We start from the raw sequence: 56333 nt of genomic DNA, 5'->3' as shown, positions 1-56333 counted from the left end.
GCCGCGCCCGGCTCGCCAGCGCCGCTGCCGCGCGGTCAGGGCTCGCCGCGCGCCGCCGCCGGGGCGGCCGCGCCGGCGCCGCGCTCGTACCAACCCTTGCTGCGGTTCACGATCCACACCACCGACAGCATCACCGGCACCTCGATCAGCACGCCCACCACGGTGGCGAGCGCCGCGCCGGAGTGGAAGCCGAACAGGCTGATGGCGGCGGCCACCGCCAGCTCGAAGAAGTTGGACGCGCCGATGAGGGCCGAGGGGCCGGCCACGCAATGCGCCTCGCCGGCCAGCCGGTTCAGCAGGTAGGCCAGGGCCGAGTTGAAATAGACCTGGATCAGGATCGGCACGGCCAGCAGGGCGATGACCAGCGGCTGGGCGATGATCTGCCCGCCCTGGAAGCCGAACAGCAGCACCAGCGTCGCCAGCAGCGCCACCAGTGACACCGGGCCGAGCACGCCCAGCAGCCTCTCCAGCCCGTAGGTGCCCCTGGCCCGCAGGATGCGCGCGCGCAGCACCTGCGCCACCAGAACGGGCAGCACGATGTAGAGGCCGACGGAGAGCACCAGCGTGCCCCATGGCACGGTGATGGCCGAGAGCCCGAGCAGCAGGCCGACGATGGGCGCGAAGGCGACCACCATGATGGCGTCGTTGAGCGCCACCTGCGACAAAGTGAAGTGCGGCTCGCCCTTGGTCAGGTTCGACCAGACGAACACCATGGCGGTGCAGGGCGCGGCGGCCAGGATGATGAGGCCGGCGATGTAGCTGTTGATCTGGTCCGCCGGCAGCAGCGGCCGGAACAGCCAGCCGATGAACAGCCAGCCGAGGGCGGCCATGGAGAAGGGCTTCACCGCCCAGTTGACGAACAGGGTCACGCCGATGCCCCGCCAGTGGCGGCGGACCTCAGCCAGGGCGGAGAAATCGATCTTCAGCAGCATGGGAATGACCATGAGCCAGATCAGCACCGCCACCGGCAGGTTGACCTGGGCGATCTCCAGCGCGCCGATGGCCTGGAACGCGCCCGGCATGACATGGCCCAGCGCCACCCCCGCGACGATGCACAGGGCGACCCACAGCGTGAGATAGCGCTCGAACAGCGACATGGCGGCCTCAGAGCGCGATGCGGCGGGAGAGCAGGGCGGCGGAGGCGGGACACAGCGCCCGCGCCTGCGCCGATCCGGTGATCGCCGGAGGCGCGTCGGCCCGGTCGGCGGGCTTGAAGCCGAGCTTTTCGAAATAGGCGGCGGCGGTGTCGGTGAGCAGCCACAGCCGGCGGGCGCCGGCCTCGAAGGCGCGCCGTTGCAGCAGGAGCACCATGTTGCGCCCCGCGCCCCTGCCGCGCCGGTCCGGCTTGACCAGCAGCGAGCGCAGCAGCGCCTCGCCGCCGGCGGGCTCGAACCCGCCATAGCCGACCAGCGTCCCGCCCAGCGTGCGGAAGCTGAAGAAGCGCCCCGCCGTGGTGGAGAGGTCCTCAGTGGGCAGGCCCGCCTCGCGCAGCGCCTTGGCGAGGCGTGGGTCGTCGGCGGCGACCTGCTCGTCGCGCAGGAAGGGCGTGCCGTCGTCCTTGTCGAGGTCGGCGCGCGGCGCCACCGGCAGCAGGTCGAGGGCGATCTCGGAGGGGCGGCAGAGCTTCACGCCGAGCGGGGAGACCACCAGCGGCCGGTTGAGCAGGATGGGGTGCGCCGCCACCGCGTCCAGCAGGGCGTCGTCGCTGAGCGCCGGGTCGGCGAGGCCGAGGTCCTTGAACGGCGTGCCCTTCTCCCGCAGCAGGTCGCGCAGCGGCCAGCCGGCCCGCGCGGCGAGCTGTTGCAGCAGCGCGCGGGCGGGCGGCGTCTTCAGATATTCGATCACGTGCGGCTCGATGCCGGCATGGCGGATCAGCGCCAGGGTGTTGCGCGAGGTGCCGCAGTCGGGGTTGTGATAGACGACGATGTCCATGGCTCAGGCCACGCTCGGGCGGGGCGTGGTGCTGCCCTCGGCGCGGCCGATCTCGCGCAGCTTGGTGCCGAGCGACAGGCGGTCGAGCCTGGCGATCGGCAGGGCGGTGAACACCGAGATCCGGTTCCTGAGATATTTGAGCGCGGCGACGAAGGCGGCTTCCTTCGCGATGTCCGGGCCTGCGACGTTGAGCACCTGATCAGGCATCGAGCTTGCTCTCCTTGGACGTGCAGCAGGCGGCGAGGGCGGCCGCCGCCGGGGCGCATACCTCAGGGTGGCCCTGGCAGCAGTCCTGCATCAGGAATGCGACGAGGCCCGACAAAGCGGTCAGGCACGCGCTGTAGATGATGGAGCGCGACGCCCGGCGTGAGCGCACCAGCCCGGCGTGCTCCAGCTCTTTCAGATGGAACGACAGGTTGGAGGACGAGATGCCCCCCGCGGCGGCCAGCGCCCCGGCCGCCAGCCCGTCCGGCCCGGCCTCGACCAGGGCGCGGACGATCCGCAGGCGGTGCGCCTGCGCCAGGGCGCTGAAGGCGGAAATGGCTTGCTGCTCGTCCATCAATGATCCAATATCTCAAAAGTTATTGAAATATTGCATGACGGAGGTCCGATGCACAAGTCCGCGCCGCTCTTTTCCGACGGCCTGCCGAACGTGGACCCGGCCCGGTTCGACCGCCCCGATGCGGATCGCCTCGTCCCGCCGGTGCGCTTCGCCCATGCGCCGCGCTTCCTGCTGCTGTACGGCTCGCTGCGACCGCGCTCCTACAGCCGCTTCCTAGCGCAGGAAGCGGCGCGGCTGCTGGAGGCCATGGGCGGCGAGGTGCGCTTCTACGATCCCGCCGGACTGCCGCTGCCCGACGACGCGCCGGCCGGGCACCCCAAGGTGCAGGAACTGCGCGCGCTGTCCTTGTGGTCGGAAGGGCAGGTGTGGGTGAGCCCGGAGCGCCACGGCAATCTCTCCGGGGTGATGAAGAGCCAGATCGACTGGCTGCCGCTGACCGAGGGGGCGATCCGCCCGACCCAGGGCCGCACCCTGGCCGTGCTCCAGGTGTCCGGCGGCTCGCAGTCGTTCAACGCGGTCAATTCCATGCGCATGCTCGGCCGCTGGATGCGCATGCTCACCATTCCCAACCAGTCGTCCGTGCCCATGGCCTACAAGGAATTCGACGAGGCCGGCCGGATGAAGCCCGGCCCGCTCTACGACCGCGTCGTCGACGTGTGCGAGGAATTGTACAAATTCACGCTGATGACGCGCGAGGTGGCCGGCTATCTGGTGGACCGCTACAGCGAGCGCGCCGCCTCCGCATAGCCCGGCGCGGGTCTTTCTGTCGTCCGGGATACGTGATTTAGTTGTGCGGGCGGGAACAGAATAGTCAAAGTAGCAGGCGGGTCGAGAACGACTGAGGGAGACGCAAGGAGAAGGCGGCCGATGAAATGCCCCCCACCCATCGCCAACGAGCCCGAACGGCTGCGCGCCCTCGCCGACTACGGCCTCGACGGCAGCCAGCCCCTGGACAGCCTCGACCCGATCGTGAAAATCGCCGCGCGCATGTGCAACATGCCCGCCGCCGCCGTGAACATGATCGGCGACGACCGCGTCTTCTTCGCCGCCAGCGAGGGCATCGGCGAGGTGGACATGCGCCGGGACGTCTCGTTCTGCGCCCATGCCATCACGCAGGGCGAGACCATGGTGGTGCCCGACGCCACCATGGACGAGCGCTTCCACGACAACCCCCTGGTGACCGGGGACGCCCACCTGCGCTTCTATGCCGGCGCGACGCTGCGCTCGCCCGCCGGCCTTGCCCTCGGCGCGCTGTGCGTCATCGACACCGTGCCCCACGCCGGCTTCTCCGAGGAACAGAGGCGCAGCCTGGAGGAACTGGCCCAGATCGTCTCCGAGAAACTGGAGCTGCGCCGCCTTGAGGTGGCGCGCCAGAGCGGCCAGCCGCAGTTCGAGGCCATCGCCGCCCATTCGCCCACCCCCATCGTCTGTTTCGATGACCGGCAGCGGATCACGGCGTGGAACGACGCCGCCTGCCTGCTGTTCGGCTATTCGGCGGCCGAGGCGGTCGGCCGGCCGCTGGACCTGCTGTTTCCCGAAGGCCACAGCGAACGCTATCGCGCCACGGTCGCGCGCATGGTCGCGGCGGAGGCTCCGGTGTCCGGCGCGGAGCAACTCGTCTGCCGCCGCAAGAATGCCACGCAGTTTCCGGCCGAGCTGGCCGCGTCCCGTTGGCGGGATAAGGGGCGCGTGCTGTTCGGCGTGATCTTCCAGGACCTCACCGAGCGCCGGCGCCAGGAGCGCGAGCTTGACCGGCTCGCCAGCTTCGACATCCTCACCGGCCTCGCCAATCGCGGCCGGTTCCACCATGCGGTGGAGGAGGCCCTGGCGGCGGGCCGCGCCGCCGCCGTGCTGATGATCGACCTCGACGGCTTCAAGGACATCAACGACACGCTGGGCCATGTGGTCGGCGACGGCATCCTGCGCGAGGTGGGCCGCCGCCTAGCCGCCGCCGCCGGTCCCGGCGCCTCCGTGGCGCGGATCGGCGGCGACGAGTTCGCCATCCTCCAGCGCGATCCGTCCGAGCCGGAGGCCGTCCGCCGCGCCGCCGACCGGATGCTCGCCGCGATCGCCCGGCCCATGGACATCGACGGCCAGGAGGTGCGCGTCGGCGCCAGCTGCGGCATCGCCGTGGGCCGGGCCCAGCCGCCCGCGGTCCAGAACCTGGTGGCCGACGCCGACCTCGCCTTGTTCCAGGCCAAGCAGCGGGGCTGCGGATGCGTGGTCGTCTTTGTGCCGGGCCTGCGCACGGAAGCGGCCGCGCGGCGGCTCTACGGCGCGGAACTGCACCGCGCGGTGGAGCGGCTCGAACTGCGCCTCCACTACCAGCCGCAGATCCGGCTGGGCGACGGGACGCTGGCGGGCGCCGAGGCGCTCATCCGCTGGCAGCATCCCGAGCGCGGGCTGCTGCCGCCGGCCGCCTTCCTGCCGGCGCTGGAGGGCGGACCCCTCGCCGCCACGGTGGGGCGCTGGGTGCTCGACGAGGCCTGCCGGCAGGCGGCCATCTGGCGCCGGTCCTGCGGCCCCGGCTTCCGCATGGGCGTCAATCTCTGCGAGGCGCAGTTCCGCGCCGGCGACCTCGCCGCCGTCGTGGCGGAGACGCTGGAGCGCCACGGGCTGCCGCCCGAGGCCCTGGAACTGGAGATCACCGAGAACATCGTCCTCGACCACGACGATGCGGTGCTGGAGCCGCTGCTGCGCCTGCGGGCGCTGGGCGTCGGCATCGCCTTCGACGATTTCGGCACCGGCTATGCGTCGCTGAGCCTGCTGAAGCGCTATCCGCTGAGCCGCATCAAGATCGACCGCTCCTTCGTCACCGGCACGAGCGATTCGCCCAAGGACGCATCGGTGGTCCGCGCTATCCTCGACCTGGCTCGTTCGTTCGGGCTGGGGGCCATCGCCGAGGGGATCGAGACGGAGGCCCAGTACCGGGCGCTGCGGCAGATGGGCTGCGAGGAGGGCCAGGGCTACCTGTTCAGCAAGCCGCTGCCACCGGCGCTGTTCGACGTCCAGGGCTCCCCTTCGGCGCTGCCGCTCCACCACTGAGGGCCGCTGGCTCCCGCCCGACGCGCCGCTGCCGGCGTGTCTGCCTCCGGAAACAAAGCGGCCGGGCACGCAGGGCGGCCCGGCCAGTTGGGGAGGTGGGGGAGGGCGCGCCGCTCAGGCGGCGCGCACCGTGTCGAGGAAGCGCTGCATCTCCACCTCCAGGCGCTTGGCCTGATCGGTGAGGGCGGAGGAGGCGCCGAGCACCTGGCCGGCGGCGGCGCCGGTCTCCTGCGCCGTGCGCGCCACGTCGGTGATGTGGCTGGTCACCGAATTGGTGCCGGTGGCCGCCTGGTCCACGTTGCGCACGATCTCGCGGGTGGCGATGCCCTGCTCCTCCACGGCGGCGGAGATGCCGGTGGCGACATCGCTCATCTGGCGGATCTGCTGGCTGACGCCTTCGATCACCCGCACCGCGTCCTGGGTGGTGGACTGGATGGCGCTGATCTGCGAGGCGATCTCCTCGGTGGCCTTGCCGGTCTGCGTGGCCAACTCCTTCACTTCGGAGGCGACCACGGCGAAGCCCTTGCCGGCGTCCCCGGCGCGCGCCGCCTCGATGGTGGCGTTGAGCGCCAGCAGGTTGGTCTGCGAGGCGATGGTATTGATCAGGTTCACCACGTCGCCGATGCGGGAGGCGGCCTGGGCCAGTTCGCGCATCACCTCGCCGGTCTTGGAGGCTTCCGCCACGGCGGTGGCCGACATCTGCGAGGATTGCGACACCTGGCGGGAGATTTCCTCCACCGAGGCGCCCAGCTCCTCGGCCGAGGAGGCGACCATCACCACGTTGGTGGAGGCCTGCTCGGCGGCGGCGGCCACGGCGGTGGACTGGGCCGAGGTCTTCTCGGCGGCGGCGGACATCTGCTGCGCGGTCTGGTGCAGGGCGCCGGAGGCGGTGGAGACGCCGCCGATGATGCTGCCGACCGCCGCCTCGAACTGGTCGGCGAGGTCGCGCATGGCCTCGCGGCGCTGCGCCTCGCCGGCACGGCGGGCCTCTTCCGCCTCCTGCTCCATCTGCGCGGTGCGGGCGAGGTTGTCCTTGAACACCAGCAGCGTCTTGGCCATGGAGCCGATCTCGTCCTGGCGATCGGTGCCGGGCACCTCCACGGTGAGATCGCCGCCGGCCACGTCCTGCATCACGGCGGTCAGCCGGGACATGGGCTGCGTCACCCGGCGGACCACCACCAGGAGGCCGAAGCCGGCAAGGCCGAGCGAGACCACCAGCACGATGCCATAGACGATGGCTCGCTGGCGGGCGGCGGCCTCGGACTGTTCCGCCACCGTGTCGAGGCTTTCGAGCGCCACGCCGACGACGGCGGCCAGCTCGTTGAGCGCGATCTCCACCGGCTCGCGCCATTCGGCCATGGTGCGGCCGCTGGGCTGTCCCGAGGTGACCTTGGCGGCGATGCCCTCGCGCAGCAGCTTGAACGGCCCGCCGAAATAGGCGTCTTCCGCCTTGCGCACGGCCTGCTGGAGGGCCTGGGGCGCGTTCGCCGCCGTGCCGATCTCGCGCACGGTGTTCCAGGCGAATTCGGCCTTGCCGTCATTGACGGCGAGGGCCTTCGCCTCGTCCGGCGTGAGCGGCCGGTTGTCGGCCACGGCGGCGTTGAACAGCAGCGCGCTGGCGCCGGCATAGTTGCGCGCCGCCCAGCCCATGGCGCGGGCCTGGATCAGCTGCGACAGCGAGGGGTCGAGGGCGCGGATGTCGGCCTCCACCAGGGTGGAGAGCTTCTCCAGCGAGGCGAGCACCTTGCCGCCTTCGGCCAGCATCGCCTGGGGCACCGCCTTGTCGCGCTTGTCGAGCGCGACCTGAAGCTGGGTGTCCACCTGGCGGCGGATGTCCTTCACCGTGTTGAACTGCGATTCCAGTTCGCGCGTGGCGGCGACCAGCTTCGGGTTGGTGTTGGTGCGCAGCGCGGCGATGGCGCTCTCGACCGCCGGGGTGACCTTGGCGCGGCGGGTGCCCACATTGGCCACGCTGCGCTGGTTCAGGTCGTTGGTCATGGACAGCGCCGTGGCGCTCTCGCCCCGCTCGAAGCGGAAATGCGCGAGGCCCTCGAACAGGTAGCGGTCGATCTTGCCGAGTGCCGTGACCTCCTGGGCAGTCACGTAAAGCTGGTAGGCGCCGTTCAGCGCCACAGCGCACAGCGCCGCGACAATCAGGCTGATGACGCAGAACAACGAAACCAGTGTTGTCTTGATCGAGATGCGCATGGACACGGCCTCTTTAAGAGAGGCGTTATCAAAATACCGCAATCTTGCTTGGCGCTTGCTACCTTGACGTTCAGGCAGCGCGAATACTAACCCCGTTTTTGCCCGGACAGCGTGTTGGCCTGCCGCAGGGCCGGGAACAGCCGCATCCAGGCGAGCGCCACCAGGACCGTGCCGATGCCGCCGACGATGCCGGCGGTGACCGCGCCCATCAGGCCCGCCGTCATGCCGCTCTCGAACTCGCCGAGCTGGTTGGAGGTGCCGATGAACAGCGAGTTCACCGCCGCCACCCGCCCGCGCATCTCGTCGGGCGTGTTCAACTGCACCAGCGACTGGCGGATCACCACGCTGACATTGTCCGCCGCCCCCATCACCACCAGAGCGGCGAGCGAGACGAACAGATCGGTGGAGGCGGAGAAGATCACCGTGGCGATGCCGAAGGTGATGACGGCGGCGAACATCTTCAGCCCCACCCGGCTTTGCAGCGGCAGGCGCGCCAGCGCCACCGCCATCAGGATGGCGCCCACCGCCGGGGCCGAGCGCAGCAGGCCGAGCCCCCACGGGCCGGTGTGCAGCACGTCGGCGGCGAAGATCGGCAGCAGCGCGGTGGCGCCGCCCAGCAGCACCGCGAACAGGTCCAGCGAGATGGCGCCGAGGATCAGCGGCCGCGTCCACACGAAGCCGACGCCGGAGAACACCGAGGCCAGCGTCACCGGCTCGCGCCGGGGGGCGGGGCGCTCCAGCCGCACCAAGGCCATGGCGCAGGCGGCGGCGAGGAAGAAGACGGCGGACAGCGCCAGCGGCACCCGCGCGCCCATCACATAGAGCAGCCCGCCCAGCGAGGGGCCGAGGATGGTCGCCGTCTGCATGGCGGAGGAGGAGAGGGCGATCGCCTTGTGCAGCAGGTGCTCGGGCACCAGGCCCGGCAGCAGCGCCGTGAGGGTCGGGTGCTCGAACGCCCGTGCGCCGCCGAGCACGGCGACGGCGGCGAAGATGCCGGCCACGCTCAGGCTGTCGGTGGCCGCGCCGATGGCCAAAGCGGCGAGCGCCAGCCCCTCCACGCTCTGGCAGACGATGACGATGCGCCGCCGGTCCACCCGGTCGGCCACCGTGCCGACGACGAAGGTGAGCAGCACCATGGGCAGGAACTGGAACAGCCCGACGAGGCCGAGGTCATAGGCGTCGCCGGTCTTCTCATAGACCATCCAGCCCACCGCCACCGAGGCCACCTGGAACCCCAGCGAGGTGAGGACGCGCGAGATCCAGAAGCCGACGAAGGCCGGGTGGCGCGACAGGCGGTCGATCTCGGCGAGGGCGGTCACGGGGCCTCTCTCGAACACGGCGGCGCGATGGGGCGCGCGAAGCCGGGCTCTGATGTGCGGGTCGGGGGGAACGGCGGGGGCGGCCGCGCGGTGCGATCGCCCGGTGCCTTGTGCTCTAGCGGCTAAAGGCCGGCCGGAAAAGCCGCTCCGCAAGGGAAAGCGGCATCACGGGGCGGCGATGGCGCCCGCGCCCTCAGCCCAGGGGGTACTCCGCTTCCACCACATAGGGCCCGCCGCCGACGGAATCGCGCGAGGAATAGAGCACGAAGCGCGGCACGTGGAACGGCATGGAGCGGTAGAGGCCGCGCATGGCCAGGTAGTCTGCCACCTGCCGGGTGGAGGCGTCGCGCAGCCGGGCCAGCGTCACATGCGGGCGGAAGCTGCGCTCGGGGGCAAGGCCGAGGCGCTGCATGATGCGCTCCTGCTCGGCCTGGAGCTCCAGCAGCGCCGGATTGGCCTTCACCGTGGCGAACACCGCGCGCGGCTTGTGGCCGCCGAACTGGTCGAGCCCGTCCAGCACCATGTCGAACGCCCGCCGCCGCACCTGGCCGAGCATCAAGGCGATGTCGCGGGCCAGCGCGTCGTCCACGTCGCCGACGAAGCGCAGCGTCACATGGTAGAATTCGGGGTCGATCCAGCGGGCGCCAGAAATGCCGCCGCGCAGCAGGGAGAGGGTGGACCCCACGTCCTCGGGAATCTCAATGGCCGTGAACAGCCGAGGCATCGGAACCCCCGCACCGCAACACCCGTGCCGGCCCGCGCGGGCCGGCGCACCGGAGCCGGGCCCGCCCCGGCAGCACCGCCCAGCGATGCCGCGACGCGGCGCCCATCTCCCTCACGCACGCGGAACGGCCGGCCCCGGCAGGGATGGCAACAAGGTGATGCCGTCCGCCGGGCGGAAGCCCGCGCGCCTCAGTGAATGAGATTCGCGTGCCGCTGGGAAGCGCGTCGTCACCGCACCGGCACGAGAATGTCCACCAGCAGCTGGTCCGGCGGCGTGGTGCGCGGATCGGTGCGGTACTGCTCGATATAGAGATTGTCGAGCGCGGTGATGTTGCGGGCGTCGAGGAAGTTGGCGATCTGCTCATAGGTGTCGTCCATGTCGGCGAACGAGCCCTTGTGCTGGAAGCGCAGGGCCTTGCCGTTGAACGAGGCGCCGAGCTTGACGTTGTTCTGCGGCCGGGCGGTGGTGGCGCCGGAGAACGGGATCTGGGCCTCGAACTCGAAGCCGGCGTCGTCGCTCTGGGTATAGACCACCATCACCTCGCCGGCCTGGGTGAGGCCGAGCCGGGTCATCTCGGCGGCGATCACCTTCAGCGCGGCGACGATGGAATCATAGCCCTCGTCCCAGCTGGAGGTCCCGGCCCGCGTCAGCACCGGCACCGGCGACAGCACGGCGCCCTCGCCGCCGAACACCGTCTGGCCGTGGCCGTCCGGCGCCGGGGTGGCGGTCGGCGGCAGCGGCGCGACCGGGGCCGTGGCGGCGCCGGGCATGCCGGGCATGGGCGCCGCGCCGCCGGTGCCGTTGGTTTGCGGCTTGGGCGGAGGGGGGATTTCCGCCGGCGCGGGCGTGGTCGCCGCCGGCGGCGGGGGCGGCAGGTCGGGCGCCGGCTGAGCCTGTGCGCCTGACGGGGTCTGTGCGCCGCCCGGAGGGGGCGGGGTCTGGGCGCCCGCGGGCGCCAGCAAAGCGAGCAGGCACGCGGCCGTGCCGGCCATGCGCACCAGCCCCGCGTTCCGCGTGTGAGACCGCATCGCCTTGCCTGCGCCCATCATGCCTCTCCTTGTCCGCCGACCGGCCGTTTCGTCTGCTCTACCACGTCCCGCGCGCCGCCCAAGAGGGAGTTTGCGTGGGAGTTTGCGTCAGCGTTTGCGGGCACCCTGACGCTTCCCGAACGGCAATCGTGCATCGCCGGGGGTGGCGCGGCCGGCCCCTCCCGCCATATAAGGGCCGACTGCTCCCGCTTTGCCAGATCTGACCATGCTCGCCCATCGCCCCTTCGTGAAGATGAACGGTCTCGGCAACGAGATCCTCGTTCTCGACCTGCGTGCCGACCCCGAGGAGGTGCCGGCCGCCGCCGCGCGCGCCCTGGCGCGCCCCGGCGTGCTGCCGTTCGACCAGGCGATGGTGCTCTATCCGCCGCGCCGCGACGGCAGCGCCGGCTTCGTGCGCATCCTCAATTCCGACGGCACCGAATCGGGCGCCTGCGGCAACGGCACGCGCTGCATCGCCGCGCTTGAGGCCGAGCGCACCGGCCGCAGCCACATGCTGTTCGAGAGCGCCGCCGGCCTGCTGGACTGCGTGGTCGAGCCGGACGGCACCGTGACCGTGGACATGGGCGCGCCGCGCCTGGGCTGGGGGGACATCCCGCTGGCCCGGCCGGTCGCCGACACCCGCTCCGTGCCGATCGAGGGCTTCGCCGCGCTCGGCCCCGCCAGCATGGTGAGCATGGGCAATCCCCACGCCATCTTCTTCGTGCCCGACGCCGGCGCGGTGGACGTGGAGCAGCTCGGCGCCACGCTGGAGCACCATCCGCTGTTTCCCGAGCGGGCCAACATCTCCTTCGCCCAGATTCTGCCCTCTGAGGCCGGGGGCATGGACCATATCCTGCTGCATGTATGGGAGCGCGGCGCCGGCCGCACCCGCGCCTGCGGGACCGCCGCCTGCGCCACCGCGGTGGCCGCCGCCCGCACCGGCCGCACGGGGCGCACCGTGCGCGTGACGCTGCCGGGCGGCGACCTCACCATCGCCTGGCGCGAGAGCGACGACCACGTGCTCATGACCGGGCCGGTGGCGCACGAATTCTCCGGCACCCTCACCGCCGAGATGCTGGCCGGGGCCGCCTGAGCCATGGCCGATGCGGGGGCGAGGGGGCGAGGGGACGCGGCGGGGGTGGAGGTCCTGACCTTCGGCTGCCGGCTCAACACGCTGGAAACCGAGCAGATCCGCCGCGCGGCGGCGCAGGCCGGGCTCGTCCGCACGGTGATCGTCAATTCCTGCGCCGTCACCGCCGAGGCGGTGCGGCAGGCGCGCCAGAGCATCCGCCGGCTGAAGCGCGCCGACCCCGGCCTCAACGTGGTGGTCACCGGCTGCGCCGCGCAGACCGAGCCGGGCACCTTCGCCGCCATGCCGGAAGTGGACCGGGTGGTGGGCAACGGCGCCAAGGGCGCGCCGGAGACCTGGGTGCAAGCCCGCGCAGCGCTGGAGGCCCGCGCAGCGCTTGAGTCCCGCCCGTTCGATTTCGGCCTCGCCGCCGAGGCCAAGGTGGTGGTGGACGACATCTTCGCCGTGCGCGAGACGGCGCTGCATCTGGTGGACGGGCTGGACGGGCGCACCCGCGCCTTCGTGCAGGTCCAGAACGGCTGCGATCATCGCTGCACCTTCTGCATCATCCCCTATGGACGCGGCGCCTCGCGTTCGGTTCCCATGGGCGCCGTGGTGGACCACATCCGCGCCCTGGTTGAGGCCGGCCAGACCGAGGTGGTGCTCACCGGCGTGGACCTGACCTCCTACGGCGCCGACCTGCCCGGCACGCCGACGCTGGGGCGCCTGGTGCGCGCCATCCTGAAGCAGGTGCCCGAGCTGAAGCGGCTGCGCCTGTCCTCCATCGACAGCGTCGAGGTGGACGCGGACCTGCTGCGGGCGCTGGCGGAGGAGGAGCGGCTGATGCCGCACCTGCATCTCTCGCTGCAATCGGGCGATGACATGGTGCTGAAGCGCATGAAGCGCCGCCACACGCGGGCGCAGGCGATCGCGCTGGTGGACGAGATGCGGCGCCTGCGGCCCGATCTGGTGCTGGGCGCGGACCTGATCGCCGGCTTTCCCACCGAGACCGAGGCCATGTTCCGCAATTCGCTCTCCATCGTGGACGCCTGCGGCCTGTCCTTCCTGCACGTCTTCCCCTTCTCCCCGCGCCCCGGCACGCCCGCCGCGCGCATGCCGTCGGTGGCCGGCGCGCTGGTATCGGCGCGCGCCCAGAAGCTGCGGGAGGCGGGCGCGGCGGCGCTGCGCCGGCATCTGTCCTCGCAGGTGGGCGTGTGGCGCCCGGTGCTGGTCGAGCGCGGCGGCATCGGCCGCACCCCCCATTTCACGCCGGTGCGCCTGCGCCGGCCGGCGCAGCCGGGCGCCGTCATCGATCTGCGCATCGCCGGGCATGACGGCGCGCGTCTGGTGGCCGCATGAGCGAGACGAATCCTCCCGAAAAAACCGGCTTCTGGCGCCGCCTGACTTCAGGCCTGGCGCGCACCGCCACCTCGCTCACCCAGGGCATCACCGACCTCGTCACCAAGCGCAAGCTGGACGCGGCGACCCTGGAGGAGCTGGAGGACGTGCTGATCCGCGCCGACCTCGGCACGGCGACGTCCGCCCGCATCGTCGAGGCGGTGGGGCGTGGCCGGCACGACAAGATGATCGAGCCCGACGAGGTGAAGGGCCTGATCGCCGCCGAGGTGGAGCAGATCCTCACCCCCGTGGCCAGGCCCCTGGTCATCGACACCGCCCACAAGCCTTACGTGGTGCTGATGGTGGGGGTGAACGGCTCGGGCAAGACCACCACCATCGGCAAGCTCGCCGCGCAATGGAAGGCGGAAGGGCTGAAGCTGACCTTGGCCGCCGGCGACACCTTCCGCGCCGCCGCCATCGAGCAGCTCAAGGTGTGGGGCGCGCGCACCGGCGCCCATGTGGTGGCGCGCGAGCAGGGGGCGGACGCCGCCGGCGTCGCCCATGACGCCATCACGGAAGCCCGCGTCAACGGCTCCGACGTGCTGATGATCGACACCGCCGGCCGGCTGCAGAACCGCGCCGAGCTGATGGCCGAGCTGGAAAAGGTGGTGCGCGTCATCAAGAAACTGGAGCCCACCGCCCCGCACGCGGTGCTGCTCGTGCTGGACGCCACCGTGGGCCAGAACGCGCTGACCCAGGTGGAGGTGTTCACCCGCATGGCCGGCGTCACCGGCCTCGTCATGACCAAGCTGGACGGCACGGCGCGCGGCGGCATCCTGGTGGCCATCGCCGAGAAGCACGGGCTGCCGGTGCATCTGATCGGCGTGGGCGAGGCGGCGGAGGACCTCCAGCCCTTCTCGGCGCGCGATTTCGCCCGCGCCATCGCCGGCCTCGCCTGAGCCCGGCGGGCGCGGGGGCGGCGCGCCAGCGCGAGCCCGGGAGCCTTGCCCGGGCGCGGCCATTTCAGGCCCAGGAGCCGCCACGCGGGCGCGGCAGCTTCAAGCCAAGGGCCGCGCGTGGGCGCGACAACTTCAAGCCAAGGGCCGCCGCGCGGGCGCGGTGGAATGCAGCTGTGAATGGCGCCGATTGCGGCCGGTCCCTCGCTTGACAGGGGGGCGGGGCACCCCGTAAATGGCGCCTCCCATGGATCGGGGCCGTAGCTCAGATGGGAGAGCGCTGCAATCGCACTGCAGAGGTCAGGGGTTCGATTCCCCTCGGCTCCACCACCCCGATCTAAGCTCAAGAACTCATTTTAAATCTCAGATGGTTCGGATCGGATCATCGGTGGCTGTGTAGCCCAATTAGGTCAAGGTGATCCTACGGCGGGTGGCGTATGGGCATTGCGGTGCCCGGAGCAGGGCGTAAGGGCCTGCGGCGGTCGCTAAGCGGATGGTGGGATTATGAGACGCGTATTTGTGTGCATCGGTGCTGTGGCGTTTGTGCTTGTGCAGCCCGCATTGGGGGTCGCGAAATCAACGCGGTCGTCCAGCTCGTCCCATGTGAAGGGATTCGCCACTAGCACTTGCAAAACCTCAAGCTGCCGCACAAAGCACCCAGGGGGTACCTACGTCCATCCCATTACGGCTAAGAAGCACTGAGAGGAGCCACGGGCTACTGCTGCATCCATGTTGCGGGGGGTACTCCAGGGGGGGGGCATCTTCCGTGCTATCCGGGGCCTGCTGGGTCGGCGGCTAGGCGGGCGTGTGTAGGGAGTTAACCTGCTGCAAAGATGCTAAGCATGACTCGCGGCATCGAAACGAAAGCCCCCGACATTTCATCGAGGGCTTTCTTTCACTTGAAAAGATCAGGGATCGGGTCGTCGATAGGTGTGAGCTTGCCATTCAAGGCCTCGCTGATCCGCCCCTGGTTCACTCCAATCAAAGCCGCAGCTTCATGCTGGGTGTACCCTTGCCCCAATAAGCTTTTGGCAATTTCAACATCTTCTATAGTTAGCTTTTTGGAGCGCCGACGAAGGCGACGGAAGATGATGGGCGTGTCGGACACAATGAGAATCCTTCTGGATGCCTCGCGCTTGTGTCCGAGTCAGATCCGAGTATGCTCCGCAGTGCATGGGCGTGGAGAACTCTTCACCGCTCAGTGTGGCCGCGCGAGGTGAACCCGTTTGGCACACCGGCTCGGGGAGCAAGTTGGTAGCTTGCAACCCGAGTCGTCACACCGACACGTTGAAGAGGTTCTGGTACAATTTCCAGATATTTTTCCACAGAAACCGCACCTATGCACACTTATAGCAGTACTTCATATGAAACGCGCGGTGTTTGGGCACCTTTTTGAGAGGTTATCCACAGCCTTCCCGGCTCGGGAATGTGCCTCTGGCTGGCAATTTACCCTTTTCCGGCTGTCCAAGGTTGTTTCGGGGCAGGTAAATAGAGAAGCCGTGCCCGTCTTGCGAAGCCTCACGTCCGGCCCCTCGCCATTCTCTGCGATGAAGATCGCGCGAGCCGCCGCGACACCTATGAGGCCGCGCGCGGCATCGTGGTGGACCACGGCGGCGGCTACGGCACCGGCCTCGCCTATGCCCGCGACATGATCAAGCCGGCCTGACCGGCCGGGCCCGGCGCTACTGCGTGGCGTGGCCGCCGGCGCCCGCCAAGCGGGCATGCAGCGGATAGGTGTCCTCTGCCGGCAGCGCCGCCCCGGCCAGCACCTCGCGGCTGAGCGCCAGCCAGGCTCTGGCGGCGTGGGACTGGTAGCCGCCGCGCCGCCACACCAAGGCCATGTGCCAGTCGGTGTCCGGCTCGTCCAGCAAGGCGCGGGCGACGCCGGGGTGAGGGCGCTGTTCGGCGATCATGCGCGGCAGGAAGCCCACCCCCATGCCCGCCGCCACCAACTCCACCAGGAAGTCCACCTGGGCGCTGCGCGCCGCCACGTGGGGCGTGATGCCCCGCCGCTCGCAGGCCTCGCTCAGCACCGTGTCGATGGCGAAACCCTCCTGGAACAGCAGGAAAGGGTCGGCGGCCAGGTCTCCGAGTTCCACCCGCCCGGCGCCGGCCAGCGGATGGGCGGCGGGCAGCAGCGCCACCAAAGGCTCCCGGTGCACCGACTGCCATTCGAAATCGCCCGGCACCGGCAGCAGCGAGCCGGCCAGATCCACCTCGCCGGTCAGCACCATCTCCTCCAGCTTGCGGCTGCCGTGCTGGTGCAGGCGGATGTCGACGCCGGGAAAGCGCTGGCGGTAGAGCGCGAACAGCGGCGCGAACAGGATGTTGCTGCCGAGCGGCGGCAGGCCGAGGCGCAAGGTGCCGCGGCTGAGGCCGCGCAGCTCGCCCAGCTCGCTCACCAGATCCTCGCGCTCGGCCAGGATGACCACGGCGCGGCGATAGACGATCTCACCCGCCGCGGTGAGCCGGCTGGCGTGGCCGATGCGGTCGAGCAGCGGCAGGCCGAGCTCGTCCTCCAGCTGCTTCACTGCCTTGCTCACCGTGCTCTGGGTGGCCAGGATCGCCTTGGCCGCCTGGGAGAAGCCGCCCTGGCGCACCACTTCGACGAAGGCCCGCAACGTGCGTAATTCCATGATGGCTCCGTTCCGGGCCTGCCCCGCCTGCCGCGCGCCTTTCGGCGTCAGGCCTGCGGGGCGGTCTCGATGCCGTATTTCTTGATCTTGTCGAACAGGGTGGTCTTGGCGATGTGCAGCGCTTCGGCGGCGCGCGAGATGTTGCCGTTCTGGCGGCGCAGTTCCTCGGCGATGAGGCCGCGCTCGAACACCTCCACCGTGAGGCTCAGCGGCACCGGCGTGTCGGCGGCGTTCTGGCCGATGGCAGACTTGAGGCCCAGCACGTAGCGCTCGGCCTCGTTGCGCAATTCGCGCACGTTGCCGCGCCAATTGTGCGCCATCAGCTCGCGCACCAGGCTGTCCTTGATCTCGGGGGGCTGGCGGTTGAGCCGCAGTCCCGCCTGGCCGACGAAATATTCGAACAGCAGCGGGATGTCCTCGCGCCGGGCGCGCAGCGGCGGCAGGTCCAGCGTCACCACATTGAGCCGGAAGTGCAGGTCGGCGCGGAACTTGCCTTCCTCCGACAGGGCGCCGAGGTCGGCCTTGGTGGCGGCGATGATGCGGAAATCCACCGGGATGAGGCGGTTGGAGCCGAGCCGCTCCACCACCCGCTCCTGCAGCACGCGCAGGAACTTCACCTGCATGGCCATGGGCATGCTCTCGATCTCGTCGAGGAACAGCGTGCCGTGCTGGGCGAACTCGATCTTGCCGATGCGCTGCTTGGCGGCGCCCGAGAAGGCGCCGGCCTCGTGGCCGAAGATCTCGCTCTCGAACAGGGTTTCCGGCAGGCCGCCGCAGTTCAGCGCCACGAACGGCCCGGTGCGGCCGGACAGGTCGTGCAGGCAGCGGGCGATCAGTTCCTTGCCGGTGCCGGTCTCGCCCAGGATCATCACGTCCGCCGGCGCGGCGGCGACATCCTGGACCAGGTTGCGCAGCTCCACCACCGCCGGGGAGCGGCCGATGATGCGGCTCTCCAGCCCGCCGAAGGCGGCCAGCTGCCGCTTGAGGGCGCGCACCTCCATGGTCAGCCGGCGCTTCTCCAGCGCCCGCTGCACCACCCCCACCAGTTGCTCCGGCGAGAACGGCTTCTGAATGAAGTCATAGGCGCCGTCGCGCATGGCCTTGACGGCGGTGGCGACGTCGCCATGGCCGGTGATCAGGATCACCGGCAGGTCGGCGTCGGCGGCGATGAGCTGGCGCAGATAGGCCATGCCGTCCATGCCGGGCATGCGGATGTCGGTCACCACCACGCCGGCGAAATCCTGCGGCACCAGGCGCTGCACCTTCTCCACGCACTCGGCGCCGAGGGCGGAGATGCCTTCCAGCTCCAGCGCCTGGAGGCAGCCCAGGCGAACGTCCTCGTCATCCTCGACGATCAGCACCTGATGGTCAGCCACAGGCGGTCTCCTTCTGCGTGGCGGTGGGCAGCGTGATGACGAAGCGCGCCCCGCCGTCCGGATTGTTGTCCGCGCTCAGCGTGCCGCCGAAGCCGCGGATGATGTCGGCGGAAATGGCGAGGCCGAGGCCCAGCCCGCTGGTCTTCTTGGTGGTGAAGAAGGGTTCGAACAGGTGCGCCTTCACCGTGTCGGCGAGGCCGACGCCATTGTCGATCACCGCGATGGTCGCCACCTCGCCCTCGGCCTGCCAGCGGATCTGGATGTGCGGCACCTTCTGGTCGGCGCTGGCATCGACCGCATTGCTGATGAGGTTCACCAGCACCTGCTCCAGCCGCACCGCATCGCACGGCACCAGCAGGGGCGCGGGCGGCGGCAGCAGTTCCACCACCACGCCGTCCTTGGTCAGGCGGTGGCTGAGCAGGGCCACCGCGCTGTCGATGCGCGGCCCGATCGGCAGCACCCCGATCTCGCCGGTGGAGCGGCGGGCGAAGGAGCGCAGCTGGCCGGTCAGGGTGCCCATGCGCGCCACCAGCTCGGAGATACGGCCGAGGTTGAAGCGCACCGTGTCGAGGTCGTCGCGCTCCAGGAAGCGCACCGCATTGGCCGACAGCGTGCTGAGCGCCGCCAGCGGCTGGTTGATCTCATGGGCGATGCCGGCGGAGAGCTGGCCGATGACCGCCAGATTCTCGGTGCGGATCAACTCCTCCTGGAAGGACTGGAGCTGCTTGACCGCCTGGATGCGCTCGCCGACCTCGCGGCGCAGCCCGGCGTTGACCGTGCGCAGTTCGGCGCTGCGCTCCTCCACCAGGATCTCCAGCCGGTCGTGCGAGGCTTGCAGCGCCTCGCGCATGGCGAGGCGCTCGCGCACGCTGATGCGGCGCAGGTTGAGCGCATGCAGCAGCGCGCAGGCGAGGGCGGTCATGGCGGCGGCGACGCCCCAGCCCCAGGCCACCAGATAGACCTGGCGCGGCTCGGTCAGCACGATGATGCGCATGTGCATGTTGGGCACGTCGTGGGTGACCGCCAGATAGGTCTGGCTGTCCGCCCCGGTCCCGGCCCGCACGAAGGCGCTCCCGTCGGGCAGCGTCTTCTGCACCACCCAGTCGAGCGGGCGCAGGGCGCGCTGATTGTATTGCTGGGACTGCACCAGGCGGCTGGCCGCCTCCGGCGGCAGCGGGCCGAGGACGCCGAACTTCCAGCCCGGCACCGAGGAGAGCACCACCACGCCGTTGTCGTCGACCATCAGGGCCGGCTCGGACAGGCCGAGCCAGAGGCGCTCCAACTGGTCGAGGCCGAGCTTGATGGCCACGACGCCGACCCGGCGCCCGTCGGATTCGACCGCGGTGGCGAGGTAGTAGCCCGGCGCGTCGCCGGTGGTGCCGACCGCGTAATAGCCGGTGGTCCGCCCCGGCTGGGCATTCTGGACATAGGGCCGGTAGGAGATGTCGCGGCCGACGAAGCTGTCCGGCTCCCGCCAGTTGCTGGAGGCGACGATGCGGCCCTCGGGATTGATGAGGAAGGTCTGCAACGTGCCGGCGCTGCCGTTCAGCGTCTTCAGCTGCCGGCTCATCTCCTCCACGCTCTGGGGCGTCGTGGGGTGGGTGAGGAAATCGATCACGTCCCGGCTCACCGAGGCGGTGTTGGGCAACAGTCCGTATTTCTCGATCTGCCGCTCCAGCGTGGCATGGGCGATGGCGAGGCGGCGCTCGGCCACCGCGTGCAGGTCCTCCAGGCCGACCGTGCGCATGACGAGATAACCGAGCCACCCCGCGGCGAGGGACAAGATCAGCGCCAGCGACAGAAAGATGGAAAGGTCGCGTCTCCGAAAGGCCATCACACAGTCAAGGTTCGTTGCTGAAGTCGGGTCGACGGATGCGATCGCCGCATGTCCGCACATCGCGCCGCAGCGGTGGCGATACCGGCATGGGATATGCCGCCGCCACTGTAGGGCCTGCGATTGACTTTCGCTCCGAAGTAACACGGTCCTGGCCTTTGCGGTTTGTCTTAGCTCAAATGATCACGGCGATGAGAAGCGCCTCGGTGAACACCGCCAGCACCGTGCCGATGACCACGGAATCGGAGGCCGGCATGGCATAGGTCTGGTTGCGCACGGCGAACATGGAGGCGGCGATGGCGGTGGGCACCGCGCCGACGATCAGCGCCTGGCGGGCGAAGTCCGCATCCACGCCGAACATCAGGATGCCGAGGAACATCAGGGCCGGCTGGAGGAAATTCTTCATGCCGACATTGGTGACCACGTCGAGGTTCACGCTCGGCCGCTCGCCGAAGAACATGAGGCCGAGCGCCAGCAGCGACACGCCGCCGGCGGTGCTCGCCACCAGCTCCACCGAGTGCTTCATGGCGCCGGGCACCTGGAAGCCGGAGAAGGACAGCACCACGCCGAGGATCGGCAGCCAGACCATCTGGTTGGTCACCGTGCGCCACAGGCTGCTCTTGAGGATGGCGGACACGCTGGTGTCGCCGGTCCCGCTCGCCATCTCGCCCCAGCGGCTGAGCACGATGGTCAGCGGCAGGATGATGAAGCTGGTGATGAGGTTGCCGATCAGCACCGCCAGGAAGCCCGACGGCCCGCACACCACCAGCAGGATCGGCGCGCCGAAATAGGCCATGTCGGGGAAGGTGCAGACCAGGGCCTGGATGGCGGAGGTCTTCAGGTCGTGACGGAAGGCCAAGAGGCTGACCGCCAGGGCGATGGCATAGGTGCCGACGAAGCCGAACAGCATGCACAGGATGAAGGGCAGGTTCTGGAGCTTTTCCGGCGGCGTGTTGAGCGCGCCCAGGAACAGCGAGAAGGGCAGGGCGAAGCGCATCACCAGCGCGGCGAAGACATTGACGTCCTCGCGCTTGAAATAGCCCTTCCAGCCGCCGAGCCAGCCGAGGAACATCAGGAAAACCACGGGGACGAGCGCCCCGGACATGACTGTGAACATGACCCAACTCCTGAACCTTGCCGGCGGCTCGACCGGCGACACGGCTCTCCTTCAGCAACGTCCGTGCCAGCGGGGTATGCGAGTTATCATTTTGAAATTAAACGATAAAATTCTCTTCAATCGAAGCCGTCGCCGGTTTGCCGAATAATGGCCGCCGGCGGCGTCCGGAAATCCGAACGCGGTCGCGGCCCGGCCGCGTTCGGCCCGCCGGACGGCCGGCCCGGCCAGGGACGGAAATCCGTCGATGCGCGCCGGGGCGGGGGCTGGGGAAACGTTGTGGCGCGGCCTTTTGCACGTCGGCGGCGGGCTGGCACGCGGCTTGCTGATCCTGATCCGTCGTTTGCGGCTGGAGCGCCCCTTCCCGGGCCGCCGGCTCCGGTCCCGCGGCCGATCCGTCGCCTGATGCCTCGGAGCCGCCGCGCGTTTTCGCGAAGGAAGACCAGAGTGAGCGAGACAGTCCATCTGACCATCGATGGCCGCGAGATCGCGGCCGACCCGACGGTCTCCATCCTCCAGGCCTATGCCCAAAGCGGCGCCGAACTGACGGCGAACGTGGGCTGCATGGGCCAGGGCGTGTGCGGCTCCTGCCGCTGCATGGTGCGCAAGGACGGCGAACGGCAGGTCTCGACCCTGCTCGCCTGCGAGACCCGCGTGGAACCCGGCATGCAGGTCAGCTTCATCGACTATTTCCTGCCGGCGCACGTGCACCATTATGATCTCAAGGACCTTCATGACAGCTGGGGGATGCTCGACCAGATCCGCGCCGTCTTCCCCGAGGCCGAGCATTGCCGCCATTGCAGCGGCTGCGATCGGGCCTGCCCTAAGGGGCTTCCGGTGCAGAGCGGCGTGGCCTTCTCGGTCGCCGGCGACATCGCCGCCGCCGCCGCCGTCTTCGACCAGTGCGTCATGTGCAATCTGTGCACGCTGGCCTGCCCCGAGAATATCCGCCCCAATCACCTCGGCCTGTTCGTGCGGCGCTCCGTGGCGGCCCTCACGCTCCGCCCGATCGACCTCATGCGCCGCCTGCGCGAGGTCGCCAGCGGCGAGATGAGCGTCAACGTCACCCTGCCCAGGGTGGAGACCGCGACCGCCGCCCCCCGCCTCGCCGCGCCGGCCCAGGACAGGTGACACCATGACCTCGATGATTTCCCATGCGCAGGCGCTCCAGGCGCTGCGTCCCGGCGCGGACGCGCCGATGCGGGCCGACGGGCTCGCGGTCAACGACCTGCTGGAGCGCTTCCACCCGGACTACGGCGCCAAGGCCCGCGTGTCGCTGCGGATCGGCGCCAATGCCGGCGCGCCCTGCCATCCGGCGCTGGCCGGGCTGCTGGAAAGCAACGCGCTGATCGACGATCTCGATCTCGCCGGCGCCGAGCCGCTCGCCACCGACGTGCTGGTGATCGGCGGCGGCGGCGCGGGCGCGGCGGCGGCGGTCACGGCGGCGATGCGCGGCGCGCGCGTCATCATCGCCACCAAGCTGCGCATCGGCGACAGCAACACGGTGATGGCCGAGGGCGGCATCCAGGCCGCCGTCGGCGCCGACGACAGCCTGCAACGGCATTATGAGGACACTCTGCGCGGCGGCCACAACGAGGGCGACCGCGCCCTCATCGCCCAGATGGTGTCCGACGCGCCGGAGGTGATCCGCTGGCTGATCGACCTCGGCATGGCCTTCGACCTCGCCGAGGACAAGGCGCTCGGCTCCACCCTGCTGCGCAAGAAGGCGGGCGGCACCACCGCGTCGCGCATCCTGTGCCACCGCGACTTCACCGGCCTGGAGATGATGCGCGTGCTGCGCGAGGCGGTGGAATTGCAGCGCGGCATCGAGCAGCTCAACCGCTGCCCGGCGGTGGAACTGCTGTCCCATGACGACGGCAGCTGCGCCGGGGCGATCCTGTACGATCTGGAGCGGCGCAGCTTCGTGCTGGTGCGCGCCAGGGCGGTGGTCCTCGCCACCGGCGGCAGCGGCCGCCTGCACCTGCAGGGCTTTCCCACCTCCAACCATTACGGCGCCACCGCCGACGGGCTGGTGCTGGCCTATCGGCTGGGCGCGCGCATGTGCGACCTGGATTCCTTCCAGTATCACCCCACCGGCGTCGCCCATCCCCGGCACCTGGCGGGCGGGCTGATCTCCGAATCCGCCCGCTCCGCGGGTGCGCACTTGCTCAACGGTCTCGGCGAGCGCTTTGTCGACGAGCTGAAGCCGCGCGACGTGGTGGCCGCCGCCATCCTCCGCGAATGCGCGGAGGGGCGCGGCATCGCGCGCGACGGGCAGACCGGGGTGTTCCTCGACGCGCGCGCCCTGGTGGCGGCGGACCCGGACATCCTGGAGACCCGCCTCGTCTCGCTCGGCCATCTCGCCGCCAAGTGCGGCCTCGATCCGCGCCAAGAGCCGTTCCTGGTCTATCCCACGCTGCACTACCAGAACGGCGGGGTGATGATCGACGGCGACGGCGCCACCTCGGTGCCGGGCCTGCTCTGCGCCGGCGAGGTCTCCGGCGGCATCCATGGCCGCAACCGCCTGATGGGCAATGCGCTGCTGGACATCATCAGCTTCGGCCGGCGGGCCGGCACGCGGGCGGCCGAGAGCCTCGGCCAGCGCCAGGCCGGGCGCGGCGGCATCAACCATGTCCACCGCTGGCGGCGGGCGCTGGCGCAGGCCGAGCTTCCCGCTGACGTGCGCGCGCCGCTGCTCTATCCCAGCTACGGCAATTTCCACCTGCGCCGGACGGCGGCGGCATGAGCCTGCTGACCCGCGCGCTCCGCTGGCGGCCGCTGAAGGTCGACCAGCCGCACCGGGCGGGACCGCCGGTCCTGCGCCGGTTGCCCTTGCCGCATCCCACCCTCAAGGGCGCGGCGCGCCGGCCACCGGCCGGGGCGCCCATTGCCGATGAGGCCCACAGAAGGGGAGAGACATGAACACGCTCAACCAGGTTCTGCTGAACCCCGCCTTCCAGCTGGGGGCGGACCTCGACGGCTGGCGCGCGGCCGGCGGCGGGCAGGGGCTCGACGCGGCCCTCGCCGACCCCGGCGCCATCATCGCCACACTGGAGGCCGCCGACCTGCGCGGCATGGGCGGGGCGGGCTTTCCCACCCACCGCAAGTGGGCGGCCGCCGCGGCCGCGCCGGCGCCGGACGGCGACAAGTATGTGGTCTGCAACGGCAATGAGGACGAGCCGGGCACCTTCAAGGATCGCCACCTGCTGCGCTGGACGCCGCACCAGGTGATCGAGGGCGCGCTGATCGCGGCGGTGGCGATCCGCGCCAACCGCGTCGTGCTCTACATCAATCCCCACCAGGCGGAGGGCCGTGCGCAGATGCGCCGCGCCGCCCAGCAATGGGCCGGCACGGAAGCCGTGCGCCGGATCGAGCGCCTGATCGGCAAGCCGCTGGAGATCGCCGTGGTGGCGACCTCCGGGCGCTATATCGGCGGCGAGGAGACGGCGGTCATCTCCAGCCTGGAGGGCGGCTTCCCGTTTCCCCGCCGCAAGCCGCCGTTCCCGGCGGAGAGCGGCTGCCACGGCGCGCCGACGCTGATCAACAACACCGAGACCCTGGCCAACGTGCCGCATATCCTGCACCACGGCGCGGCGTGGTATCGCGGCCTCGGCGTCGGCGACGCGGCGGGCACCAAGCTCTATTCGCTCTCCGGCGACGTGCTGCTGCCCGGCCTCTACGAACTGCCCATGGGCACGTCGCTGCATGACCTGATCTTCGTCCATGGCGGCGGGATGCTGGAGGGCAAGGCGTTCAAGGGCGTGTTCACCGGCGGCCCGTCCAACACCCTGCTGACGGCGCGCGATCTGGACGTGGCGCTGGACTTCGATTCCGTGCGGCTGCGCCGCTCGCGCCTCGGCACAGGGGCGATGATCGTCATCTCCGAGGGCACCAGCATCGTGCGCAAGGTGGCGGAATATATCGAGTTCTTCGCCAACGGCTCATGCGGGCAGTGCCCCTCGTGCAAGGCCGGCACCTTCCAGATGGCCCGGCTGCTGGACCGCGTGGACAGCGGCCGCGCCGGCCCCGGCGACATCGCCGCGCTGCGCAACCTCTGTCGCATCCTGCCCGGCAGCGGCCGGTGCGGGCTGATCGACGGCGCGGTGACCGTGGTGGAGAGCTCGCTGCACACCTTCCCGGCCGAATATGGCGTCGCGGAGCCGGCGCCCGCCGAAACCGCCTGACATCCCGCCCTTCGCCGGACCCATCGCAGCGGAGCCTCCCCGGAGGCTCCGCTTTTTTGTGTCCGCACGGCGGGAGGGGAGGTGGCCGCCCGCACGCACCTCTTCAAGCGCGAAGGGCTGCGCCCCGGGGAGAGGCGCAGCCCTTCAGGGCGGATCGGGGGCCCGATGACCGGCACGGCATCGCTGCGCGGGGATCCGCGCAAGGCCCGCATGCGACCCGCCCGTGGCGCGGGACCGGCCGCGCGGCCGGTGGCCGGCGGTGCGGCGGCCCTGTCCGCATGGACGGAGAGGGCAGGGGAGGGGCGGTGGGGCGCTTCGGCCGCGGGCCGCGGGCGCTCCGGCCGGAACGCGCTCCGGCCCGGTGGCGGAAGGTCGTCACCGGGCCGGGACGTCGTGTCATGCGTCGCGGGTGGAAGGCTTCGGCGGAGCGGCGGGAGCGCTGAGCGATCCCGCCGCTCCGTCCCCGGCTCCGGGGCGGCGGCCCGCCAGGGGGAAGGGCCGCGCTCCGGGGAGGCCGGGGCGCAGCCCTTTGGCGGGGGCAGGTGGGGAGGTGTGCCGCCGCCCCGGGGCCGGTGTCAGAAGACGTTGACCAGCACGATGGTCAGCACCGCCATGACCAGGCGGGAGACCGCGTAGCCGATGGTGTAGCCGAGTGCCGGCACCTTGCTGCGGCCGGCATCCTGCAAGGCCCCGAGCGCCGCCGTGGTGGACCGCGCGCCGGCGCAGGCGCCGAGCATGATCGCCGGGTTGAACTTGAACACGTAGTGGCCGAGGAACAGGCCGACGAACAGCGGCACCATGGTCACCACCGTGCCGGCGAGGAACAGGGTGAGGCCGTAGGTCTGGAGGCCGGACACGAAGCCCGGGGCGGCGTTGAGGCCGATCACCGCGATGAAGCCGTTGAGGCCCACGTTGGTGAACACCCACAGCGCCGGGCCGGGGATGCGGCCGAAGGTGCGCTTGGTGGAGCGCAGGTAGCCGCAGAAGATGCCGGCGACGATGGCGCCGACCGAGGTGCCGAAGCTCAGCGGGATGCCGGCCACGTGCACGGTGATGGCCCCGAGCAGGCTGCCGATCACGATGCCGAAGCCCATGAACGCCATGTCGGAGTTTTCCAGCGGCCGGTCCGCGTAGCCCAGCTCCTTGGCGATCTTCGCCACGTCCTGCTTGGCGCCGAGGATGGTCAGCACGTCGCCGCGCTGGATGGTGATCTCGCTGTTGAGCGGCATCACCAGGTCCGAGCGGACGAACTGGGTGAGGAACACGCCGCGCCCGGGCTTGCCGAACAGGGTCTTGAGGATCTCGCCCAGGGTCTTGTTCACATAGGCGCGGTTGGTCACCACGAGGTCGAGCAGCTCGGTGGAGAAGTCCAGCAGCGGCACGTCCTTGATCTCGACGCCGAAGCGGTCCTGATAGGTCAGCAGCGCGCTGAGCCCGCCGGAGAAGGCGACGATCTCGTTCTCATGGATCACCGTGGCGTCGTTGCAATCGATGATCTCGCTGCCGCAGCGCACGCGGCGGACGAAGATCTCGTGGTTGAACAGCCGCTCGATATCCTTGACCGTCTTGCCGAACAGCTCCGGATTGGTGACGCGGAACGCGCGGGCCGAGAACTCGCGATAGGCGGTGGGGCCGGTGCTGAGGCCGTTGCCATGGGCCTTCTCATAGGCTTCGCACTCTTCGGCGAGGTCGAACTTCAGCATCTTGGGGGCGAGGGTCGCGAGGATCCAGGCCGAGCCAGCCGTGCCGAACGGATAGGTCACCGCATAGGCCACCGGCATCAGCGACAGCGCCATCTTGAGCTGCTGCGGGTCGAGGCCCGACTGCGAGATCAGGTCGGTGGCGACGCCGAGCACGGTGGAGTTGGTGTAGCCGCCCGAGAGCAGGCCGGCGGTGAGCGCCGCGTCATAGCCCAGCAGCTTGCCGAGGACGATGGCGGTGATGAGGCCGGAGATGCACACCAGGATGGCGAACACCACTTGCGGCAGGCCATCGCTGCGCAGGGCGCGGACGAACTGCGGGCCGACCGCGTAACCCACGGCGAACAGGAACATCGCGAAGAAGGTCGATTGCAGCACGGCCGGCAGCGAGATGTGGACCTGGCCGATCAGCAGCCCGGCGAGCAGCGTGCTCGTGACGGTGCCGAGGCTGAAATTTCCAAGCTTGAGATTGCCGATCCAGAACCCGACCGCGATCGTGAGATAGATCGCGATCTCCGGGTACTTCTGGATGGTTGCGACGACGGAGTGCATGACACGTCTCCAGTGAACATCGGCAGCCGGGCCGGCACGAGCCGGCCCGGCCGCTTCAGGACTTGCGAACCCTCAGCGGGTTCCGGGGGTGTGAGGGAAAGCGTTCAGTACTGGGGCTTGTAGAGCTGCCCCTCGATCCAGGCGCGGATGTCGCGGGGACGCTCCACCTGGGCGAGACCGGCATCGAACATGTATTCGGCGATGCGGGTCGCGGTGGTGACTTCCGTCTCCAGGATCTGGTCCTGGCTGGGATAGAGCATGCCCTTGGCGCAGAGCGCGGGGCCGACCTGGTCCGCCGTGGCGTGGGCCGCCACGATGAAGCATTCGTCGGTCAGGCGCTTGGGACGCGCCACGTAGGTGGCAAGGCCGATCGCCGGGTAGATGTAGAAGTTGTTGGCCTGGCCCGGACGATAGGTCTTGCCCTCGAACTCCACGTCGTCGAACTGGACGCCGGCGGCGAACAGGGCCTTGCCCTTGGACCAGGTGTAGGCCTGCTCCGCGGTGCATTCCGCCTTGGTCGTCGGGTTGGACAGGGCGAAGATGACCGGCCGCTCATTGAGGCGGCTCATGGCCTCGATGACCTGCTGGTTGAACGCGCCCGGCTTGGTGCTCACGCCGATCAGGACGGTCGGCTTGAAGTCGTTGACGACCTTGAGGAAGTCCTTCGTGGCCCCGGCCTTGTGGGCATAGACCTTCTGGGCGTCCGTGAGGTCGGTGCGCGAGGATTCGATCAGGCCGTTGACGTCGAACAGCGAGACGCGGGCGCGGGCTTCGGCCTCGGTCAGGCCCTTGGTCACCATCTCGGCGACGATGAGCTTGGAGATGCCGATGCCGGCCGAGCCGGCGCCGAGGAACAGCACGCGCTGGTCGGTGAGCTTGCCGCCGGTGATGTTCATGGCGGCGGCGATGCCGGCGAGCGCCACGCTGGCGGTGCCCTGGATGTCGTCGTTATAGGTGAGGATGCGGTCCTTGTAGCGGTCGAGCATGCGGATCGCGTCCGTGCCCTTCCAGTCCTCGAAATGCACGCAGCAGTTCGGGAACACGTCCTGCACCGCGGTGATGAATTCCTCGGTCAGTTCGTCCAGCTCGGCCTCGGCCAGCGGGGGCTCGCGGGTGCCGAGGTAGAACGGGTCGGCGCGCAGGCTCTCGTTGGTGGTGCCGATGTCGAACAGCACCGGCAGCAGGCAGTCGGGCGGCACGGCGGCGCAGGCCGTATAGAGCTGGAGCTTGCCGATCGGGATGCCCATGCCGTTGGCGCCGATGTCGCCCAGGCCGAGGATGCGGCCGCCGGTGGACACGCAGATGAAGCGCACGTCCTTCTGCGGCCAGTTGCGCAGCACTTCGGCGATCCGGCCCTTCATGTGCCGGGTGATGTACATGCCGCGGGCGCGGCGATACATGTTGCCGAAGGTCAGGCAGGCATCCGCGACGGTGGGATCATACAAGATCGGGATGAAGCGCTTCGGGTCGGACATGATCGTCTTGTAGAAGACGGTCTCGTTCCGGTCCTCGAGGCCGATGAGATAGATGTAGCGCTCGAGGTCGTCCATCTTGCCGTCCAGATGAGCGAGCACGCGCTCAACCTGACGGTCCAGGGATTCCACGGCGTGGGGCAGCAGCCCTTCGAGGCCCAGCGCCTTGCGCTCGTCGCGGCTGAAGGCGGTGCCCTTGTTGTGGTTCGGTTCGTGCAGCAGGTCCATGCCGACGGAAGCCGGGTGGAAGGGCGCCTTGGTGCTTTCGACGTGCTTGAGCTGAGAAGCCATTTTCATCTCCGCCATACTCTGTGCGTTGTGGAGGGGCAGCGCTGGCCGAGGATCGATCCAGGCTGGCCTCGCAGACAGATTGGCAAGCGGCGTGCCAAGCTCGGAAAATCCGATAATTAGTTGATAATAAATGATAATTTTTACAGCGCCGGGGATATGGGGCGGCGGATCCTCCGGCTTTCCGTCGATTGCCCGGGATGGGTGATCGGGAAACCGAACGGGCGCCCGTTGGGCCCCTCCGCCGGGCCCTTGGCGGCGTCCGCCGGGCCGGCGGGAGGGGGCGTGCGGGCGGCTTCGCGGCAGGTTTCGGCGGCCGGCGCGGGGGCGCGGGCGGCACATGATGCCGCACCCCGAATACGGCACCGCGATCGCTGCATGGCGCGGTCGTGTGGCCAGCCGGGGGCATGAGAAGCGGGGGATGGGGCAGGGGATGCGGGGCCGCGATCCGGCGGCGCGGGACGGCGTTGCCGCGGGACGCGCCGGGGCGGTGCCCCGGCGGTCAGGTCCGTAAGGTCAGGTCGATCGGGTCAGGTTCGCGCGCTCAGCGGCGCGACAGCGCGTCCAGGTCGACGATGCCGCGGTCGATTTGCGCGACGGAGGTGACGCCGGTCAGCGTCATGGCGACGCGCATCTCCTTGGCGAAGATGTCGAGCAAATTCTCCACCCCGGCCCGGCCCTCGGCGGCGAGGGCGAAGACGGCGGCGCGGCCGAGCAGCACGCCCTTGGCGCCCAGCGCCAGCATGCGCACCACGTCGAGCCCCGAGCGCACGCCGGAATCCACCAGCACGGTCATGTCGTTGCCCACCGCGTCGGCGATGCCGGGCAGCGCTCGCGTGGTGGAGGACACGCCGTCGAGCTGGCGCCCGCCGTGGTTGGAGACCACGATGCCGTCGGCGCCGAAGCGCACCGCGTCGCGCGCGTCATCGGGGTCCAGGATGCCCTTGATGACCATGGGCCCCTTCCAGAACTCGCGGATCCACTCCAAGTCCTTCCAGCTGATGGACGGATCGAAATTGTTGCCCAGCCAGCCGACGTAATCCTCAAGCCCGGTGGCCTTGCCGAGATAGGCCGAGACGTTGCCGAGATCATGCGGGCGGCCCATCACCCCGACGTCCAGCGCCCAGGCGGGATGGGTCGCGGCCTGCCAGATGCGGCGCTGGGCGGCATAGGGGCCGGACATGCCGGAATGGGCATCGCGATAGCGCGAGCCGGGCACCGGCATGTCCACGGTGAACACCAGGGTCTTGCAGCCGGTGGCCTGGGCGCGCTCCAGCACGTTGCGCATGAAGCCGCGGTCCTTCAGCACATAGAGCTGGAACCAGAGCGGACGCGGGCAGGCGGGGGCCACTTCCTCCAGGGCGCAGACCGAGACGGTGGACAGGCAGAAGGGTACGCCCTTGGCGGCCGCGCCGCGCGCCGCCTGCACCTCGCCGCGCCGGGCATACATGCCGGTGAGCCCCACCGGGCTCAGCACCACGGGCATGGCCATCTTCTCGCCGAACAGCTGCGTCTCCAGGCTCAGCTCGGCGACGTTGCGCAGCACCCGCTGCTTGAGGGCGACGGCGGAGAGGTCGGAGACGTTGGCCCGCATGGTCTGCTCGGCATTGGCGCCGCCGTCGATATAATCGAACAGGAAGCGCGGCAGCTTGCGCCGGGCGGCCTCGCGATAGTCGGAGGCGGACGAAACGATCATGGGACTCTCCGGGGGCGACCCGTGCGGTCGCGCTGGCAGGTTCGGGTGGGTGAGACCGTGCGGCGTGCATCTACAAGGAGCCGGCGCCTGAAGGCGAGCGAAATCCAGCCGGGCCAAGCCGACCGTTCCGCGCCGCCCGCCGGCGGGGCGCCGTTGGGGAAGCGTGCGGGGCCATCTTCCATGTCCCTGCCGGATTAGCCCATCCGCCGCCCGCTGGCATCAAGGGGAATTGACGCATGGCAGCGATGCACGGGGACGGCGCACGGGGACGACCCATGGGGCACCCCCTGGCGGCGCCCCTTGGAGGCGCCCCTTGGCGGCGCGGTTTCGCCGCCTTAACAGCCCGCTACTACCCGGCTTGTGACCCCGCCATCCTATAATCCGGCCATGAGTGGAGCGGGAGGAGCGATGCGACAGGCACGGGCGCTGCTTGCGGGTGGCGTTTGGTTTCTTCTGGCGGCGGGGCCGGCTCTGGCGCAGATGGCGCTGCCGGCCGCCAAGGCGCCCTCGGGCGAGGATCTGTTCAAGCGCCAGTGCGCCACCTGCCACGGCACCAGCGCGGCGGACCCGCCGCGGCAGGGGCCGACGCTGGCCGGCATCTTCGGCCGCAAGGTGGGCGCGGCGGACGGTTTCCGCTATTCGGCGGGCTTCGCCGCGGCGGACTGGGCCTGGGACGAGGCGCACCTCGACCCCTGGCTCGCCAATCCGCAGGCGGTGATCCCCGGCGCGGCGATGCCCTATCGCCAGTCCAACCCGGCGGTTCGCGCCGCCCTTATCGGTTATCTCAAGGAGCTTCAGTAATGGCCAAGCCCGTCCATGTCATGCTGCGCGTTCTCGACGAGGCGCGCGCACGGGCCTTCTACGAGACCGCCTTCGGCCTGACGCTGGCCGACAGGTTCGACTTCGGCAGCTTCGCGCTTCTCTACCTGCGCGGCGAGGAGAGCCCGTTCGAGGTTGAGCTGACCGTCAATTACGAGCGCACCGAGCCTTATGTGCTGGGCGATGGCTATGGCCATGTGGCGGTGACGGTGGCCTCGGTGGAGGCCGAGCATGCGCGGCTGGAAGCGGCGGGCCTCGCACCCGGCCCGATCCGCGATTTCCAGCATGAGGGCCGCACGCTGGCGCGCTTCTTCTTCATCTCCGACCCGGACGGCTACCGCACCGAGGTGATCGAGCGCGGCGGCCGCTACGTCTGATTTCGGATCCGAACACGCGACCCGGGCAAAAGATCCGGGCGCACAAAACGCCAAGCACAAGAATCCGCCAAGGGAGGCGCACCATGAGAGAAGTCGATCCCCGCAGCCGCTACAGCCGCCGCTTCGTGCTGAAGGCGGCGGCCGTCTCCGTGCCCGTCGCCGCCGTCGCCGGCACGGCGATCAGCGAAGCCTGGGCGGAGGGCGGCGCGTTGCAGCCCGCCACCCTGAAGACCCTGGTGAAGGCGGCGCGGGACATCTATCCGCACGACTTCCTTGCCGACACCTATTACATCGCCGCCGTCACGCCCTGGAACGAGAAGGCGGCTGCCGACCCCGCCGTCAAGGCGCTGCTGGAGGACGGGGTGAAGCGGCTCGACGCGGCGGCGCAGGCGGCCCACGGCAAGCCCTATGCGCAGGTGGCCTGGGAGGCGGACCGCGTGGTCCTGCTGCGCGGCATCGAGGACACGCCGTTCTTCCGCAAGCTGCGCGGCGACCTCGTGGTGGCGCTCTACAACCAGAAGGAGCTGTGGCCGAAGTTCGGCTACGAGGGCGCCTCCGCGGAGAAGGGCGGCTACATCCACCGCGGCTTCGACGACATCGACTGGCTCCCCAAGGCGTAAGCCGGGACGACGCATAGAGCGCGATCCGGGCAGATCGCATCGATCTGCCCGGTGAGGCGCCCACCAGTTCCAGGAAGGAGAACGCGCGATCCGGTCCGCTTGCGATGCAAGCCGACCGGCGCGCGCTCCAAGCGCACAAGAAGAACGCGACAGCCGGGAGGCACCCAATGGCACAATTCGATCAGAACGACGACGGGGTCGTCGTCATCATCGGTTCCGGCGCGGGCGGCGGCACGCTCGGCAACGAGCTTGCCCAGAAGGGCGTGAAGGTGGTGATCCTGGAGGCCGGGCCGCGCAACGAGATCCAGGATTTCGTCAATGACGAATGGGAGAGCTTCGCCCAGCTCGCCTGGACCGACATGCGCGTCGCCTCCGGCTCCTGGCGGGTGGCGAAGGATTTCCCCAATTTGCCGGCCTGGATCGTCAAGTCGGTGGGCGGCTCCACCGTGCATTGGGCGGGCGCCTCGCTCCGCTTTGATGAGCACGAGTTCAAGGTCGCCTCCGCCTATGGCGGCATCAAGGGCGCGAACCTGCTCGACTGGCCGATCACCAAGGCCGACCTCGATCCCTGGTACGCCAAGGCCGAGGACAAGATGGGGGTGACGCGCACCAACGGCATCCCCGGCCTGCCGGGCAATAACAACGAGAAGGTGATGGAAGCTGGCGCCCGCAAGCTCGGCTATAAGGACTTCTCCACCGGGCGCATGGCCATCAACAGCCAGCCGCGCGACGACCGCGGCTCCTGCCAACAGATCGGCTTCTGCTTCCAGGGCTGCAAGTCGGGCGCCAAATGGTCGACGCTCTACACCGAGATCCCCAAGGGCGAGGCCACCGGCAACCTGGAGGTGCGCCCCAACAGCCACGTGGCGCGGATCGAGCACGACGCCGGCGGCAAGGTGACGGGCGTGGTCTATTTCGACGAGGCGGGGAAGACCCAGCGCCAGAAGGCGCGCGTGGTGGCGGTGGCGGGCAATTCCATCGAGAGCCCGCGCCTGCTGCTCAACAGCGCCTCGAACCTGTTCCCGGACGGCCTCGCCAATTCCTCAGGGCAGGTGGGCAAGAACTACATGCGCCACGTCACCGGCTCGGTCTATGCGGCCTTCGACAAGTCGGTCCACATGTATCGGGGCACCACCATGGCCGGCATCGTGCGCGACGAGGCGCGCAACGATCCCGCGCGCGGCTTCGTCGGCGGCTATGAGATGGAGACCATCTCGCTGGGGCTGCCGTTCATGGCCGCCTTCCTCAATCCCGGCGCCTGGGGCCGGCCCTTCACCGCGGCCATGGAGAATTACCCGCGCATGGCCGGTATGTGGCTGGTGGGCGAGGACATGCCGCAGGAAACCAACCGCATCACGCTCGACAAGGAGGGCAAGGACAAGTTCGGCCTGCCGGTGGCGAACGTGCATTATGACGACCATCCCAACGACGTCGCCATGCGCACCCACGCCTACAAGCAGGGCACCGCGCTCTACGAGGCGGTGGGGGCGATCCAGACCTATCCGACCACGCCCTATCCCAGCACGCACAATCTCGGCACCAACCGGATGAGCGAGAAGCCGCGCGACGGCGTGGTCAATGCGTTCGGCCAGGCGCACGACATCAAGAACCTGTTCGTCTCCGACGGCAGCCAGTTCACCACCAGCGCCGCCTGCAACCCGACGCTCACCATCGTCGCCTTGGCCATCCGCCAGGCCGACCATATCGCCGGACGCATGAGCCGCAGGGAGATCTGAACCGGGCAGGCGCGGCTCCGGGCCGCGCCGTTGCTCCCCGGCGGATGCTATTCGGCGGCGACCAGATGGCCCGTGGTGCTGGTCGCCGGCTCATTGACCTTGCGGGAGACATAGAGCAGGCAGGAGCAGCGCAGCAGCGAGGCGAGGTTCTGCACTTCGCCGTGGCAGAGCAGCACCTCGTCGTGCAGCGTGGTGATGAATTTCGCCACGCTGGTGCCCTCGCTGGCGGCGATGTCGTCCAGTATTCTCCAGAAGGTGTTCTCCAGCCGCACCGAGGTGATGTGGCCGCCGATGCGGATCGAGCGGGTGACCGACTCGTAGTTTTCCTGGGGTTGCTGCGCGAATATATGGCACATGGCGTCCTCCCGATATTCGGCTTTTTAGAGAGGCTAAAACAAACGCCCGCAGCGAACAACCGCGCCGCTTCCCGCGCCGCGTCGAGGGGGCGGGCTCGGCCTATGCCTTGAGCGCGGTGGAGAGCGCCTCGATGAACAGGCGAACCTTCGGCGGGACGAGCCGGCGGGTGGGATAGACCGCCCAGATCGCCAGGGGCTCGGGCTCCGCGTCGGCGAGCGTGATCGGCTCCAGCAGTCCGCGGGCGATCTCCTCGCGCACGTTCCAGGCGGAGAGGTCGGCGATGCCCAGCCCGCCGATGCAGGCCTGGTGGATCGCCTCGATGGAGCTGGCGGTATAGCGCCCGTCCGCCTTCACCCGCGCCTTGCGGCCTTCGGTCTCGAATATCCAGTGGCTGCGGGTCGGCGTGGTCAGGCACTGGTGGCGGCCGAGGTCGGCCAGGGTGCGCGGGCGGCCATGCCGTTCCAGATAGGCGGGGGAGGCCACCAGCAGGCATGGATTGTCGGCCAGCCGCCGGGCCACGAGAGTGCTGTCGGGCAGGGTGGCGATGCGGATGGCGAGGTCGATGCCTTCCGCCACCATGTCGATCACTGTGTCCACCACCATCAGGTCCACCCGCACCTGAGGGTTGGCGGCCATGAAGTCCAGCAGCACCGGATTGGCGATCTTGCGGCCGAAGGCGGCCGAGCAGCTCAGCCGCAGCAGGCCGGAGGCGCCGTGGGAGCTGGGGCGGACGCTGGCCAGAGCGGCGTCCTTCTCCTCCAGCAGCGCCTGGGCATGAGGCAGGAAGACCTGTCCGTCGTCGGTCAGGGCCAGCGCCCGCGTGGTGCGGTGGACCAGACGCACGCCCAGTTCCTGCTCCAGTCCGGCCAGCGCCCGGCTCGCGGCCATGGGCGCGATGCGCAGCCGCCGGGCTGCAGCCGCGAGGCTGCCGGCGGACGCGGTTTCCACGAGGACGGCAAGCGCCAGAAAATCCATTATATCAAGCTAAGATATAATCGCGTAACGCGGAAGGTCGCTGGATCAACACGCGATGTCGAATATGTTTGCTGCAACGCAAGAGGCCGGGCCGGGCAGGACCGCCCGCCGGCCTTCGGCATCGTCGCTTCGCGGGCATCGCGCGTGCCCAGGGACCTTTCTCATGACCATCGGAACCACAATGCAGAGCAGCGCGGCAGGCACCGGACGTGGCCAGCTCCTGATCTATGCCATGGCCGCCGCCGCCGGGATCGCGGTGGCCAACATCTATTACAACCAGCCCATGCTGGCGGTGATGGAGGCGGACATGCCCGGCCCGATCACCGCCATCGTGCCCACCGCCACCCAGCTCGGCTACGCGCTCGGCCTGTTCGTGCTGGTGCCGCTGGGGGATTTGGTGGAGCGTCGACGGCTCATCGTCGTCCAGTTCGGCCTGCTGGCCCTCGCCCTGATGCTGGCCGCCGTCGCGCCCTCGCCGCTGCTGGTGTTGGCGGCCTCGCTGGTGGTGGGCCTCACGGCCACCGTGGCGCAGCAGATCCTGCCTTATGCCGCCCATCTCTCGGCCCCCGAGCGGCGCGGCGCGACGGTGGGCACGGTGCTCGCCGGCATCCTCACCGGCATCCTGCTCAGCCGCACGCTGGCGGGCTTCGTCGCCACCCATTGGGGCTGGCGCGCCATGTTCTGGCTCAGCGTGCCCATGGCGCTCGCCGCCGGCGGCCTGATGGCGGCGGCGCTGCCGCGCAGCCGGCAGGACACCAGCCTGACCTATGGCCGGCTGATGGCCTCGATCCTGAAGCTGTGGGGTGAATTGCCCGAGCTGCGGCGGGCGACCGTGACGCAGAGCCTGCTGTTCGCGGCCTTCTCCAGCTTCTGGACCATCCTCGCCTTCCGCCTGCAGGAGCCGCGCTTCGGCCTCGGCGCGGATGTGGCGGGGCTGTTCGGCATCGTCGGCGCGGTCGGCATCCTCGCCGCGCCGCTGGCGGGCCGTTTCGCCGACCGGCACGGCCCGGCGCGGGTGGTGGTGTTCGGCGCGGCGGTGACGCTGGTGTCGTTCGCGATCTTCGGCCTGTGGACATCCATGGCCGGGCTGGTGGTGGGCGTCATCCTGATGGATTTCGGCATGCAGAGCGCGCTGGTCTCCAACCAGCACATCGTGTTCGCCCTGCGGCCGGAGGCCCGCTCGCGGCTCAACACGCTGTTCGTCGGCTCGCTGTTCCTCGGCGGCGCCCTGGGTTCGGCCGGCGCCACGCTGGCCTGGACCCTCGGCGGCTGGGGCGCGGTGGCCGGCTTCGGCACGGCGCTGACCGGCGCGGCGACCCTGCTGCAACTGCTCAAGGGGCGGCGCCGGGGCGGCTGACACGGTTGATCCGGCGGACCGCGCCTCCCGCAAGGCCTTGAAGCCGGTCCCGGCGTCTGCCGGAACCGGCCCGCATGGGGCGGCTCAGGCGGCCGGGGGCGTCGCCGGCGGGGTGGCGGCGCCGGCCAGGGCGTTGCGCAGGGCCTGCTCCTTGGTCTGGTCGAGCGAGGTCTTCAGCACCACGCCACCGAAGCCCTTGATGTCCTCCAGCACCTTGTCCGCGGTCATCGTCTTGATGAGCACGAACAGGGCGGCATTGCCGGGCGAGATGGAGGAGGCGACGTCCTTCATGAAGGCATCGTTGATGCCGAAGTCGGACAGCGCGCCGGCGATGGCGCCCGAAGCGGCGCCGATGGCCGCGCCGACCACGGGCATGAGGAAGATGGTGCCCACCAGCAAGCCCCAGAAGCTGCCGCCGAGCGCGCCCGCGCCGGTGGTGTTGACCATCTGGTTGAGCTTGATCTGACCGTCTTCGGTCTTCACGGCGATCACCGCATCCTCAAGGGCGATGACATATTCCTTCTGCAGCGCGAGAAGGTTCTGGCGGACCTCCTCGGCCTTCTGTTCGGACGGATAGACGATGACGACGAGATCGGACATGGGAGTCTCCAGCGTAAGCAGTGCGTGCCGGGAGCAGCACGCGCCAGAAGCAGTACGAGCCAAGTCTTGGCACGCCCGGCCGATGGCAGTGTGACATGAACCGGCGGAGGCAGGCAGCCCGCCGTCGCGCCTTCGCCGCGCGCGGGCGAGCCGCCGTATGCGCCCGTGACCCGGGGGCTGTCTGGTATCCGACCTCCCGATACCGCCGTCAAGGGGCGGCGAAGGCGCTTTCCACCCGCGTGCGGCCGCACTAGTCTACCGATTCTGGAACCCGGCAGGAAACTGGCCGGCGCGGGAGCGGGAGTGCGAGGCGTGTCGGACAAGAATGACAATGGGACCGCGCCGGACGGCGCCCCCCGGCAGTATGCCGATGGCCATCCGCTGGATGAGATCCATTACATCGAAGCCAAGATCATCCTGCATGGCGAGCGCTTCACCAGCGTGCAGAGCTTCTTCGACTTCGGCAAGATCATGCGCAAGGTGGCCAAGGAGTGCGGCGTCGATTTCGACACCACCGAGGCGGAAGGCCTGCGCCCGCAGATCCGCGAGGTGCTGTTCCTCGATACGAAGGACTTCAAGCTCTACAACAACGCCTTCATCCTGCGGCGCCGGATCAATTACGAGGACGGCTTCCCGGTCGGCGACCCGGAGATGGTGTTCAAGTTCCGTCATCCCGACCTTGAGACGGCGACCCTGCTCGACGTGCGGCCCAGCATCAACGGGCAGTACCGCATCAAGTTCAAGGAGGAGGTGCTGCCGCTCAAGGACCGCCTGGGCGGGCAGCGGGCGCTCTATTCGCACAATGTCGAGTTCAAGTACCATCCGACCAACCTGATGGAGGACCCGAGTTCGGCCAGCTATCTGTGCCGGATCTTCCCGGCCCTGGTTCCGGTGTTCGCGAACTCCAAGGAGCATGTGCAACTGGTCAACCGGACGGCGGTGGAGGAGGTGCTCCAGCAGCTGGGCACGCTCGATTTCGGCAAGGGCGTGCTGGCCGCGAGCAATGTCTCGGTATGGCGCACGCGCGGTGACCAGCATTCGCTGGTGGCGGAATTCTCCTACCAGATGCGCATGGAGCGCCGGGCGGATGTCAGCGCCAAGGCGATCCAGCGCAGCACCGAGTTCTTCAGCGCTCTCCAGCATGCCGCGCAGGACTGGGTGTCGCTCGGCACGACCAAGACCGGCGCGGTGTACCGGCTGAAGGGCAGCCCGCCCCAAAGCCATGAGTGACGTCTCCGCGCCAGCCTGCGAGCCCGAGGGCACCGCGAGCCTGCCGCCGCCGAGCGTGCTGGGCATCTTTCTGGTGTTCCTGTCCATCGGCGCCACCAGCTTCGGCGGCGGCGTGGTGGCCTATCTGCGCTCCAGCCTCGTCGGCCGGCAGCGCTGGGTGGATGACGAGACCTTCCTGGAGCTGCTGTCCATCTGCCAGTCGCTGCCAGGCCTCAATGCGTCCAACATGGCGATCCTCGTGGGCGATCGCCTGCGCGGCACGGCCGGGGCGGCGGCGGCGCTGGTCGGCATCTGCCTGCCCGGCGGGCTGATGATGGTGGTGGCGGCCATCGCCTATGGCGCCACCCATTCCCGCGGCAATGTGGTGGACGGCATGCTGCACGGCGTGTCCGCCGCGGCGGTGGGCATGGTGCTGGCGGTCTCCGTCCAGCTCGGCCTCAAGACGCTGACGCGCTATGCGGATCTGGTGTTCGTGGCGCTGACGATCATCGGCGTCGAGGTGCTGAAGCAGTCGGTGCTGGTGGTGCTGGCGGTGGTCGGCGCCATGGCGATCTTCTGGTACCGGCCCGGCGGCGCGCCCCACAAGGGCGACCTGTTCGCCGGCCTGCTGCCGGCCAAGGCGCCCCGCCCCCCGCAGGGGCCGCAGTCTTCCGACGACGGCAAGGGCGGCGGCCCGGGAGGAGCGGCATGAACCAGCTCCTGCCGCTGATCGCCGTCTTCTCCTATCTCTCCCTGCTCACCGTGGGCGGCGGCATGGCCGCCTTTCCGGAGCTGAAATACCTGACGGTGGACGTCCACCATTGGGTCACCTTCTCCCAACTCATCCATCTCTACAGCATCGGGCAGATGGCGCCCGGTCCGAACATGATGATGATCGCCGCCGTCGGCCAATGGGTGGCGGGGCCGCTGGGCGCGCTGGTGGTGACGCTGGCCTTCTTCCTGCCCACCGGGCTGCTCACCCTGCTGGTCGGCCGGCTCTGGGTGCGCCTTGCCGACTGGCCGTGGCGGGCCTCGATCCAGCGCGGCCTCGGCCCGGTGTCCATCGGCCTGCTGCTGGCGGGCGTCATCAGCATCGGCAAGGGGGCCATCACCGGCTGGGAGACCTTCGCGCTCAGCGCCGCCGTGTTCGGGGTGCTGATCGTCACGCGCACAAATCCGCTGCCGCTGATCGCCCTCGCCGCGGTGGTGGGCGCCTACGCCTTCCGCTGAAGCGCGGCGGCGCGGCCGACATTGCATTCAGCCTGAGCGGAACCATGGCGGCCGCTGCGGCGTTTCCCTCCGAATGGCTTGTGTGAGAATGGTCGGATGGCCAGTGCTGCTTACCGTCCGGAACCGTCGGACGCTCCTCGGACGGTCCTGGTTGCGGAAGACGATGCGTTTCTGCGTCTGATGATCGCCGATGCCCTGCGTGACGAGGGGCTGTGCGTCATCGAGGCGGCGAGCGCCGATGAGGCGTTCACCGTTCTGTCCGCCGGCATGGACGTGCACGCGGTGCTCACCGACGTGCGCATGCCGGGCAGCATGGACGGGGTGGAACTGACCCGCCGCGTCGGCGTGCATTGGCCGGGCCTGCCGGTCTTCGTCACCTCCGGCGACCTCGACCCCGCGGTCGCGCGGGAAATGCCCGTTTTCATCGCCAAGCCATACGATCTGAACGCCGTCGTGGTGCTGATCCTCGACCGGCTGAACAAGGAGGTGCCTTGATGCAGGAGCCCGCGCGCGACGAGTTGCCCGGCGTGATGGTGGTGGATGCGGATGTCCTGGTGCGGCACGTGCTGGCCGAATATCTGCGCACCTGCGGCTACCGGGTGATCGAGGCGGCGAGTTCCGACGAGGCGCAGAACTTCCTGGAGCATGGCGAGGTGGATGTGGACGTGGTGCTGGTCGACGCCCAGGCGCCCGGCCGCGTCGGCGGCTTCGGTTTCGCGCGCTGGGTGCGGGAGAAGCGCCCCGGCATCGATGTGGTGCTGGCCGGCGCTCCCGAACACGCGGCCGAGCAGGCGGCGGACCTGTGCGAGGAAGGGCCGCACCTTGCCCGTCCCTATGATCCGCAAAGCGTTGTCGATCGCATCAAGCGCCTGCGCGCCGCCCGGACGAGGGTGGACGAGCTCTGAGCGCAACGCCCGGTCAGCGGAAGGTGTAGCGCAGGCCGATGCGCGCCTGATGGGTCACCATGTCGTCCAGCGAGAAGGGCTGGCCGGTCGGCCCGCTGAAGCTGGGCGAGCCCATGGCGGCGTAGCGATAGCCGACATCCAGGGTCAGATGCTCGGTCAGCGTCCAGCCGATCCCGGCGGAGACGTTCCAGGCAAGGCCCACGTCCGTCTCGCCCCATCGCGAGGGCCCGAAATAGGGGCTGAACTTGAAATGGGCCATGCCGAAGCCGACGCCGGCGCCCACGTAGGGCGTCAGGTTGCCGAACGTGAACATGTCCCAGTACAGGTTGGCCATCATGGAGCCGGTGCTGAGATCCGCCGTGCCGGCGGGCCGGGTGGCGCTGATGGCCCCGGCATAATCCACCGTCAGGTCACCGCGCAGCCACGGCAGGAAGCGGTAGCCGACCCCGGCGCCGGCCAGCCGCGCCCGCTTGTCCTCCGTATTCCCGCGCACGATGCCGCTCGGCGTCGCGCGCACGCCCGAGGCGCCGAACGTCGTGCGCAGGTACCAGCCGGTGGCGCCATCCTCCGGCTCGTCCACGTCGGGAGCGTTGAGATTGAAGTCGCCGGCGCGGCCGAGCGCCGGCAGGTCGGGATCAGCCGCCCGGGCGCCGCCGCCAAGGGCCAGAAAAATGACAAGGGCGCACGCAAAACGCATCACTGAGGTCCGCAATCCCGTCGCGCGGCGCAACGCCGCAAACGAAGGCACAGTGCCACAGATCGCTTAACCGCGGATTAACCCTACCGGAGCGTGAACAGACCAGGCGGCGCGCTCAGGCGGCGACGCGGCGCAGGGCCTCGATCACGTCGTCCACCGCGCCTTCCACCAGGTCGAAATCGTCGCCTTCGCCCATCACCCGGATCACCGGCTCGGTGCCGGAGGGGCGGATCAGCAGGCGCCCGTGATTGGCGAGGCGCCGCTCGGCGTCGGCGATGGCCACCTGCACGGCGGCGTTCTCCAGCGGCTTGCCGGAGCTGTAGCGCACGTTCTTCAGCACCTGGGGCAGGGGATCGAAGCGGTGGCAGACCTCGGAGACCGGCTTCTCGCTGCGCGCCACCACCGCCAGCACTTGGAGCGCGGCCAGCAGGCCGTCGCCGGTGGTGGAATAATCCGACAGGATGATGTGGCCGGACTGCTCGCCGCCCACATTGAAGCCGTCCGCGCGCATGCGCTCCAGCACATAGCGATCGCCCACCGAGGTGCGCGCCAGGGTGAGGCCCTCGCTCTGGAGATAGCGCTCCAGGCCCAGGTTCGACATCACCGTGGCGACGATGCCGTCACGGGACAGGCGGCCGTCTTCCTTGAAGCTCTGGGCCACCACGGCCATGATCTGGTCGCCGTCCACCACGTGGCCCTTCTCGTCCACGATGATGACGCGGTCGGCGTCGCCGTCGAGCGCGATGCCGATGTCGGCGCGCACTTCCCGCACCTTGGCGGAGAGCGCGGCCGGCGAGGTGGAGCCCACATCGCGATTGATGTTGAGGCCGTCCGGCTCGACGCCGATGGCCACCACGTCCGCGCCCAACTCCCACAGCGCCTCGGGGGCGACGCGGTAGGCGGCGCCGTTGGCGCAGTCCACCACCACCCGCAGGCCCTCGAACGACTGGTCGCGGGGCAGGGTGCGCTTGGCATATTCGATATAGCGGGCCTGCACCCCCTCCAGCCGCTTGGCCCGGCCGATCTCGGCCGGGGGCGCCAGCTTCTTGGCCATGTCGTGGTCGATCAGCTCCTCGATCTCGTGCTCGATCTGGTCGGAGAGCTTGAAGCCGTCGGGGCCGAACAGCTTGATGCCGTTGTCGTCGAACGGATTGTGCGAGGCGGAGATCATCACGCCGAGGTCGGCGCGCATGGAGCGGGTGAGCATGCCCACCGCCGGCGTCGGCACCGGGCCGAGCAGCAGCACGTCCATGCCCACCGAGGTGAAGCCGGCGACCAGGGCATTCTCGATCATGTAGCCGGACAGGCGGGTGTCCTTGCCGATCACCACCCGGTGGCGGTGCTCGCCGCGGTGGAAGGCGTAGCCCGCGGCCATGCCGACGCGCAAGGCGAGGTCCGCGGTCAAGGTTGCATTTGCCCGACCCCGCACCCCGTCCGTCCCGAAATACTTGCGCGCCATGCGTCGAAACCCTTTGCCTTCAAGCTTCTGTTTCCTGCCTTTAGCACCGTGCGCGGGCCGGGGCAGTCACGTTTTGTGAGCGAGCTTAACCGAGTACGGCAGATCCGGCATCTCCGTCGGATTGCGCAAGCGGCGTTGCCGTTTGCCTGACACGGCGCGGAATGCTAACCGATGCCCTGATTTGCTGGAGTTGTTCGCCCGTGCCGTCTCCCACCCTCGACGTCCTCACCATCGGAAATGCCATTGTCGACGTCATCGCGCGCGCGGACGAGGATTTCCTCTCCGCCCAGGGCATGCCGAAGGGGTCGATGACCCTGATCGACGAGAACCGGGCGGAGACGCTCTACGGCGCCATGGGGCCGGGCACGGAGATTTCCGGCGGCTCGGCGGCCAACACGGCGGCTGGCGCCGCCGCCCTCGGCGCCCGCGCCGGCTTCATCGGCAAGGTGCGCGAGGATGGCCTCGGCAAGGCCTTCGCCCACGACATCCGCGCCGCCGGCGTCGCCTACGGCACGCCGGCCGCCGCCGACGGCCCCACCACCGCCCGCTGCCTGATCCTGGTGACGCCGGACGGCGAGCGCACCATGAATACCTATCTCGGCGCGGCGCAGAACCTCACCGTGGCGGATATCGACGCCGCGCAGGTGAAAAGCGCGGCCGTGACCTATCTGGAAGGCTATCTGTGGGACCCGCTGGCGGCCAAGGAGGCGTTCCTCGCCGCCGCCCGCATCGCCCATGAGGCCGGCCGCGAGGTGGCGCTGACCCTGTCGGACGCCTTCTGCGTCGATCGCTACCGCAGCGAATTCCTCGATCTCATGCGCACCGGCGTGGTGGATCTCGTGTTCTGCAACGAGGGCGAGCTGAAGTCGCTCTATGAGACCGCGGACGTGGATTCCGGCCTCATCCAGCTGCGCCGCGACGTCGGTTCCGCCGTGGTGACCCGCAGCGAGCGCGGCGCGCTGTTCGTCACCAAGGACGCGGTGGTCACCGCCCCCGCCCATCCGGTGGAGCGCGTGGTGGACACCACGGGCGCGGGCGACCTGTTCGCCGCCGGCTTCCTTGCCGGCCGCACCCGTGGCCTCGACCCGGCGACGTCGCTGCGCCTCGGCGCGCTGGCGGCCTCCGAGGTCATCTCCCACATGGGCGCCCGGCCGGAGCGCAACCTGCTCGACCTCGCCCGCGAGAGCGGCCTGCTCGCGTGAGCCTCGTACCGGCGCCCGAGGACGGCGCCGTCCGCGCGCTCAGGCACATCGATGCCGGGGCGCGGGCGCTGCTGGTGCTCGGCGGCGCCGGTACCGGCAAGACCACCTTCCTGCACGAGTTGCGCAAGACCCCGCGCGGGCGCCAGGTGTTCCTGGCCCCCACCGGGGTGGCGGCATTGCAGCTCGGCGGACAGACGCTGCATTCCTTCTTCGGCATTCCCCCGCGCATCCTCCACCCGGAGGACGTGAAGCCGCGCGCGCAGGTGCGCCGGCTCCTGAAGAAGCTCGACCGGCTGGTGATCGACGAGATCTCCATGGTCCGCGCCGACCTGCTCGACACCGTGGACCGGACGCTGCGCATCGCGCGGGACAGCAATGTCCCGTTCGGCGGCGTCCAGGTGGTGCTGGTGGGCGACTTTCTCCAGCTTCCGCCGGTCGTGCCCATGGCCGAGCAAGAGGTGCTGGAGCACATGAGCTATGAGGGGCCGTTCGCCTTTCACGCCAAGGTGCTAGCGGACCACCCGGTGGAGCGCGTGCCGTTCACCGTGGTCCATCGCCAGTCCGACCGCGATTTCATCGGCCATCTGGCCGCCATCCGGCGGGGCGAGCGCCTCCCGGAGGCCATCGGCGCCCTGAATGAGGCCTGCGTGCGGCCGCACCGCTCCGGCGTGCTGCCGGTGCTGCTCACCCCCACCAATGCCCGCGCGGACGCCTATAACCAGCGCGGCCTCGCGGCGCTGGCCGGCGGGGAGCGGGTGTTCGAGGGCGCGCTCAAGGGCGAGTTCGGCCTGGACGGCGACCGCCTGCCGGTGCCCGAGCGCCTGGTGCTGAAGGTGGGCGCGCGGGTGATGGCGCTGCGCAACGATCCGGCGCGGCGCTGGGTCAACGGCTCGGTGGGCACGGTGACCGGCATCGGCGCCCACAGCGCCTTGGTGCGGCTGGACGCCGGCGGCACGGTGGAGATCGAGGCCTTCACCTGGGAGCGCATCCGCTATGCGTTCGAGGAGAAGACCGGGCGCATCGAGGCGCAGGTGGTGGGCACCTTCAGCCAGCTTCCCCTGGTGCCGGCCTGGGCCATGACCATGCACAAGGCACAGGGGCTGACCCTGGAGGATGTGCGCATCGATTTCGACAACGGCGCCTTCGCGGCGGGACAGGCCTATGTGGCGCTGTCCCGCGCCCGCTCGCTGGCGGGCCTGTCGCTGGTGCGGGCGATCCGGCCCTCCGACATCCGCATCGACCGCCGCGTGGCGGCTTTCGTGCGCGACTTCGAGGCGGGCGCGCTCGCAGGATAATCGACCCGCGGCGCGCGTCAGTAGGGGTGGCGGTCCGTCTTGGCCATCCAGGCGCGATAGGCCTTCAGTCCTTCCTCGCGCTCGAAATTGGGCGTCACCGCGATGCGGCGCTGATCCCACGGCTTCTGGAAGTCCTCATATTGGAAGGCGTCGTCGAAGCCGATCTTGCTGGTGTCCTCCAGGCTCGCGGCAAAATAGACGTGGTCGATGCGGGACCAATAGATGGCGCTCATGCACATGGGGCAGGGCGCGCCGTTGATGTAGATTTCGCACCCCTTCAGCATCTTCGCCCGCTCGGCCACCGGATCAGGGGAGCCCGGCTCGCGCGGGATCATCTCCAGGATGGTGCCGGCGGAATAGTCGCTGCCCATCAGCGCCTTGGGATTGAGGCGTGCGGAGGCGTCGATGATGGCGGTGACTTCCGCATGGAACACCGGGCAGCCCGTAAGCAGGACGCGGTTCTGACCCCGGCCGATGATCTGGCCGTCCTTGACGATGACGGCGCCGAACGGCCCGCCCCATCCCTTCTCGACGGACTCCGTGGCAAGGCGGGTGGCCTCAGCCATGAAAGCCTTCTTCTGGGGCGTCGCCTCCACGGGCTTGGCTTCGCCGGCGGCTTCAGCGCGCGAGGCCAAGAAAAGCGTTCCGGCAACGGCGGCGCTCGCCTGGGCAATAAAGCTCCTGCGATCCGTGGCTGTCGGATCGTCGCAAACGAATTTCCGCATGTGATTTCGCCCCACTAAAACAGCGTAGGAAACGTATTTCCCCGTTTCAGTGGCTGCAATCGAAATAAAACTGCCGGAAGGGAAATGCCGATTATTTTCGGCTTATCATTAATCCCGCTGTTGCGCTGCGGGTGCCGGCTGCCCCTCATCCGGGGAGGCCACCTTCCCCGGCTCGAAACTCTCCAGCGTTGCGTCATAGCGCGGGTGCAGCGTGCCCATCAGCCGGTCCCACCAGGAGAAAGTGTGCCCGTAATTATACTTGAAATGGCCGTGGTGCTGGTCGTGGAACACGGTGGAGGCGAATGGGAAGGGCGCCCGCCCCGCGGGGGAGGCGAAATGCTCGAAGCCGGCATGGCCGAGCATGCCGCTGGCCTGATCGTAGAGCTTCTGGAGCACCAGCATCTGCCACGGGATCGGCAGGATGAAGGGCAGGATGAGGTAGAAGCTCTGGTTGAGGAAGCCTTCCATCAGCGTCTCGTGATGGTTGGTCCACACCGTGGGGGCGACGCTTTTATGGTGGAGCGCATGGAAGCGGTAGAACGGCTTCCAGTGCAGCAGGCGGTGGATCCAGTAGAACCACGCGTCGTAGAGCACCACCGAGACGGCGAGCATCAAGGGGCCGGACCACCAGGTGAGCGGCAAAGGCGAGATGGTCCAGCCTTGGGCCTGGGCGAACAGGCCGCCGGCAAAGCAGAAGGCGATAATGGCGATGGAGCCGGGCGCGTGGGCCAGTTCCTGCCATTTGCGTTTGTTGATGCGGTTCTTCTGGATGCGCCGCTCGGGATGGCGGGCATTCATCACCTCGAAGAACACGCCCACCACCAGCAGCACGACGAGGATGCCGGCCACCACGCAGCCGTAGAGGGCGAGGAAGTCCAGCAGCAGGCCGGTCCAGCCCGCCGCGGGGTCGGTGGGTGCCAAGATGCTCATGCGCGGGTCCCCTGGAGCCGTCCGCCATTCCCCGGCGCCACCGGCGTTGGCAGAGCGTCTCCCTTGATGTTCGCGGGCCGGACCAGATCAGCGCGGTGCAGGCGGATCGGGGCCGGCGCCTCAGGCTCCTCGCAGCCCTAACAGAGGCTGTCCTGGGCGGCAATGCGCCCCCGCGTCAGGGGGACCGGCTACTTTTTCTCCTGGCAGGTCATCACCGGCGGGGCGCCCTCGCCCTGGCGCAGGTCATAGAGGGCGGCGTCCGGCCCCTTGGTCCACCACACATAGGCCCCCGCCGCATAGCGCGCGCCGGATGCCGCCAGCACGTTGGCGAAGATGAGGGGTTTGCCGTCCACCGGCACGATGGCGAGGGCGCTGTCGCCGGCGGTGATGTAGGCGACGGTGAGCTGTGCGCCGGCTGGGCAAGTGTAGGACGCCTTCACCTGCTGCACCGGCGTGCCGTCCGGCAAGGCCAGGGTGAGGTCGGAGGCGGCCGCCGCGGTCGCGCTCAGGATCAGCAGGGCGGCGAGGGGGGTACGCATCGGAACGTCCTCCGAGACTGGCGGGGCGGGCAAGGTCCCTGCCCATGAGGCCAAGATAGCGGCATCAGGCAGAGCTGGCTTCACAGTTCCTACCAATTTGAGGTATGATTTTCCGCATTCGTGGCCAATGAGATTGCGCACCATGTCGGTAGCCTATCAATCCCTTGAGAGCGCGACATTTCTGGACCTGAACAGCTACGGGCTGGCGGATGCCTCGCTGTTCACGCAATTGGCGGCGACCCCCAGCACGGACCGGGCTGCCGTCGCCGCCATCCTCGCGACGGCCTTCTATGGCGGGGCGGGGCCGGTGAGCCTGACCGCGACGGACGCCGGCCCCTCGGCGCATATCACGGTCGCCCTGACCGTGGACCGTGCCTCCGACCCCACCAGCCTGCTCGCCAGCGACTGGGCGACGCGCCAGTCCCAGCTCGCCGACACATCGGCGGTCTGGGCCACCTATGGCTCCGATCCGGCCACTTATGCGGGCGTGACCGCGAGTGTTCAGCAGCTCACCAGCGCCGCCGTGCTGGGCGCCACGGAGGACGGCACCGGCTATATCTCCACCGCCGCGTCCCGCACCATCTGGCTGAGCCTGGACGCGACCCAGTTCGCCGCCCTGTTCAACACCTCGCTGCTACAGATCTCGTCGGGCGGGTCGGAGCTGATGTACGCCTGGGCGGGGAACCTGAGCCTGCCAAGCAGCATCGCCGGCGAGGTCTCGGGAATCTGGATCGACCAGTCGGCCTATCCGACGGATCCGGTCGCCCAATATAGCGGGGCCGTGACGCTGATCGCCGGGGCGCAGGGCGCGGGAAACGGCAACAGCGGCGGCACCACCGCCACCAATGGCGTGCTGCCCTCCGCCATTGCCGCCGCCTACAACTTTCCCCTGGCGGGATCGAGCGTCCCGACGGCGACCATCGGCCTCGTGGAGGCGGGGGTCAGCGCCACCCTGGAGCAATATCTCGACGCCTACCGCGTCGCGCAGGGCCTCGCGCCCTATCAGAGCGGCCAGTTCACCGTGCTGGCGGGATCGGCCCAGACCTCCAACGCCGATCCGAGCGAGACCACCCTCGATGTCTCCATCCTGGCGAGCGCGGCGCCCAACAGCGCCCAGGCGCTCTATATCTACAACGGGCATACGACGTTCAGCGCCTATCAGGCCGCCATCTTCAGCAACGTCAACAACACCGCGGTGCTGAGCTCGTCCTTCACCGACTATATGAGCCCGAGCCCGAACTCGCCGTTCGCCAGTGCCTATAACGACCTGTTCGTGGATGCGGCGCTCGGCAACCTCACCGTCACCCTGTCCTCCGGCGATGGCGGCTCGCAGAGCGAATATGCCACCGGCTCCCCGCTCACCCGCTTCAGCCATTCCGTGCCCACCGCCATCATCGTCGGCGGGACGTCGCTGTCGAGCCTCCAGACCGCCCAGGGCGATGTCACGCTGACGGACAGCACGCAGCTCTACCAGAACGCCATGGCGAACGATCCGGCGACGCTGTTCCAGCTCACCGCGTCCGGGCTCACGGCACTGCCGCAGAACCTCAGTACGGACACCTTCTCTATCTTCGTCGAGAGCGTGTGGAACACCTATGTGGTCGGGACCAGTTCGTCCGGCGCGATCAACATGAACCCCTCCTACCTCGCCAACAAGGCGGGCACCGGCGGGCTCAGCTCCAGCGGCGTGGTGCCGGACTATCAGAGCGCGTTCGACATCTCGCTCGACAGCCTGGGCACGGACCTCACCAGCCGCGGGGTGCCGGACGTCTCCATCCTCGCCGGCGGGAACACCAAATACGAGGTGCTCAACTCGGCCTATGCCGGGGCGGGGTCGGGCACGCCGCTGACGGTCGGCTCGGGCGGCACCAGCGCAGCCTCGCCGCTGTGGGCGGTGCTGACCGCGCAGATCGACACCATCTTCGCCGACCAGGGCCTGCCGAACCTCGGCTATTACAACGATCTGCTCTATATCGCCGCCGCCATCGCGCCGGGCGCGTTCAACGACGTGACCATCGGCAACAATACCTCGACCTTTTATTATTACGCCGCCGGCAGCGGCGCCAACGGGACCAACGCCAGCTACGTGGTGATGGCGGACGGCAGCCCGATCGTGCCCACCGGCCAGGGCTACAGCGCGGTCGCGGGCTACGACCTGGCCACCGGCCTTGGTTCGCCCAACGGCCTGCTGCTGGCGCGCGCGCTGACGGCGATCGCCCATACCCAGATGGACCAGGCCCGGCCGGATGTGGTGAATGCCCGCGACGAGGTGACGGCGCTGAGCGGCGCCAGCCAGTCCCTGCTGGTCCAGGCCACTGGCGCGCTGGGCGCCTATGCGCTGGATGTCGGCGGGCATGTCCATGCCGGCACCGGGGATGCCGCGGCCCTGGCCTGGACCAGCCGCCTCGCGGAGCAGGCGTTGCAGAGCGATTTCGACCCCGCCCTGGTGCGGCTCCTGGACGGCGCGAGTCAGGCGACGCCGGGCACCGTCCATGTGGCGGAGGGCGAGGCCATCACCAGTTCCGTGGCCGGGATCTCGCTCGGCCTCTATCAGGAGGCGCTGACCACGAGCTATGGCTTCGTGTCGTTCGGCGGGCAGAGCGAGGGGGTGACGCTGGCCCGGCCCGTGGCCGTCGCCGAGATGGCCGACGCGGCGGACGACGCCGCCATCGTGCGCCTGCGCCAGAACGGCGCCGACAGTACCAGCGTGATGTTCTACAAGGTGGATGATCTCTCAGGCACCATCTCCGGCGTCGCCCCCGGCGATCCGCTCTATGCCCAACTCGCCGCGCTGCGCGCCTATCAGGCCGATGGCGGCGGGACGCAGATCGAAAGTCCCGGCTACGGCAATTATGCGGAGGCTCATCTCACCGGCGTGCACCAGGGCGACATCATCGCCATGGCGCTCACCAACGGCGGCCACACCTATTGGGCGTTCGCTCAGGCGAACGAGCAGGTGGACGCCAACCCGGTGACGCATTTGTGGAGCTATGGCCTCAACACCTTCGGCTGGGAGGATGTCTATGGCGGCGGGGACCGCGACTATAACGACCTCCTCGTCCAACTCGATTTCACCAGCCTGTCCGGCCACGGCCTCATCGCCTGACGGCCCGTGCCGGCCGGGCCGGCGCGCACGAAAAAGGCCCCCGCGAGGGGGGCCTTTCTGCGCGGTATCGGCTCAGCGCTTCCAGCGGCCCTCATACTTGAATTCGGGCGCCGCCTTCAGCTGGTCCTTGGTGGCGTTCATCACCGCGGTCCACTTCTTGTCGGTCTCGTTATAGGCCACCTTCACCGCGGCCGGGCGGACGATCACATAATGCTCGCCCATGCCGAGGAAGCCGCCGACCGAGAGGATGTAGCCGGAGAGCTGGCCCTGGGAGAGGATCAGGTCCTTGATCTCGCCCACGCTCTCATTCTGGCCGTTCACCACCTTGAGGCCGATGAGATTGTAGCTCAGCACGTCGGTGGGCGCGGCCTTCACGAAGGTCTCGGTCGCGACGGTGCTCTGCGCCAGGGCCGGGACCACGGGCGCCACCAGCGCGGCAGTGGCGGCGAGGGCGATAAGGGTGCGTCGCATGTATTGGTACTCCTGAAGTGAAACGAATGCTCCAATAATGCGCGCGCTGGCGAAAAGTTCCGCATATTGACGTGAGAAAGCGGGTGGTTCGGCGGGTGTATAGTTGATAGGCGGCGTCGGGCCGAGCTGTGTCTTGGCGTTTGTTGCGGCGCTTCGGATTTTGTTTCCCATTTTCGTTGCGGGCGGAAAGTAAAATCTTGAATGCTGGTCAACGGGAGCGCCGCCGCATTCATCTCGCCGCCGCGGCGATAGCAATCATTGCCGGGGCGACCTGCGTCCCGTGAACCGGCGGCATCGCCGCCGTGGTGTCCATTAGCTCCACTCGGCCTGTTGGTTTCGCCGGCGTCATGAGAACGGCCCGCGGATGCACGCCAGCGCCTGGGTCGCGGGATCGGGCAGGCGGGGCGTGCTGCGGGCCCTCACATCTTGGTGGCGGCGGCCTTGTCGCGGTCCTTTATGCGGTCGGTGACGAGCTGGATCAGGTGGTCATCGCCGAAGGTCACGGACATCTGGGTGATCGAGTTGCTGAACTTCCGGGCCACCAGGGACGTGTCGCTGAAACGCCAGGCGGCTGCAACATTCTGGTAGGCGCTGCCGATATTGGTCCTGACCGTGCTGGTGCTGAGGATCAGCTTGTCGTAGCGCAGGCTCAGCAGCCGGACGGTGCGGTCGAACTCGGCTGACGGCAGGCGCAGCTCGATGCGGTAGAGTTTTTCGTGGCCCTGCTCCTCCACCAACAGGAAGACCGGCGGCGGGGCACCGAGATCGCCAAACTCCGGTCCCCAGACCTTATAATCTGCCTCGTCTTCGCCGCGGCGAAAATAGCCGCAGAAGCTCACGCCCGCCGATACGAGCTGCATCGAAAGGCTCGGCAGGCGCAGCGCCGCGGGCACGTCCCCGTCGCCGGAGCAGAACATCCGCACACCCCGTGCCTTCTCGCCATCGGGGATTGGAAGTTTGCGCAGTTCACTCTTGGAGATGCCCAGGGGGATGCCCCGATAGGTGATCGCCTCTCCAGCCTGTGCTGAAGTCGCCAGGAGCAGCGCTCCCGCCAAAAACCCGTATTTCATCGCCCCGACGCCCCACTTTGATCCCGCCACAATTTTAGGGCCCGGCAAAACAGGGGGAAGGGTGGTGTCAGGTCACCATTACGTGACGTGCCCCAGCGGAAAAGCCCTTGCTCGGAGGGGTGGCGGCGCATTCGCCTGCTGTCGACTGCGAAGGGGCGACACGGGCCTCACCCTTGCTTTTGAGTAGGGAGGGGCATAGACCCGACCACGGGACACCTCTCCCCAACGAGAGGCGCCCATCTGCGAGGATGGATACATGACGACGAATGATGCCCCGGCCCAGAAGCCGGCGAATCCCAATTTTTCTTCCGGCCCCTGCGCCAAGCGTCCCGGCTGGACGCTGGATGTGCTCCGCGATGCGCCGCTCGGCCGCTCGCACCGTGCCAAGGTCGGCAAGGCCAAGCTGAAGCTGGCCATCGACCTCACCCGTGAAATCCTGGAAGTGCCGGACGACTACCGCATCGGCATCGTCCCGGCGTCCGATACCGGCGCCGTCGAGATGGCGCTGTGGTCGCTGCTCGGCGCCCGCGGCGTCGACATGCTCGTCTGGGAAAGCTTCGGCGAGGGCTGGGTGACCGACGTCGCCAAGCAGCTCAAGCTCGACAACGCCCGCATCCTGAAGGCCGGCTACGGTGAGCTGCCCGACCTGAAGAGCGTCGATTTCAACAATGACGTGGTCTTCACCTGGAACGGCACCACCTCCGGCGTGATGGTTCCTGACGCCGACTGGATTCCGGCGGATCGCGCCGGCCTCACCATCTGCGACGCCACCTCGGCCGCCTTCGCGCAGCCGCTCGATTTCGCCAAGCTCGATGTGGTGACCTTCTCCTGGCAGAAGGTGCTGGGCGGCGAGGCGGCGCACGGCATGCTCATCCTTTCGCCGCGCGCGGTGGAGCGGCTGGAGACCTACAAGCCGGCTTGGCCGCTGCCGAAGATCTTCCGCCTCACCAAGGGTGGCAAGCTGATCGAGGGCATCTTCGAGGGCGAGACCATCAACACCCCCTCCATGCTCTGCGTGGAGGACTATATCGACGCGCTGCATTGGGCGAAGTCGGTGGGCGCGCTGCCGGGCCTCAAGGAGCGGGCGAACCGCAATTTCGAAGTCATCGCGCAGTGGGTGCACCGCACCGCGTGGGTGGACTTCCTGGCGGTGGATCCGGTCACGCGCTCCAACACCTCGGTATGCCTGAAGGTGGTGGATCCGGCCGTGACGTCGCTGCCGGCGGAAGCCCAGGCCGCCTTCGCCAAGGCCATCACCTCGGGGCTTGAGAAGGGCGACATCGCCTACGACATCGGCGCCTATCGCGACGCCCCTCCCGGCCTGCGCATCTGGTGCGGCGCCACCGTCCAGGCCACCGACGTGGAAGCCCTGACCCACTGGCTGGACTGGGCCTTCAATGTCGCCAAGGCCTCGCTGCCCCAGGCGGCGTGAGCCAAGCCTAGGCGTCTGCGGACTTGCGCCCTCTCCCGTGCGCGGGGGAGGGCCGGCACGGGGTGGAGCGTGCTCTACCCTTTGGCTTTGCCGCAGCCGTCGCGCGCCAATCCATATCCTGAGCCCTCCCCCGCAGCGGGAGAGGGATTTGACCGCCGGACCGCCCGCATGCGCGGCGCCGCGTCCGGACACGGCAACCCCTATTCCGGAGCCCGCACCATGGCCCCCCGCGTTCTCATTTCCGACAAGCTGTCCGATGCCGCCGTGCAGATCTTCAAGGATCGCGGCGTGGAGGTGGACTTCCGCCCCGACCTCGGCAAGGACAAGGACAAGCTGGCCGAAGTCATCGGCCAGTATGACGGCCTCGCCATCCGCTCGGCCACCAAGGTGTCGCCGAAGATCCTGGAGAAGGCGACCCGCCTCAAGGTGATCGGCCGCGCCGGCATCGGCGTCGACAACGTGGACATCCCGGCCGCCACCGCCAAGGGCGTGATCGTGATGAACACGCCGTTCGGCAATTCCATCACCACCGCCGAGCACGCCATCGCCATGATGTTCGCGCTGGCCCGTGAGATCCCCGCGGCCGATGCCTCCACCCAGGCCGGCAAGTGGGAGAAGAACCGCTTCATGGGCGTCGAGCTCACGGCCAAGACGCTGGGCGTCATCGGCTGCGGCAACATCGGCTCCATCGTCGCCGAGCGCGGCATCGGCTTGAAGATGAAGGTCATCGCGTTCGATCCCTTCCTCTCCGCCGAGCGCGCCAAGGACCTCGGCGTTGAGAAGGTGGAACTGGACGAATTGCTCGCCCGGGCCGACGTCATCACCCTGCATACCCCGCTCACCGAGAAGACCCGGAACATCCTCTCGGCCGAAAATCTCGCCAAGGCGAAAAAGGGCGTGCGCATCATCAATTGCGCCCGCGGCGGCCTGGTGGACGAGGTGGCGCTGCGCGCCGCCCTCGACAGCGGTCACGTGGCGGGCGCCGCCTTCGACGTGTTCACGGTGGAGCCGGCGGAGACCAATCCGCTGTTCGGCCATCCCAACGTGGTGTGCACCCCGCATCTGGGCGCCGCCACCACGGAGGCGCAGGAGAATGTCGCCCTCCAGGTGGCCGAGCAGATGAGCGACTACCTGCTCTCCGGCGCCATCTCGAACGCCGTGAACTTCCCCTCCATCACGGCGGAGGAGGCCCCGAAGCTGAAGCCCTTCATCGAGCTGGCCGAGAAGCTCGGCTCGTTCGCCGGCCAGCTGTCCGACACAGACATCAAGACCGTGCGCATCACCTATGAGGGCGCCGTGGCGCAGCTCAAGATCAAGGCGCTGACCAGCGCGGCGGTGGCGGGCCTGCTGCGCCCGGCGCTGGCGGACGTCAATGTGGTTTCGGCGCCCAGCGTCGCCAAGGAGCGCGGCATCGTGGTGGAGGAAACCACCCGCGCGGCCGAGGGCGACTACGACAGCCTCGTCACCCTGACCGTGGTGACGGACACATATGAGCGCTCGGTCTCCGGCACGGTGTTCGCCGACGGCCATCCTCGCATCGTCGACATCAAGGGCATCAAGGTGGACGCGGAGTTCGCGCCCAACATGCTCTATGTGACGAACGAGGATAAGCCGGGCTTCGTCGGCAAGTTCGCAAGCCTGCTGGGCGATGCGGGCGTGAATATCGCCACCTTCGCGCTCGGCCGCGACCGCCAGGGGGGTGACGCCATCGCTTTGGTGGAGGTGGACGGCGCGGTGCCGGCGGAGGTGCTCGCCAAGGTCACCGCCCTGCCGCATGTGAAGCAGGCGAAGCCGCTCACCTTCTGAGCCGTCCCGCTGCGGGATCGAAAGGCCGCCCCATCGGGCGGCCTTTTTTCTGGGCGGGGCTCAGAGCACGTTCCCTTCAAATGGCATCGCCATTTGAAGGGTAAAACATTCTCTATCATCGAGTTAGAGGGCGATTCACCGATCAGATTGAGTCAATCTGATCGGATCGCGCTCTAGGTGGTGTGGACAGTTACCTGATCCACAGGACGATGGCAGCGATTGTGACGATGGCGAGGTAGTTTCGCGCGGTCTTCTCGAAGCGGGTCGCGACACGCCTGAACTGCTTGAGCTTGGAGAAGCAGCATTCGATCAGGTGGCGCTGAGCGTAGAGGTGCCTGTCGAGGCTATGCTTCCTGGCGCGGGATGGATTGGACGGGATGACC

At 69.0% G+C, this 56333-nt stretch carries 49 protein-coding genes, 1 tRNA gene and 3 pseudogenes; 25 read left to right on the top strand and 28 right to left on the bottom strand.

Annotation, left to right across the window (positions count from 1 at the left end):
• Positions 1-35: 35 nt before the first annotated feature.
• The 5 genes and pseudogenes from arsB to YU1_RS0120730 all read right to left on the bottom strand — a co-directional run bounded on the left by arsB (position 36) and on the right by YU1_RS0120730 (position 2491).
• The gene (arsB, locus tag YU1_RS0120745; RefSeq protein ID WP_029005716.1) at positions 36-1097 is read right to left on the bottom strand and encodes an ACR3 family arsenite efflux transporter; all 1062 of its coding nucleotides are present in this window, start codon (positions 1095-1097) and stop codon (positions 36-38) included.
• Between the two features lie 7 nt (positions 1098-1104).
• Positions 1105-1500: pseudogene (arsN2, locus tag YU1_RS34930) on the bottom strand (arsenic resistance N-acetyltransferase ArsN2); the annotation flags it as partial.
• A 48-nt stretch (positions 1501-1548) separates the two neighbouring features.
• Positions 1549-1932: pseudogene (gene arsC, locus YU1_RS34925) on the bottom strand (arsenate reductase (glutaredoxin)); the annotation flags it as partial.
• Between the two features lie 3 nt (positions 1933-1935).
• Positions 1936-2118, bottom strand: a pseudogene (locus YU1_RS0120735) (arsenate reductase ArsC); the annotation flags it as partial.
• A 13-nt stretch (positions 2119-2131) separates the two neighbouring features.
• Positions 2132-2491, bottom strand: coding sequence for an ArsR/SmtB family transcription factor (locus YU1_RS0120730; RefSeq protein WP_029005714.1), 360 nt, complete (start codon positions 2489-2491; stop codon positions 2132-2134).
• 51 nt (positions 2492-2542) lie between these two features.
• Between YU1_RS0120730 and arsH the strand changes: the two genes are divergently transcribed.
• The gene (gene arsH, locus YU1_RS30470) at positions 2543-3241 is read left to right on the top strand and encodes an arsenical resistance protein ArsH (protein WP_051357094.1); all 699 of its coding nucleotides are present in this window, start codon (positions 2543-2545) and stop codon (positions 3239-3241) included.
• Between the two features lie 120 nt (positions 3242-3361).
• Positions 3362-5539, top strand: coding sequence for a putative bifunctional diguanylate cyclase/phosphodiesterase (locus YU1_RS0120720; RefSeq protein WP_029005713.1), 2178 nt, complete (start codon positions 3362-3364; stop codon positions 5537-5539).
• Positions 5540-5653: 114 nt separating this feature from the next.
• Here the strand turns inward: YU1_RS0120720 and YU1_RS0120715 are convergent, their stop codons facing one another.
• The 4 genes from YU1_RS0120715 to YU1_RS32155 form a co-directional block, all read right to left on the bottom strand.
• A complete protein-coding gene (locus YU1_RS0120715) occupies positions 5654-7747 on the bottom strand; it encodes a methyl-accepting chemotaxis protein (RefSeq protein ID WP_029005712.1) in 2094 nt (697 codons plus the stop codon).
• Between the two features lie 86 nt (positions 7748-7833).
• A complete protein-coding gene (locus tag YU1_RS0120710) occupies positions 7834-9066 on the bottom strand; it encodes an MFS transporter (protein WP_029005711.1) in 1233 nt (410 codons plus the stop codon).
• Between the two features lie 193 nt (positions 9067-9259).
• The gene (gene thpR, locus YU1_RS0120705) at positions 9260-9790 is read right to left on the bottom strand and encodes an RNA 2',3'-cyclic phosphodiesterase (RefSeq protein WP_029005710.1); all 531 of its coding nucleotides are present in this window, start codon (positions 9788-9790) and stop codon (positions 9260-9262) included.
• Positions 9791-10017: 227 nt separating this feature from the next.
• Positions 10018-10839 carry a GyrI-like domain-containing protein gene (locus YU1_RS32155; protein ID WP_051357092.1) on the bottom strand — a complete coding sequence of 274 codons (822 nt, stop codon included), beginning with the start codon at positions 10837-10839 and terminating at the stop codon, positions 10018-10020.
• 199 nt (positions 10840-11038) lie between these two features.
• On the opposite strand from YU1_RS32155, the gene dapF reads away from it, so the two are divergent.
• The 4 genes from dapF (at position 11039) to YU1_RS0120680 (ending at position 14511) form a co-directional block, all read left to right on the top strand.
• A complete protein-coding gene (gene dapF / locus YU1_RS0120695; protein ID WP_029005709.1) occupies positions 11039-11911 on the top strand; it encodes a diaminopimelate epimerase in 873 nt (290 codons plus the stop codon).
• A gap of 3 nt (positions 11912-11914) precedes the next feature.
• Entirely contained in the window at positions 11915-13246 is a 1332-nt protein-coding gene (mtaB, locus tag YU1_RS0120690; RefSeq protein ID WP_035716145.1) for a tRNA (N(6)-L-threonylcarbamoyladenosine(37)-C(2))-methylthiotransferase MtaB, read from the top strand.
• Complete coding sequence (ftsY, locus tag YU1_RS0120685) at positions 13243-14184, top strand: signal recognition particle-docking protein FtsY (RefSeq protein ID WP_029005707.1); 942 nt, start codon at positions 13243-13245, stop codon at positions 14182-14184. The genes mtaB and ftsY overlap by 4 nt, the downstream gene beginning before the upstream one ends.
• A gap of 251 nt (positions 14185-14435) precedes the next feature.
• A tRNA-Ala gene (locus YU1_RS0120680) sits at positions 14436-14511 on the top strand.
• Between the two features lie 565 nt (positions 14512-15076).
• Here YU1_RS0120680 and YU1_RS33610 read toward each other — a convergent pair.
• The 5 genes from YU1_RS33610 to YU1_RS0120660 all read right to left on the bottom strand — a co-directional run bounded on the left by YU1_RS33610 (position 15077) and on the right by YU1_RS0120660 (position 21144).
• On the bottom strand, positions 15077-15289 hold the full coding sequence (locus YU1_RS33610) for an XRE family transcriptional regulator (protein ID WP_156922319.1): 213 nt from the start codon (positions 15287-15289) through the stop codon (positions 15077-15079).
• Between the two features lie 574 nt (positions 15290-15863).
• Positions 15864-16817 (bottom strand): LysR family transcriptional regulator, encoded by a 954-nt coding sequence (locus YU1_RS30460; RefSeq protein ID WP_084540008.1) that lies wholly within the window; start codon positions 16815-16817, stop codon positions 15864-15866.
• 47 nt (positions 16818-16864) lie between these two features.
• A complete protein-coding gene (locus YU1_RS0120670; RefSeq protein ID WP_029005706.1) occupies positions 16865-18193 on the bottom strand; it encodes a sigma-54-dependent transcriptional regulator in 1329 nt (442 codons plus the stop codon).
• Positions 18186-20027, bottom strand: a complete 1842-nt coding sequence (locus tag YU1_RS0120665) for a sensor histidine kinase (RefSeq protein ID WP_029005705.1) — start codon at positions 20025-20027, stop codon at positions 18186-18188. Before YU1_RS0120665 ends, YU1_RS0120670 begins: the two co-directional genes overlap by 8 nt.
• A gap of 175 nt (positions 20028-20202) precedes the next feature.
• Positions 20203-21144: an AEC family transporter gene (locus tag YU1_RS0120660; protein ID WP_029005704.1), complete on the bottom strand. Its 942-nt coding sequence runs from the start codon at positions 21142-21144 to the stop codon at positions 20203-20205.
• A 444-nt stretch (positions 21145-21588) separates the two neighbouring features.
• Between YU1_RS0120660 and YU1_RS30455 the strand changes: the two genes are divergently transcribed.
• The 3 genes from YU1_RS30455 to YU1_RS0120640 all read left to right on the top strand — a co-directional run bounded on the left by YU1_RS30455 (position 21589) and on the right by YU1_RS0120640 (position 25325).
• Positions 21589-22272 (top strand): 4Fe-4S dicluster domain-containing protein, encoded by a 684-nt coding sequence (locus YU1_RS30455; RefSeq protein ID WP_051357090.1) that lies wholly within the window; start codon positions 21589-21591, stop codon positions 22270-22272.
• A 4-nt stretch (positions 22273-22276) separates the two neighbouring features.
• Positions 22277-23887 (top strand): FAD-binding protein, encoded by a 1611-nt coding sequence (locus YU1_RS0120645; RefSeq protein ID WP_029005703.1) that lies wholly within the window; start codon positions 22277-22279, stop codon positions 23885-23887.
• Positions 23888-24059: 172 nt separating this feature from the next.
• Complete coding sequence (locus YU1_RS0120640; protein ID WP_029005702.1) at positions 24060-25325, top strand: complex I 51 kDa subunit family protein; 1266 nt, start codon at positions 24060-24062, stop codon at positions 25323-25325.
• 575 nt (positions 25326-25900) lie between these two features.
• Here the strand turns inward: YU1_RS0120640 and aspT are convergent.
• From aspT to lldD, 3 genes are all read right to left on the bottom strand, one after another.
• Positions 25901-27577 carry an aspartate-alanine antiporter gene (aspT, locus tag YU1_RS0120635; RefSeq protein WP_029005701.1) on the bottom strand — a complete coding sequence of 559 codons (1677 nt, stop codon included), beginning with the start codon at positions 27575-27577 and terminating at the stop codon, positions 25901-25903.
• 104 nt (positions 27578-27681) lie between these two features.
• Positions 27682-29340, bottom strand: coding sequence for an NAD-dependent malic enzyme (locus YU1_RS0120630; RefSeq protein ID WP_198018997.1), 1659 nt, complete (start codon positions 29338-29340; stop codon positions 27682-27684).
• Between the two features lie 541 nt (positions 29341-29881).
• Entirely contained in the window at positions 29882-31033 is a 1152-nt protein-coding gene (gene lldD, locus YU1_RS0120625) for an FMN-dependent L-lactate dehydrogenase LldD (RefSeq protein WP_029005699.1), read from the bottom strand.
• A gap of 408 nt (positions 31034-31441) precedes the next feature.
• Here lldD and YU1_RS0120620 point away from each other — a divergent pair, with 408 nt between their 5' ends.
• The 4 genes from YU1_RS0120620 to YU1_RS0120605 all read left to right on the top strand — a co-directional run bounded on the left by YU1_RS0120620 (position 31442) and on the right by YU1_RS0120605 (position 34585).
• Entirely contained in the window at positions 31442-31834 is a 393-nt protein-coding gene (locus YU1_RS0120620; protein ID WP_245263394.1) for a c-type cytochrome, read from the top strand.
• A complete protein-coding gene (locus tag YU1_RS0120615; protein ID WP_029005697.1) occupies positions 31834-32229 on the top strand; it encodes a VOC family protein in 396 nt (131 codons plus the stop codon). The genes YU1_RS0120620 and YU1_RS0120615 overlap by 1 nt, the downstream gene beginning before the upstream one ends.
• A gap of 83 nt (positions 32230-32312) precedes the next feature.
• The gene (locus YU1_RS0120610) at positions 32313-32849 is read left to right on the top strand and encodes a gluconate 2-dehydrogenase subunit 3 family protein (protein WP_029005696.1); all 537 of its coding nucleotides are present in this window, start codon (positions 32313-32315) and stop codon (positions 32847-32849) included.
• A gap of 167 nt (positions 32850-33016) precedes the next feature.
• Positions 33017-34585: a GMC family oxidoreductase gene (locus YU1_RS0120605; RefSeq protein ID WP_029005695.1), complete on the top strand. Its 1569-nt coding sequence runs from the start codon at positions 33017-33019 to the stop codon at positions 34583-34585.
• Positions 34586-34632: 47 nt separating this feature from the next.
• Here YU1_RS0120605 and YU1_RS0120600 read toward each other — a convergent pair whose 3' ends face one another.
• Both YU1_RS0120600 and YU1_RS0120595 read right to left on the bottom strand, forming a co-directional pair.
• Positions 34633-34941 carry a ribbon-helix-helix domain-containing protein gene (locus YU1_RS0120600; protein WP_029005694.1) on the bottom strand — a complete coding sequence of 103 codons (309 nt, stop codon included), beginning with the start codon at positions 34939-34941 and terminating at the stop codon, positions 34633-34635.
• Between the two features lie 100 nt (positions 34942-35041).
• Entirely contained in the window at positions 35042-35917 is an 876-nt protein-coding gene (locus YU1_RS0120595) for a LysR family transcriptional regulator (RefSeq protein ID WP_029005693.1), read from the bottom strand.
• Positions 35918-36080: 163 nt separating this feature from the next.
• Here YU1_RS0120595 and YU1_RS0120590 point away from each other — a divergent pair, with 163 nt between their 5' ends.
• Positions 36081-37274, top strand: coding sequence for an MFS transporter (locus YU1_RS0120590; RefSeq protein WP_029005692.1), 1194 nt, complete (start codon positions 36081-36083; stop codon positions 37272-37274).
• Positions 37275-37358: 84 nt separating this feature from the next.
• Here YU1_RS0120590 and YU1_RS0120585 read toward each other — a convergent pair whose 3' ends face one another.
• The gene (locus tag YU1_RS0120585; protein WP_029005691.1) at positions 37359-37874 is read right to left on the bottom strand and encodes a DUF1269 domain-containing protein; all 516 of its coding nucleotides are present in this window, start codon (positions 37872-37874) and stop codon (positions 37359-37361) included.
• Positions 37875-38186: 312 nt separating this feature from the next.
• Between YU1_RS0120585 and YU1_RS0120580 the strand changes: the two genes are divergently transcribed.
• The 5 genes from YU1_RS0120580 to YU1_RS0120560 all read left to right on the top strand — a co-directional run bounded on the left by YU1_RS0120580 (position 38187) and on the right by YU1_RS0120560 (position 41218).
• Positions 38187-39104 (top strand): hypothetical protein, encoded by a 918-nt coding sequence (locus YU1_RS0120580; RefSeq protein ID WP_051357086.1) that lies wholly within the window; start codon positions 38187-38189, stop codon positions 39102-39104.
• Positions 39097-39795, top strand: coding sequence for a chromate transporter (locus YU1_RS30450; RefSeq protein WP_084540005.1), 699 nt, complete (start codon positions 39097-39099; stop codon positions 39793-39795). Before YU1_RS0120580 ends, YU1_RS30450 begins: the two co-directional genes overlap by 8 nt.
• A complete protein-coding gene (locus tag YU1_RS0120570; RefSeq protein ID WP_029005689.1) occupies positions 39792-40313 on the top strand; it encodes a chromate transporter in 522 nt (173 codons plus the stop codon). The genes YU1_RS30450 and YU1_RS0120570 overlap by 4 nt, the downstream gene beginning before the upstream one ends.
• A gap of 96 nt (positions 40314-40409) precedes the next feature.
• Positions 40410-40808, top strand: a complete 399-nt coding sequence (locus YU1_RS0120565) for a response regulator (protein WP_029005688.1) — start codon at positions 40410-40412, stop codon at positions 40806-40808.
• A complete protein-coding gene (locus YU1_RS0120560) occupies positions 40808-41218 on the top strand; it encodes a response regulator (RefSeq protein WP_029005687.1) in 411 nt (136 codons plus the stop codon). Before YU1_RS0120565 ends, YU1_RS0120560 begins: the two co-directional genes overlap by 1 nt.
• Positions 41219-41231: 13 nt before the next feature.
• On the opposite strand, the gene YU1_RS0120555 is transcribed toward YU1_RS0120560, so the two are convergent.
• Together YU1_RS0120555 and glmM are read right to left on the bottom strand one after the other, a co-directional pair.
• Complete coding sequence (locus YU1_RS0120555) at positions 41232-41915, bottom strand: outer membrane protein (RefSeq protein WP_029005686.1); 684 nt, start codon at positions 41913-41915, stop codon at positions 41232-41234.
• A gap of 115 nt (positions 41916-42030) precedes the next feature.
• Positions 42031-43374 (bottom strand): phosphoglucosamine mutase, encoded by a 1344-nt coding sequence (gene glmM / locus YU1_RS0120550; RefSeq protein WP_029005685.1) that lies wholly within the window; start codon positions 43372-43374, stop codon positions 42031-42033.
• 200 nt (positions 43375-43574) lie between these two features.
• On the opposite strand from glmM, the gene YU1_RS0120545 reads away from it, so the two are divergent.
• Positions 43575-44576, top strand: coding sequence for an adenosine kinase (locus tag YU1_RS0120545; protein ID WP_029005684.1), 1002 nt, complete (start codon positions 43575-43577; stop codon positions 44574-44576).
• Positions 44573-45871, top strand: coding sequence for an ATP-dependent DNA helicase (locus YU1_RS30445; protein WP_035716140.1), 1299 nt, complete (start codon positions 44573-44575; stop codon positions 45869-45871). The genes YU1_RS0120545 and YU1_RS30445 overlap by 4 nt, the downstream gene beginning before the upstream one ends.
• A gap of 17 nt (positions 45872-45888) precedes the next feature.
• On the opposite strand, the gene YU1_RS0120535 is transcribed toward YU1_RS30445, so the two are convergent.
• Positions 45889-46437, bottom strand: a complete 549-nt coding sequence (locus YU1_RS0120535; protein ID WP_029005683.1) for a nucleoside deaminase — start codon at positions 46435-46437, stop codon at positions 45889-45891.
• Between YU1_RS0120535 and YU1_RS34510 the strand changes: the two genes are divergently transcribed.
• Entirely contained in the window at positions 46436-46600 is a 165-nt protein-coding gene (locus YU1_RS34510; RefSeq protein ID WP_156922317.1) for a hypothetical protein, read from the top strand. The two genes, YU1_RS0120535 and YU1_RS34510, sit on opposite strands and share 2 nt — an antisense overlap.
• 104 nt (positions 46601-46704) lie before the next feature.
• Here YU1_RS34510 and YU1_RS0120530 read toward each other — a convergent pair whose 3' ends face one another.
• Both YU1_RS0120530 and YU1_RS0120525 read right to left on the bottom strand, forming a co-directional pair.
• Complete coding sequence (locus tag YU1_RS0120530) at positions 46705-47526, bottom strand: sterol desaturase family protein (RefSeq protein ID WP_051357083.1); 822 nt, start codon at positions 47524-47526, stop codon at positions 46705-46707.
• A gap of 188 nt (positions 47527-47714) precedes the next feature.
• Positions 47715-48065 carry an MliC family protein gene (locus YU1_RS0120525; RefSeq protein ID WP_029005681.1) on the bottom strand — a complete coding sequence of 117 codons (351 nt, stop codon included), beginning with the start codon at positions 48063-48065 and terminating at the stop codon, positions 47715-47717.
• A 142-nt stretch (positions 48066-48207) separates the two neighbouring features.
• Here YU1_RS0120525 and YU1_RS30440 point away from each other — a divergent pair, with 142 nt between their 5' ends.
• The gene (locus YU1_RS30440; protein ID WP_035716137.1) at positions 48208-51171 is read left to right on the top strand and encodes a DUF4114 domain-containing protein; all 2964 of its coding nucleotides are present in this window, start codon (positions 48208-48210) and stop codon (positions 51169-51171) included.
• A 72-nt stretch (positions 51172-51243) separates the two neighbouring features.
• On the opposite strand, the gene YU1_RS0120515 is transcribed toward YU1_RS30440, so the two are convergent.
• Positions 51244-51642 carry a PRC-barrel domain-containing protein gene (locus tag YU1_RS0120515; protein WP_029005680.1) on the bottom strand — a complete coding sequence of 133 codons (399 nt, stop codon included), beginning with the start codon at positions 51640-51642 and terminating at the stop codon, positions 51244-51246.
• Between the two features lie 419 nt (positions 51643-52061).
• Positions 52062-52712, bottom strand: a complete 651-nt coding sequence (locus YU1_RS0120510; protein ID WP_156922315.1) for a hypothetical protein — start codon at positions 52710-52712, stop codon at positions 52062-52064.
• Positions 52713-52968: 256 nt separating this feature from the next.
• On the opposite strand from YU1_RS0120510, the gene YU1_RS0120505 reads away from it, so the two are divergent.
• Positions 52969-54144: a phosphoserine transaminase gene (locus YU1_RS0120505; RefSeq protein WP_029005678.1), complete on the top strand. Its 1176-nt coding sequence runs from the start codon at positions 52969-52971 to the stop codon at positions 54142-54144.
• Between the two features lie 219 nt (positions 54145-54363).
• Entirely contained in the window at positions 54364-55950 is a 1587-nt protein-coding gene (gene serA / locus YU1_RS0120500) for a phosphoglycerate dehydrogenase (protein ID WP_029005677.1), read from the top strand.
• A 190-nt stretch (positions 55951-56140) separates the two neighbouring features.
• Here the strand turns inward: serA and YU1_RS0120495 are convergent.
• Positions 56141-56333: IS5/IS1182 family transposase (locus YU1_RS0120495; protein WP_029005526.1), on the bottom strand; the 193-nt coding region annotated here is incomplete at its 5' end.

The organism is Azorhizobium doebereinerae UFLA1-100, assembly GCF_000473085.1.
Classification (GTDB): Bacteria; Pseudomonadota; Alphaproteobacteria; order Rhizobiales; family Xanthobacteraceae; genus Azorhizobium; species Azorhizobium doebereinerae.
The sequence above is the reverse complement of the archived record's forward strand: the minus strand, read 5'-3'. Positions and strand labels throughout refer to the sequence as shown.

Coding starts and splice junctions, on each gene's coding strand:
- arsB (WP_029005716.1), bottom strand. CDS start 1,097: ATGTCGCTGTTCGAGCGCTATCTCACGCTGTGGGTCGCCCTGTGCATC.
- YU1_RS0120730 (WP_029005714.1), bottom strand. CDS start 2,491: ATGGACGAGCAGCAAGCCATTTCCGCCTTCAGCGCCCTGGCGCAGGCG.
- arsH (WP_051357094.1), top strand. CDS start 2,543: ATGCACAAGTCCGCGCCGCTCTTTTCCGACGGCCTGCCGAACGTGGAC.
- YU1_RS0120720 (WP_029005713.1), top strand. CDS start 3,362: ATGAAATGCCCCCCACCCATCGCCAACGAGCCCGAACGGCTGCGCGCC.
- YU1_RS0120715 (WP_029005712.1), bottom strand. CDS start 7,747: ATGCGCATCTCGATCAAGACAACACTGGTTTCGTTGTTCTGCGTCATC.
- thpR (WP_029005710.1), bottom strand. CDS start 9,790: ATGCCTCGGCTGTTCACGGCCATTGAGATTCCCGAGGACGTGGGGTCC.
- YU1_RS32155 (WP_051357092.1), bottom strand. CDS start 10,839: ATGATGGGCGCAGGCAAGGCGATGCGGTCTCACACGCGGAACGCGGGG.
- mtaB (WP_035716145.1), top strand. CDS start 11,915: ATGGCCGATGCGGGGGCGAGGGGGCGAGGGGACGCGGCGGGGGTGGAG.
- ftsY (WP_029005707.1), top strand. CDS start 13,243: ATGAGCGAGACGAATCCTCCCGAAAAAACCGGCTTCTGGCGCCGCCTG.
- YU1_RS30460 (WP_084540008.1), bottom strand. CDS start 16,817: ATGGAATTACGCACGTTGCGGGCCTTCGTCGAAGTGGTGCGCCAGGGC.
- YU1_RS0120665 (WP_029005705.1), bottom strand. CDS start 20,027: ATGGCCTTTCGGAGACGCGACCTTTCCATCTTTCTGTCGCTGGCGCTG.
- YU1_RS0120660 (WP_029005704.1), bottom strand. CDS start 21,144: ATGTTCACAGTCATGTCCGGGGCGCTCGTCCCCGTGGTTTTCCTGATG.
- YU1_RS0120645 (WP_029005703.1), top strand. CDS start 22,277: ATGACCTCGATGATTTCCCATGCGCAGGCGCTCCAGGCGCTGCGTCCC.
- YU1_RS0120640 (WP_029005702.1), top strand. CDS start 24,060: ATGAACACGCTCAACCAGGTTCTGCTGAACCCCGCCTTCCAGCTGGGG.
- aspT (WP_029005701.1), bottom strand. CDS start 27,577: ATGCACTCCGTCGTCGCAACCATCCAGAAGTACCCGGAGATCGCGATC.
- YU1_RS0120630 (WP_198018997.1), bottom strand. CDS start 29,340: ATGGCTTCTCAGCTCAAGCACGTCGAAAGCACCAAGGCGCCCTTCCAC.
- lldD (WP_029005699.1), bottom strand. CDS start 31,033: ATGATCGTTTCGTCCGCCTCCGACTATCGCGAGGCCGCCCGGCGCAAG.
- YU1_RS0120620 (WP_245263394.1), top strand. CDS start 31,442: ATGCGACAGGCACGGGCGCTGCTTGCGGGTGGCGTTTGGTTTCTTCTG.
- YU1_RS0120615 (WP_029005697.1), top strand. CDS start 31,834: ATGGCCAAGCCCGTCCATGTCATGCTGCGCGTTCTCGACGAGGCGCGC.
- YU1_RS0120610 (WP_029005696.1), top strand. CDS start 32,313: ATGAGAGAAGTCGATCCCCGCAGCCGCTACAGCCGCCGCTTCGTGCTG.
- YU1_RS0120605 (WP_029005695.1), top strand. CDS start 33,017: ATGGCACAATTCGATCAGAACGACGACGGGGTCGTCGTCATCATCGGT.
- YU1_RS0120600 (WP_029005694.1), bottom strand. CDS start 34,941: ATGTGCCATATATTCGCGCAGCAACCCCAGGAAAACTACGAGTCGGTC.
- YU1_RS0120595 (WP_029005693.1), bottom strand. CDS start 35,917: ATGGATTTTCTGGCGCTTGCCGTCCTCGTGGAAACCGCGTCCGCCGGC.
- YU1_RS0120590 (WP_029005692.1), top strand. CDS start 36,081: ATGACCATCGGAACCACAATGCAGAGCAGCGCGGCAGGCACCGGACGT.
- YU1_RS0120585 (WP_029005691.1), bottom strand. CDS start 37,874: ATGTCCGATCTCGTCGTCATCGTCTATCCGTCCGAACAGAAGGCCGAG.
- YU1_RS30450 (WP_084540005.1), top strand. CDS start 39,097: ATGAGTGACGTCTCCGCGCCAGCCTGCGAGCCCGAGGGCACCGCGAGC.
- YU1_RS0120570 (WP_029005689.1), top strand. CDS start 39,792: ATGAACCAGCTCCTGCCGCTGATCGCCGTCTTCTCCTATCTCTCCCTG.
- YU1_RS0120565 (WP_029005688.1), top strand. CDS start 40,410: ATGGCCAGTGCTGCTTACCGTCCGGAACCGTCGGACGCTCCTCGGACG.
- YU1_RS0120560 (WP_029005687.1), top strand. CDS start 40,808: ATGCAGGAGCCCGCGCGCGACGAGTTGCCCGGCGTGATGGTGGTGGAT.
- YU1_RS0120555 (WP_029005686.1), bottom strand. CDS start 41,915: ATGCGTTTTGCGTGCGCCCTTGTCATTTTTCTGGCCCTTGGCGGCGGC.
- glmM (WP_029005685.1), bottom strand. CDS start 43,374: ATGGCGCGCAAGTATTTCGGGACGGACGGGGTGCGGGGTCGGGCAAAT.
- YU1_RS34510 (WP_156922317.1), top strand. CDS start 46,436: ATGAAAGCCTTCTTCTGGGGCGTCGCCTCCACGGGCTTGGCTTCGCCG.
- YU1_RS0120535 (WP_029005683.1), bottom strand. CDS start 46,437: ATGGCTGAGGCCACCCGCCTTGCCACGGAGTCCGTCGAGAAGGGATGG.
- YU1_RS0120530 (WP_051357083.1), bottom strand. CDS start 47,526: ATGAGCATCTTGGCACCCACCGACCCCGCGGCGGGCTGGACCGGCCTG.
- YU1_RS0120525 (WP_029005681.1), bottom strand. CDS start 48,065: ATGCGTACCCCCCTCGCCGCCCTGCTGATCCTGAGCGCGACCGCGGCG.
- YU1_RS30440 (WP_035716137.1), top strand. CDS start 48,208: ATGTCGGTAGCCTATCAATCCCTTGAGAGCGCGACATTTCTGGACCTG.
- YU1_RS0120515 (WP_029005680.1), bottom strand. CDS start 51,642: ATGCGACGCACCCTTATCGCCCTCGCCGCCACTGCCGCGCTGGTGGCG.
- YU1_RS0120510 (WP_156922315.1), bottom strand. CDS start 52,712: ATGAAATACGGGTTTTTGGCGGGAGCGCTGCTCCTGGCGACTTCAGCA.
- YU1_RS0120505 (WP_029005678.1), top strand. CDS start 52,969: ATGACGACGAATGATGCCCCGGCCCAGAAGCCGGCGAATCCCAATTTT.
- serA (WP_029005677.1), top strand. CDS start 54,364: ATGGCCCCCCGCGTTCTCATTTCCGACAAGCTGTCCGATGCCGCCGTG.